Here is a 49,546-nt window from a genome sequence, read left to right on the forward strand (position 1 = left end):
CAAAGAACGTAAGTCTTCCACGACTAAGTTTACATTTTTAGATAGAATCCCGTATTCATCTTCAGATTCAACTTTAAGCTGGCGTGAAAGATCTCCTTTTGCAATGTGTGCTAAGGCTTTATTAATGCGCACTAATGGTAGACTCATCGATCGCACTGTAACAATAGAAATAATCGTACTTACAATACTAATAATTAATAAAAGTATCCAAGTTGAAGTCTGGCCTTTGTCGACATCTTTAAGAACATTATTCTGTAAATGATTTACTTCATTATTAAAAGCAACTAATAATTTGTCGATGGCAACAATAGAGCTATTCACTTGGCTTTCAGACAAAATGGATTGTTGTTCAAGCACATCCACTTGAGTTAACTGCCCTATTTTCATTTGTGATAAACTTTGCTCGCCTGAAATTAACGGCGTTAAGGTGTCAAAATCAACGGCAACTTTGTCAACAATTTCAAAACTGACATGACCTTTACTTAAGCGTTTTAAGTAGTCTAACAATGGTTTTGTGTTATCAAAACCAATAACAACGGACTCTTCAACACTAAGTGCATTTTCCATGGTATTGATACTAGGAATAGTTTCAATAGATTCACTTAAACTAATTAAATAACCTTCAACTTGAACTGAAACTGAAGAAAGTTGTTCAAGTAAGTTTTCTTGTTCAGGGTCTTCAAGATACGATAATTCAACTAATTGATCCTCTACACTTCTAAGCGTTTCAACTAAAATATCTTTTTGTTGAGTGATTTCAACTTGTTGAGAAAGTATCGATTCTTTATCAGAAAACATGACTTTAACAGTATTTGAATAAGGTAAATAATACGTCTTAAAGTCTTTCAGAAAACTAGCACTTTCATGCTTAGCTAATAACTTGTCTATTTTTAAGACTTCTTGATTAAGCTCGTTACCGACCACAGTAAACTGCTTTTTTAATTCGGCTAATCTATCAGCATCAGTAACGTATGGGATCAGAGAAGATAACTTCGCTTGCTTTAACAAGTGGATTTGTACTTTACTACTGTAATTTTGAACTGGGATAGCAAATTTATCGACCTGAGATGTCGCGGTTTTAATTCCAGACAAGATATTTATTGAACTTATACTTGCTACAAATAACAAGAGTAAAACAACAACAAAACCTATAATAACTTTATGAGAAACTTTTAATTGCATATTAATCAAATACTAAATCAGCACTATCGAATAAAGGATAGCTTAAATACTAAACACTTATCAAAGTTTATATTTAAATCATTGTAAATAAAATGTTAAATGTGCACTCATTATTTTACAGGTTATTTTTTACCGTTATCATTTTACTTTCTAAAGTTTGTTTAACCTTAGGCCATTCTTTGTCAATAATTGAGAAAATAGCAGTATTACGAAAACTACCATCAGATAATATTCGTTGATGACGTAATATACCTTCAAATTTTGCCCCCAAACGTGTAATCGCACTTCTAGATTTCTCATTGTGTTCATGTGTTTTAAATTCAACACGTATTGCATGTAACTGTTCAAAAGCATGTTTAAGTAAACAGAATTTTGCATGAGTATTAACATATGTTTGTTGGTATTTTGGCGTTATAAAGGTGAAGCCAATCTCAATATTTCTATCTTCGGGTTTTATTGAACAAAATCGTGTACTACCAACCAACTCACCACTTGCTTTATCAAAAATAGCATAGGCAATATGCTCACCTTTTTTCATCATTACTTCGGAGTACGTTAACCACTTTTTTGCGACCTGCAAAGAAGCACATTTATCAGGTAATGACCAACGCCAAATTTCAGGAAAGGCGCCAGCTTGATAAAAGCTAGTAAGATGATCAACGCTTAAAGGACGCAGTTCTACTTTATTCGTCGACAATATAGTTGGTTTAGGGCTAAAATTTTCACGTATTGTCATTGTTATCTCCTCACTTAGATATCGTTATTATCTTTATTTGTGGTATAAATAAAACAACCAGATTACTTATATTAACTATACCAGTGATTCCATTAAACTTAGTCTTAGAGAATAACCATTCAAAATACTATTTGAATATTGCCGATGCCATTAGAAAGGCAATTGAACAAGGACTTGTTACCCCTTGCGAGTTGTTGCCTTCAGCGAGAAAACTCGCGGAGCAACTACAAGTAAATCGCCATACGATTATGGCTGCTTATCGTGAATTAATTGCACAAGGTTGGGTAGAGTCTAAATTACGAAAAGGGTATCGCGTCACTAAAAACTTACCGATTATCCAAGCGAGTCATAAGAAACACTCTTCTTCACATGAAACGGTGTCACATAACTGGCAAATTATTAAAAAAAATAACACTGCGCAGAAAAAATCCGCTAGCCAATATAAGTTTAATTTTGCCGGCGGCAACCCAGATATATCACTTTTTCCTTTTAATGATTTTCGCTCATCTATGAATACGGCATTAAACCGTCCCGCAATAAAAGATTTAAATTATGGTGATAACGCAGGTTACCCACCTTTTATCAAGGAGGTTTCAACTTATTTACGTCGTGTGCGATCAATCAATGATAAAGAGATCATTGTTGTCAATGGTACGCAAGAAGCGCTGTATATTCTTTCTCAAGTGTTATTAACTAAAGGAGATAAAGTGGCAGTAGAAAGCTTAGGCTATCGCCCTGCTTGGAATACATTTGAAAACACTGGCGCAGAATTAATAGGAATAAAACAAACCAATCAAGGAATAGATGTTGACCATTTAGAAAGCATACTGAAAATACATAGCATCAAACTTTTATACTTAACTCCACTTCATCAATACCCAACAACCACAACTTTACCTGTAAGTGAACGAATGAAAATTTATCGGTTAGCTCAGCAATATAACTTTGCGATTATAGAAGATGATTATGATCATGAATTTCACTACGACACCCAGCCACTAGCTCCTATAGCCGCAAATGACCCTGCTGGCTTAGTAATCTATATCTCTAGTTTTTCAAAACTAATGTTTCCAGCTGTACGGTTAGGCATTATGGCAGTTGATAAGTCATTGGCCAGTCATTTAATTAATTACCGTACGCTTATCAATCATAAAACGAATATCTTAATGCAAGATGCAGTCGCCAGATGGATGAAAGAAGGTGCATTTGAACGCCATTTAAGAAAGGTCACCAGAGTTTATCAGAAAAGACGTGAATGTATGGTACACATGCTTAATGAATTTAAAAATCAAGGAATGAACATCCATTTTAATACACCGCCTGGCGGCATGGCGCTATGGGTTGATGTAGGCTTTAATGCAGAAAAAATAGCATTAAAAGCACAACAACAAGACATTTATATATTGGCTGAAAATGCTTTTCATTTATCTGCACGCAATAATCTCAATAAATATCTTCGGTTAGGTTTTAGTGGCCAAAGTGAAGAGAAAATCGAACAAGGGTTAATAAAATTAAAACGAATCATGCTAAGTCTTTAAAATATAAGCAACTGCCTTGCAAAAACTAATGTGCTCTAGTAGCTTATTCACTTAATAACAATAAAAATTGAAGGTAATTCATGTCAATTAATACTATTTACAAAGTTACATTACACCCGTTCATTAACGAATCTATCGCCAGCTTAAAGTCGATGACCAGTTTATCAGGTAGTGCTGGCGAAACATTTTTGGATAAAGTTGAAGATTTTCGTTTTAAAGGTTATGCCGTTTGTTCAAACATTACCGGTTGTTTAGATGGGGTTATAATGATGCATCATTACCCTGAAACAGCCGTCGCAATCGGAAATTCAGTTTGTCAAAATATGTTCGACGAAAAGTATGATTATCAAGAGATTAATGAAGAACTGAGTAATGCTCTAGCTGAATGGGGAAATACAATTGTGGGCCGAGCTACAGACTTACTTAGTAGAAACAACCTAAAGTTTGACTTTTCAAGTCCATATTTTATCCATAACTTTAATGACATGGAAAAATACTTGGAAGGGGTAAAAGAAATTGTAACTGTGCCAATTAGCGTTGAAGGCGTGGGAAGGTATTATTTTAATTTACTTGTTCGTAATGTTAATTTTCAAACCACTAATGTTGAACGTGAGCAAAGTACTGGCATTTCTAACCCTCATACCAAACCATTACCTTTAGAGAGTAAAGTATTACTCGTTGATGACAGCGCTATGATTAGAAAAGCGTTAAAACGTTTCCTTGCAGGTTTAGGTTATAACAATGTTATTGAAGCGGACGATGGACTTACCGCCGTTGAAGCCGTTAAGAATGAAAACCCTGATTTTATGTTTATGGATGTTGTTATGACAAATATGAACGGTAATGAGGCTTTAAAAACTATTCGAGCCATTGGCTCTGAAGTACCTGTTGTTATGTTGTCTTCGGTTACCGACAAAGGTTTAGTTGATGAATGCCAGCAAATTGGCGTTTCAGGATTTATCTTTAAACCGATTCAAGCTGATAATGGGGCTGAAATCATCAAAAACTATTTGAAAATAGCCTAACCGCTTCTCTCACAGTGAGTTAAATTTTGCTAATAAGCGCATAAATTAATTTTTATGCGCTTTTTTCTTGATTCGCATTCACCAGACACTCTGCCACAATTAATTTAAGTAAAAAGGTTTCTCTTTCAATAGAAAGTCCTTTTTTGTCACTGTGTACAATGGTGTGCTCATTATGTTTAATCGCCTCGTGAATATTAATCCAGACAGGACGCATTCCATTATTAATTTCATGAACTTCTAATGACGTATCATGTAATTTTTCATCAATGGTACATGTAAAACAATACGACAGCATATGCACAATATTAAAGTCATCTTTATACCAAGGTAGGTATTCTTCATAGACACCAAAGTCTTGAATGTTTTGAATATTATGTGCACCTGTTTCTTCATTTAATTCGCGAATAAGTCCGTCAATAATACTTTCACCGTCATTAACCCCACCGCCAGGTAAACTATAATCATGATAACGTTTAGTGTACAAAAGCAGAATTTCTTCACCTTTTAAAACGATCGCACGGGCCGCTTTTCGAGTAAATTGCTTGTTGGTTAAATTTTGGATATCAGGATGAATGGTTGATTTTAATAAGCGCATGATTGATTAAATCGATTAAATAAATGAGGATAAGATGAGCTAGCGTTTGCGGTGATTCATCAATAGAGAAATAGCAGGCTGCACCTATAACAGCAGCCTTTGGTTCAATATTAACAATTAAGTTATTTAAAGGGGACTATTCTGCCAACTCTTTTAATACATCATCTTTAAGTTCTGACCACAACTTCCCTGACTCAATACCATATTTACGAACAGTATAAACAGACTCATCATGTTTACCTTCGTTGGCAAGTTCAATAAGTTTTTCATAATAGCGGCGAGTAATTTCACGGCCCATTGGATGGGCAAAATACAAACTACCTAAACGAGAATAGAGTCCTCTAAAACCATTTAAAATTAATAAATAAATCGAGTTTCCTGAAGCTACAACTAGTTCTTTATTTAAACGATAATCAAATTCAGCAAAAGCTTCGCCGTTATCTTCTATCGTTTCATATTCTTTTAATAGTTTAATTGCTTGTTCAGGATTATTTTTAATCGCACCACGAACATAAATCGCACTAATATTGGTACGTGCTGACATTAAATTATCGACTAAATCAGGGATACCTTCTTGATCAAGTTGAGCTAATGTTTCTAGAATATTTAAGCTCGATGTTTCCCAAAAGTTATTCACTTTTGTTGGCTTACCATGTTTTATCGTCAACCAACCATCGCGCGCTAATCGTTGTAATACTTCACGTAATGTCGTTCTTGTGACCCCAATGAGTTCCGACAGCTCTCTCTCTGCAGGAAGTATTGAGCCAGGAGGAAATCCTCCATTCCAAATTGATTCGACAATGTACTGTTCCGCAAACCCTGCAGGACTGTGTGCTTTAATAACCATAAGGCTCCACGCAACTTCTAAAAGATTAATGAAACTGATTGTACCAGAAGAATTTTTTGGTACAAGAAAGTTATTTTAAAGTTAAGATGATTCTATTTTACAAGCTAAGGATTAATGCTTAAACTACTGAAAGTGTCTAATAATTAATAATAACTACAAACAATTAACGCTAGTTAGCCGTTTGTTTAACCTATTTAAAAGGGTCAATATGCAACAATCATCTATGAGTGCTTTTTATAAGAACTTCCTCGGAAACTCGCCTGAGTGGTATAAATTAGCCATTATTGCTTTTTTAATTATCAATCCAATTTTATTTTTCTTTATCAACCCCTATGTCGCAGGTTGGGCGTTGGTAATTGAATTTATTTTTACTCTCGCGATGGCTTTAAAGTGTTATCCACTACAACCGGGTGGTCTACTTGCCATTGAAGCGGTTGCTATGGGTATGACAACCCCCTCTCAAGTGATGCACGAAATGATCGTGAATTTTGAAGTAATTTTACTGCTTATTTTTATGGTGGCAGGTATTTACTTTATGAAAAACTTATTACTGTTCTTGTTTACGAAAATAGTCACGAAAGTTCGGTCTAAAACGTTAGTTTCATTTTTGTTTTGTTTTTCAGGTGCTTTTCTGTCAGCATTTTTAGACGCCTTGACAGTTATCGCTGTGATAATCAGTGTCGCGATTGGTTTTTACTCGGTATATCATAAGGTTGCTTCAGGTAAAGATAACCATATTGCCCATGACCACACGTCAGATCATGAAGTAACAGACTACTCCCGTGACGATCTACAACAATTTCGTGGTTATTTACGTAATTTATTAATGCATGCTGGTGTTGGTACTGCACTTGGTGGGGTTTGTACCATAGTGGGTGAACCACAAAATTTAATTATTGGTCAACAAGCCGGTTGGGAATTTGTTGAATTTGCGATACGTATGTCGCCTGTTACTGCACCAGTTTTTGTTTTCGGTATGATCACTTGTGTTTTATTAGAGAAATTAAAATGGTTTGGTTATGGAGTCACCTTACCTTCAAATGTTCATCAAATTTTAAATGATTTTGATATCGCCGAAAGTGAAAAACGTACCAAAAGCGATAACATTAAACTCGTAATGCAAGGTGTGATTGCCATTTGGTTAATCATAGGTTTAGCCCTTCATTTAGCTCCCGTTGGTTTAATTGGTTTATCGGTAATTATTTTAGCAACAACTTTTACCGGGATTACTGAAGAACATCAGATAGGTCATGCTTTTGAAGAAGCCTTGCCTTTTACAGCTTTATTAGCCGTTTTCTTTGCCGTTGTCGCGGTGATCATTGATCAACAACTTTTTACTCCTGTCATTACTTGGGTATTAACTTATGAAGGTAATATGCAGTTAGTGATGTTTTATTTAGCTAACGGATTATTGTCTATGGTCAGTGATAATGTTTTTGTTGGTACCGTATATATAACTGAAATTCAAAAAGCCTTAGTCGCTGGTACTATTACCAGAGATCAGTTTGATTTACTAGCGGTTGCAATTAACACAGGTACTAACTTACCAAGTGTTGCTACTCCTAACGGCCAAGCTGCTTTCTTATTCTTATTAACTTCGGCATTGGCTCCGTTAGTAAGATTATCGTACGGACGAATGGTGATTATGGCTTTCCCTTATACGATTGTTTTAACCATTGTCGGCTTATTGATGATTTCATCAGGCTTTCTTGAAGAAAAGACAGAGGATTATTATGAATCTGGCATAATCAACCACCACAGTGCTGATGAGATAGGCCCCGTTAAAAGTGGTCATTAATATTCTCGATTTTAATCATTAAACTGATAAACGCCTGATGTTTTTTCATTAGGCGTTTTTTTGACCTTTAAAAATAAATGTACTACTTGTAAATTTATTCACACATGAATGTTTACATTTTATAGTAAAAGCAATAGTGAAATTTTTTCAGTCGTTTTATACTCTTATGATAAAAATAATCTATCACCTGAATTCTGTTTCATGTAAGTGAATTAAGAAACTGAATTTCAGCTAAATTTTCTTTAGGACTTTCTGTGCAATTTTTAAGTAACTTGATCTCTAATAAAAAAGCCTGGCAATTACTGGCAATCAGTGCGCTTGTTTTTGAAATTACCGCTTTATGCTTTCAATATCTTTTGGAATTAAAGCCTTGCATTATGTGCATTTATCAACGTGTTGCTATTTGGGCGATCTTTTTTGCTGGAGTTATTGGTAGTTTCTCACACCAATACATTTTTGGTCGTTTGATCGCTTATACACTTTGGGGGACAGGTGCTATTTGGGGATTATTAATAGCTTTAGAGCATGTAGAAATGCAAAGCGCAACAATGTCATTTTTATTCAGCTGTGAATTTGTACCAAACTTCCCCAGTTGGGCACCTCTTCACGAATGGCTGCCAGCACTTTTTGCCGCGACGGGAGATTGTGGAAATATTGATTGGCAATTTTTAGGCTATAGCATGCCACAATGGATGATTGTTGTTTATGGTATATATACGGCTTTATTTGCTACGGTTTTACTTGCTCGACTTCAACAACACAAAATGTTTTAACATCAGAAAGCGAGACTAAATGGGTTTTATCTGCGATTCATTACAGTAGATAAAACCCAAGTAAACTCGTTAAATCTAATGGAACATACTTTTCATACTATCGGCAAAAGCGACAAACTTTTCTTTGATGGTGCGTTTTAACTTAATGTTTATCCCCCCAAAAAGGCAAAAGCCCTCTATAAGAATACAAGGGGCATTTCTATCAGCAATTGAAGGCGCTTTATTATTTACACCACCAAACACACAAAATGCTTTTGAGACAACATTTACGTATTCAGGTACATAAATATTATCGCCACCAAAGATACAGAGTACTTTTATCCTTGTTACTTTTTGCGAGAATTTAGACTCACTAAAGTCGATGTTACTTCCTCCAAAAATACTGAGCGAACGTAATTCTTTCGGCACTGTCCACGCACCGCTACGATCGCTACCACCAAAAATATTTACCAAATATTCAGTATTTTCATGTTCACTCGGTGCAACATTTGCGTAAAAGTCGCGCTGTTTTTTATCTTGGTATTCTTTGTCTACATTTAAGTCTAAATCTTCAGCTAATGCCGCTATTTCTTTGTGATTTTGACTTGCCATTGCAGTATCTAAACGACGCTCAAATGCTTCATAAGATAGCTTTCCATGGCTATAATTCATAATCAGTTGATCAATGACTTCTTCACGAACAGTTTCAATCGGTCTGTCTTCTATTGCAACAGGCATAAGTATTTCCTTTTTCTGGCCAGCTATCTTTTACGGGGTAAACAAGCAATTTACGAACCAAAGATTAAAGAAGATAAATATCAATGAGTTAGGTGATTATCAGTTTAATTAAAACATTAAATTCAGACATAATTCGTTTAAACGATCAGTTTTTAGTCAAATACACAACATACCGTCAAGCTAAATTTAAACGTCTTTTTCTAACGCTTCAGCCTCTGCCATCGCTGCTCGTTCAGCCTTTGAAATATAACGAGGTTTATTACTTTTATGTAATTTTGCATTGGCTTTTTTCAATTTACTTTTTAAGGCATTATTGATTTTCTTTTTTCTGTTCATTATCTTTTATTCATCAAATTTATTTATTGTTCATCATTCTAACAGAGAAGTGATCCTAGCGATAATAGTGCTTAGACGTAGGAAAAGAATTTACGCCTTTAAACTTAGCCGTATTAAATAGTATTTCATCGCAATTTACTTTATTTGCTGGTAAAACAATTTATGCTTAGCACTACTCTTAAATAGTAAATAAAGAACAACATAATGACATTAAAGAACACGGTACTTGCCATCACGGCGATAATTCTAGCAGGATGTAATTCTACCTCCCCAACCTTATCATTAGCAGAACGAGCGAGAGTTATTCACGACAAAGTTATTGTTTTAGATACTCATAATGACTTTAGTAATGCAAATTTTTCTAAAGATAAAAATTATACTATGCGTTTAAAAAGCCAAGTGAATTTGCCTAAGATGCAAGAAGGTGGCTTAGATGTATCTTGGTTAATTGTTTACACCGGACAAGGCGAACTTACGCCTGAAGGTTATCAAGCAGCTCATCAAAAGGCGCTAGAAAAATTTGCTTCTATCCATCGCCTAACCAATGAAATTGCCCCCGATAAAATAGCGCTAGCTTTAACGTCAAATGATGTTCGCCGCATTTTAAAAAGTGGTAAAAAAGTTGCGATGATCGGTGTTGAAAATGGCTACCCTATTGGGACTGATATCAATAATGTCAAAAAATTCTATGACTTAGGCGCACGATATATGTCGTTAGCTCATAATGGTCATAGCCAACTGAGTGATTCAAATACTGGTGATGCGAAGCAAGAATGGTTACACAATGGCTTAAGTGATTTAGGTCGAGAAGTGATCAAAGAAATGAATAAATGGGGGATCATGATTGATATTTCACATCCATCTAAAGCTGCCAATATTGAAATGATGAAATTATCAAAAGCCCCTGTCATTGCTTCTCATTCGGCAAGTAGAGCAATGTATGATCATAGCAGAAACCTAGACGATGAAGAGTTAATGTTGCTAAAAGAAAATGGTGGAGTTGTGCAAACGGTTGCCTTTAGATCGTATTTAAATGGTGAAAAATCAAAAGTATTCGCTGCTGCTAAAACCAAAATATTACAAAAAATAGCCGAAAAAGAAGGTAAAAGCATTTTAACTCGCGCACAACGTAAAGCACTGTCGGCTGACGATTTAGATAAATATTGGGATTTTTATGACAAAATAAGTCAGTTAGGTGAACCTGAAATAGCAAAAATAAGCAAAAAGATTCAACAAGTGAATGTGAGTGATTTTGTTGATCACATTGATTATATGGTCAACCTTATTGGTATTGAACATGTCGGTATTAGTTCCGATTTTGATGGCGGTGGCGGTGTTCTTGGTTGGAATGATGCGTCTGAAACTTTCAATGTAACACTTGAATTAGTGAAAAGAGGTTACACTGAACAACAGATTGAAAAACTATGGGGAGGTAATTTATTACGCGTTTTAGATGACGTGGAAAAAGTTGCATTAACCCTTAGAAATAAAAGTTAACAATACGCTAAAAAGACTAAAAGGGACTGGTTTTCAGTATTGATTTTGTAATTTTACGAAATCAATACTGTTTAACGCGCTATATTTTTATTTTGTTAAAGCTTATTCGCAGAAAATATGAAGATATTGGATAAAACAACACCGAACGCCATTGTCTATCCCCACAAAAAACAGGTAAAATTAACCTTTATTCATATAAACATGAAACGATCCCTTTTGAGGTATAAATGACCATCGTTATAAAAAACCAGGAAGAAATTGCTAAAATGCGTGTTGCCGGAAAATTAGCAGCGGATGTGTTAGAAATGATAGAACCACATGTTAAAGCTGGCATTACAACGGATGAACTAAATACCATTTGCGCCGAATATACCGAAAAGGTACAAGATGCGATTTCTGCCCCATTAAATTATCACGGTTTTCCTAAATCTATTTGTACTTCTGTGAATCATGTTGTGTGCCACGGGATCCCTAATGACATTCCCCTTGCAGATGGCGACATTATAAATATTGATATTACAGTCATCAAAGATGGCTTTCATGGTGATACCAGTAAAATGTTTTTAATTGGCGATGTATCTGCTGAGGACAATCGATTATGTCGTATTACCCAAGAAGCACTTTATGTGGGATTAAAGAAAGTCAAACCGGGTAATACATTTGGTGAAATTGGCGCTGCCATTCAAAAATTCATCAAAAAGTCTGGTCGCTATTCTATTGTCAAAGAGTATTGTGGTCATGGTATTGGTACTGAGTTTCATGAAGATCCACAAATCGTTCATTATAAAAACAATGACAAAACAAAAATGCAAGAAGGCATGTGCTTTACCATTGAACCTATGATCAATCTTGGCCGCGCAAACACTGTCCTTGATAAAGAAGATAACTGGACGGTTTACACGATTGATGGCAAAAAATCTGCACAGTGGGAGCACACTATCGTAGTGACAAGAACAGGTTGTGAAATCTTAACATTACGAAAAGACGATACTATTAGTAGAATTTTACATAATTAAAATCACATTATCAGTCTGGCCATTTCAGGCTTTTTATTTGTTTAGCAAAGAGAATATCTGACATTGCATACTCAATCATTAGTACCACTAGAGTTTATTGAATCACTTTCTATCAGTGCTCCACAAATGTCATCAAAGGAGATTTGTCAGCTAAACGATGCCTTTCATCAATGGCAAAAAGAGCAATTTATTATTGATGACATCACAAATATTTTAAATGCGCGTGTAGAATTTGTCGATCAGGTGCTTACAAAATTATGGTGTCAACATAATTTAGATGAATACCAAATTAGTCTAATTGCCGTTGGTGGTTATGGACGAGGCGAGCTTCATCCTTGTTCAGATGTAGACATATTATTACTCACGCAAGAAATTTTAGAGCCAGAGCTTGAAGAAAAAATATCGGCATTTATTACACAGCTTTGGGATGTAAAACTCGATATTGGCCATAGTGTTCGTAGTATCAAAGAGTGTCTTAAACAAGCCGTTAATGATGTCACGATTGCCACCAATTTAATGGAAATGCGTCAAGTTTGCGGTAATGAAGCGTTAACCCAACATTTACAACCCTTGTTAAATGAAGATGTGTTTTGGACTTCGAAAAAGTTCTTTGTAGCAAAACGAGAAGAACAACTAGAACGTCATAAACAATATAATGGTGCCGCCTATACATTAGAGCCTAACCTAAAAGCTAACCCTGGTGGCTTAAGAGATATACAAACTATTGGCTGGGTTGCAAAACGCCACTTTAAAGCAGATTCATTAGAGGAGTTAGTGCAACATAAATATCTAACACAAAATGAATACTTTGAATTATTAGAGTGTCAGGATTATTTATGGCGTATGCGTGGCGCGTTGCATTTTATTGCTGGCCGAAGCGAAAATCGATTGTTATTTGATTACCAAGCAGATGTAGCAGATATGATGGGCTTTGGTGCAGAGGGAAAGATAGCGGTTGAGCGAATGATGAAACGCTTTTTCCGTATTATTGGTCGTGTCGCCGAATTAAATAAAATGTTATTACAGTATTTTGAATATGCCATTATTCAAAATAAAGTACATGATAAAACGACGGTTATAAATGATGATTTTATTATTCTCGACGGACAAATAAAAGTAACCAACCATCGCACCTTTATGCGTTCAACGAAGATCATGGAAATGTTTTTGTTGATTGCTAAACACGAAGAAATTACCGATTTACACCCGAATACTTTACGTTTAATGAGGAATGCAAGACGACGCTTAGTTTCAGGAATGATGGATTATGAACGTTGTCGTCAATTATTTTTAGAAATCATCAAACATCCCAGAGGGTTAGGTTTACCGTTTACCTTAATGCACCGTCATTCAATCTTAGGAGCGTATTTACCTGCCTGGAGAAACATCGCCGGACAAATGCAGTTTGACCTCTTTCATGCCTATTCAGTTGACGAACATAGCTATCGGTTGATCAAAAACCTCTATCGATTTAATCAGAAAGAGTACAATGATGAATTTCCACTGTGTAGTAAAATTGTTCAAAGGATCAGAAAGCCTGAATTATTATTTTTAGCTGGAATTTTTCATGATATCGCGAAAGGTCGAGGGGGTAGTCACGCCGATTTAGGGGCCATTGATGCTTTAGAATTTAGTAAAGAACATAAATTAAGTGATCACGATGGCCGAATGATTTCTTGGTTGGTTAAGCATCATTTGTTGATGTCGGTAACGGCTCAACGAAGAGATATTTCTGATCCAGAAGTTATTGCTAAATTTGCCAATATCGTTAGAGATGAAGCACATCTTGATTACCTATATTGCTTAACCGTTGCAGATATGCGCGCAACCAATGAAAGTTTATGGAATAGCTGGAAAGAAAACTTATTAGAAGAGTTATATAACAGCACTAAACGTGCCTTTAGACGAGGCTTAGAAAAGCCGGTTGATTTACGAGCAAAAATACGAGAAAACCAACAACAAGCCATCAACTTATTAATCGAGAAAAATATTAACCAAACGGAAATAAAAACTCTTTGGTCAGAATTTAAAGCGGATTACTTTTTACGCTATGCACCAGAACAAATTGTTTGGCATACCGAGCACATCCTGAAACACAATAAAGATGAGCCTTTAGTGTTAATAAGCCCGTATCCTTATCGAGGAGGAACCGAAGTCTTTGTTTACACTAAAGATAAAGCAAATATTTTTGTTAAAATTGTTTCATTACTCGGTTCAAAATGTTTTTCTATTCATGATGCAAAAATTATCAGCAGTAAAACAGGCTATACTGCCAATACTTTTGTTATTTTAGATCAGCAAGGAAACGCTATCGATGATAAATATCGCGCGTTAGAATTAGCAGGATCACTTACAGAAGTGCTAGAAAGTAAAACTGCCGATATTAAATTTAAACCTATTTCAAATCGACTTAAACAATTTCATGTGCCAACGCAAGTTAGCTTTATCGAAACCAAGTCGAAGAAAAATACGTTATTGGAAATTACCTCGTTAGATAGACCAGGACTGTTAGCACAATTTGCCAATGTGTTCCAAGAATGTAAATTACATATCCATTCCGCCAAAATAACCACGTTTGGCGAAAAAGTAGAAGATATGTTTATTGTTTCAACTTTGGATGAAAAAGCATTAACCGCTAAAGAACAGCAAGAATTATCCACCAAGTTGTGCGACGACACAGCTATGTAACCATTTATTTTTAAAGCTATTTAGGAAGAAATATGTCAGAACTACAAAAAATCATTGAACAAGCGTTTGATGATCGTATGAATATAAGCCCGGCCACCGTCACCACAGAAGTAAAAAACGCTGTACTTGATGCCCTTGCTGCATTAAATGATGGCTCAGCCCGTGTCGCTGAAAAAATTGCTGGCGAATGGGTTGTGCATCAATGGCTTAAAAAGGCGGTATTACTTTCATTTCGTATATGGGATAACGAAGTAATTGATGGGGCTGAAAGTACCTTTTTTGACAAAGTTCCAATGAAATATAGCGACTATACACAAGAAATGTTCGAAGCAGATGGCGTAAGAGTTGTACCTGGAGCTTCTGTACGAACCGGTAGCTATATTGGTAAGAATGTTGTTGTTATGCCAAGCTTTGTCAATATAGGTGCTTATGTTGATGAAGGTTGTATGGTTGACGGATGGGCAACGGTTGGCTCTTGTGCACAAATAGGTAAAAACGTCCATTTATCAGGTGGTGTTGGGATCGGTGGTGTTTTAGAGCCTTTACAAGCAGGTCCTACTATTATCGAAGATAATTGTTTTATTGGCGCTCGTTCTGAAATCGTTGAAGGTGTAGTAGTAGAAGAAGGTGCCGTGATCTCTATGGGCGTGTATATCGGTCAAAGCACGCGCATTTTTGATCGTGAAACCGGTGAAGTTCACTACGGAAGAGTTCCAGCAGGCTCAGTAGTTGTACCGGGAAATCTTCCTAGTAAGTGTGGTACATATAGTTTATATGCCGCGATTATCGTTAAAAAAGTAGATGCCAAGACACGTGCTAAAGTTGGCATAAACGCATTACTTCGATCAGTTTCTGAAGAATAATCACAACCATACTCTGGTCAACATAACGCTAGTGTCGTGCTAGCGTTATTTTTTTGACACTTGTAAAATCAACTTCAACATCCGACTAAATTACCGTAGTTAAAATGAAAGTTGAATCAAACGCACCTAATTAATTTCATTTATTTTTCAGATAGCTAGCATTTAAACAAGACATAAATTTTGCTTTATTTTTATTTTGGCATACCGCTTGCGATGTCAGTAATGACATGAACAAATAATCGCGTGCTATATGAAAAAACTAACTTACTTAATACTATTTTCTGTACTATTTACTGCTATCGGTTGTAGCAGTACGAAAACGGTACAATACCAAGCCATTGAAAAAAAACCGTTAATCTCTGATCATTATTTGATGATGTCATTATTAAATAGACCGGTGACAGAAGATCAAAAACTAATGCTAGCTTTTGCACAAGTACAAGATAAATATCAACAGCAATTAGCGCCCGTTTTTGTTAATGCTGTGATGATAACAGGCAACAAAGCCGAACAACCTTCTCGTCAGCAACCAACCTCTATTTATAGCCATTTGATCGCTGAAGATATTAATGCCATTCGTATGAGTGGTCCTTATTAAACCATTTAAGATGAACTAATAAATCAAACTGACATTTCAATGTCTGCAAGCTTCCATGATAATTGCTCAAAAACACCTTGCCATTGTTGGTCAAATTGACAAGTAATAGTCAGCAGATTTTGATGAATGGGATGTGCAAACGATAACGATTTGGCAATTAGCATTAATCGTTTAAATCCGAAATACTGACTGAAAAATGGGTTTTGTTTGTTATCGCCATAATTTATATCGCCAATAATAGGATGACGCAAATGTGCTAAATGTCGGCGAATTTGATGTCTTCTTCCGGTTTCGGGTAATAATTTCAGCAAACTATATCGAACACTATCATATCGCCCTAATGGTATTGGCAATACTGCATGAGCAACGGCTTGATATTGAGTAATAGCACTTTGCGCCTCTTTATTTGGATTCACATTTTTATCACCTAATTTATCTAGCTTTTCTTTTAAGGGATAGTCAAGGGTATCCTCACCAAATAAGTGTCCCCTCGTTAATGCAAAATAAGTTTTTTGAATGGTTTTATCTGTAAAGGCTTGTCCCATAATTCGAGCGACTTCTTCGGTTAAAGCAAATAACAAAACACCGGACGTAGGTCTATCTAGTCGATGCAAGGGGTAAACATATTGACCAACCATGTCACGCACTAACTGTAAGGCGAAATATATCTCGTCTTTATCCATAAAACTGCGATGAACAAAAAGTCCAGGAGGTTTATCGATTGCGACTAGATATTCATCTTGATAAAGAATAGTTAACTCTGGCTTTTCAGTAATAATAGCGGACAATTTTTTCTTACGGTGATGGAGTTTAGTTTCTATTATCTCTATAATGCCGCCATTATTCGATAGTTAATTTACTTATGACGACCATTGCTTCTATTTCCGAACTTTTGACGCTTTCTAACTGCCAATTTCGTGTTTACGATCTAGGAAGAAAAATTGATAAACTATCAAAAGAAACATTCAATAAAGTAGAGCTAAATCAACTTCCCTATCCTTCTCCTTTTAAAGGTCATGCACATTTAGCTATTACATTTTGGCAAAAACAATCTCCACAACCCTTTTTATGGTTTGTGAAATTACCATTAGATGAGAGGGGTTTATTAAACCAAGGGGCAAGAAATCACTTTGTTGCAATTATTGCTGAAGCACTCGGCGCGGATTTATCAGTAGATCCCACCGAAAAGCAGGAAGAATTATTAAAGAGCAATCCTTATATATTTACTCCTTCACAATATAAATTAGCTATGTTAAATAGTTTAATTTCATTCGATTTGAAATCGCCACCCAGTCAACATTATCAAAGTTTTCAACGTTATTTAACCGATAAAAACTGGCAGCAATGGCGAACTATTGGTGTACAAGGTATCACGGATTTTGTCGCAAGAATTGGCGATAAAGAGCATGATGAATTAATCGCAAATTCATTAGCTGATCTTCCGTTTGAAGTATTGAGTCCATTATGTGGCGCCTTAGAAAATAAAACATTATCCTTATGTATTATTGAATCTTTACTTCACTTACTATCAAAGACTCCTTCGGATAACCTCGATAAACAACAAATGTTATTGCGTAGCTTAGCTTCATCCACTGAACATACGTTAGTAGATAACTATTTTCTTAATTTGTTAAATAAAGAACAATTAGACACTGATTTATTAATTTGCATCTCAGGTAGGTGTTGGGCAACGTTAAACAATGATAAACGTATTATGCTATTTTTAGAGCACTTAGCTGCTAAACAGGATTTCGAATTGTTTACCGCTATTTTTAAAGACTTAGTTGCGATACCTACTATTCGTCCTATTTTGTTTCAATGTATGAGAAGCACAGAACGTAGTGAAACGCTTTCAGTTGCGATTGGCCAACTGTTTACAGCACAAGGTTAAAACCAATGGAAAATATTTATATATTATTAGCAGTATGTTTGGCCTTTTGGTACTTCATTTATTTAAGAAAAGTCGCTGAATTTGCCCGTTTACATATTAATAAATACTGTCAAAAAGAAAAGTTGCAATATTTAAGTATTGCGAGAAAATCAAGTCGTTTACGTTTTAGTAAACGATTAGGCATTTATTGGCTCAGTATTTTTGAGTTTGAATTTAGTGGTGACGGTGAATCAATGTACACGGGAAAAGTGTCTTTAGAAAATTACAAATTACTAAATATTGAAATACCGGCTTATCGTATCTAGTAACGGGAGCTAAACCAAACAGCTTGTTGATTTTGTTAAAATTAAATTCACAAAAAGAAAAAGCGACAAGAGTCGCTTTTTCTTTTTGGTTAGGTACTTCCTGTGCCTTTATTCGCTCTGAGCCTTCCTGGCTTTAATTCCATTTACTTAGGTAAACTATTCCTTAGTTCAAACAATGGCCATATCCTTGATCCAACATCCTGTTGAACAATACATAATAAATATGTACTTTTATCCGTAATGAACATCCTGTTCGGCATTGTTTGGTAAAAACATCCTTTGTTTATTTTCCGTTATCAAATCAATTCCATTGATTGCTATTCTCGAGCTATACAAAGATAAAGACCATCCATTGCTTATCTTTGTCTTGGTTTTCCATAACCATTGTCTTCCTGACAAAATAAAGTGTAGCAACTACAACGCGATAGTTTAGTGAGTAAAAATAAAATAACCTTCATGCTATTATTGGACATAAGTTTAAATTACATTTTTATACTTAAAATTCAACAAATTAGATAACAACCACTAAAAATAGCTCACGAAACGATTTTATCTATCTTACAAAAAAAGTGACGATGTCTTACAAAAGAATTTACTAATTTCTTAATGAGACAAACAGGGATAATTTAACGATATAATCCCTGACATTTCTCATTAAAACGATTACCCTATTCCATTATGTAATCAAGTTTTGTTTAGATATCTCGTTTTCTATTGAAAGCGTAAAGTCAGTTTACTTCCTTGGAGATTTCGTGTTTTTTTTACAGTCATTATTTTGCTGGGTTGGTGCCGATAATCGGTATCGTTTTTCGCTTATTGTTGCTTTTAATCACTTATTTTTTATTGTATTCAGTGCCGTATTTCATACATCGTTTTTTCTCAGTTGTATAATCTTAATGTTATCGACAATTATTTTAACCTGCACAACTAAACGTCGACTTAACGATGCAAGGTTGACGAAAAACTGGCTTTATACTCCTGCTATTTCTTTTGCAATTATAGGCTTGATAATCATAAGCTTTAATTATCAGCCACTCTACTGGTTAACGCTTTTCCCTGCGGCATTATCTAGTATTTTATTAACCTATCCTAGCCAAAATAATAGCCAATACAACTACGGTTACTCGGGTCCTATTAACTTATCCCCAGTAAAAAATACAACAATTAGAAACCAAAGAATAGAGCCAACATTAACAAGTCAACATGTACACTTGAATGTCGAAAACACTACGAGTTTCAATCATCCCCCGACACAATCTTTTGAAGACTCATATTACAAAGATAAAGCAAGCGCAAATAACGCAGCTCAAGATATTGGTGAGCTTATTCGAGAAAAGTTATTAAACAATCATAATAGTAAATTCGTTATTTTAGGCTTACTAACGATTATAGTCATTGCCATGCTCACTAGCTTGATCCTCTCATTTTCATCAAAAAATCAAGAAACGACTAAGACAGGACAAGAATCACTAGTCGAAGAAAAATCTACACAAACTACAATAAATGAGCGCACCAATAAAGTCACTTTACCGGATGATTTTTCAATTATGACAACGCCATTTAATGGCTTAATTGTACATTGGCAAGCTGATAGTACTCACGAATTAAATCTATGGGATATTAGTCGAGCCACAGGTGATGATAGTTGCAAAAGCATCAGCTTTAATAATGACAATAGCTATCGAACAACAAAGGTTTACGTTGAAAATACTGATGAATATATTGCAGAGTTTTCTCCATTAGATACGCGAAAAATTTTGAAGGATATTGCTTTAAGAAGTAATTTTACTTTATGTGGATATTCTTTTTCGTTAAAAGGCAGTCAAGCTACATTAGGGAAAAGTAACTTTTATGCTGATTTATTAGCACAATAATATCTAACATTTAACAAGACGATAAAAATAAAAAATGCGGCTCAAAGAGCCGCATTTCTTTAACTAGCTTAATGCATCCTGCATAATTTAGTTTCCCGCTTTTTCATCCTTAAATGACTATCCTTAGTCTTTCCTTACTTAACAAATCCTTCGAAGTCCAAAAATCCATTTAAATAGCATCATCCTGAGCTATATTTGTCGTCCTTACGCGTTATCCTAACGCTCTTCCTTGACAAGTACATCCTTATAAAATCCTTTCGGTTTCTACCGATGACTTTATCCTTAAGTCTCCAATTATTATCCTTAATAAGCTAACCTAAGCTTGAGGACTCCCTGCCCTTTGTCTTCCTGACATGATTAATATTACGCAATATCTGAAATTTTCGTAGGGATAAAAATAAAATAAAATCACGTCGAAAAAACGTCTACAAGGAAATTAACAATTATCCCTTTATAAAACAAGTATTTACATACGTGATTTAACATACTTGTAACAATAAAGACATAATATCTTACGAGAATGTAGGAGATGTCTTACAAGGTATTAAGATACAGTCTTAACGTTCAGGGAATTCCCAATTGTGGATCATCAGAAATTATCACAATTCTTGAATCGTACTTCCTAAGTAGTAATTAAATTAATAGCAAATGAGCAGAGTTTCTGCGTTAGCAGTTGCCAGAAAATCATCAAGGAACGTCACAAAAGGCTATAAAATAATGGCAACTCAGTGCGCAATGCACAAGTAAGCTATTTTTGATTACTTAGGTCAGCCGATAGCCAACAGCTGACCTTAACCCTTGAGTTACTATAATCAGTTCAGCAGAGCCTAAAATCGACAAAATGCCTTTATGAAAGAAACCGCAACCTAATCTAAGACCTGGCCTCTGCTAGTTTATGAGGCTAAACCAATCTGTTAGCCGACTATCAGTTTCAAATACACGAGAAAGTTATATTTAACGAAAAATATCAAAACTCGTTTTATTTAATTACTAGAGAATACATCGAAATTTCGATTCTTCGTATAAGCATATACAAGTGACATTTTTGAAATATCAAATCTGGATGGTAATTGGTCTGCCAAAATATCAATTTTCTTAGTTTTTTCTGAATACCTTTTTATTGCGTTTTTTTGTCCTAATGCTAACCAGAACCATTGCTCACCATACTTCTTAATATTTAAAGAACGATGAGTAATTAAGGAAATATCATCAGTCGGAGTATTTGTATCTATCGTTCCATTTGGTCCTGATTTCACAATATTGTTTTGGTCTACCCAAATAGTGTTTCCAGAATTACTTGCATGCTGGACATATTTCCAATTAGGGGATTCAATTGATGAAATTTTACTCATTAAGTCATAAATGTGAACTTGCCATTTACCTTGTTTTTTCATGCTAAAACTAATTTGTTGATCTGTTTTGAACGATACAGCGCGCAGTTCCTGCTCTGGTAAAGGTAATTTGGTGACTATAAAATCAGATAAATTAACATAAAATATACTATTGATACCCAGCGCTATTAGCGCTTGGCCATTTGGAGAAAACTTCAAATCGAAGTAGTGATTTTGGTTATCAAAGTTAGTTAGCTTTAAGCGTTTTTCTGTCACAACATCATAAAGCCATATTTGTTCACTGCCTGTAGCTTCACTTATATAAGCTATTGTTTTACCGTTTGGAGAAAATGCTGGTAGCCTGTCACTAACACTAGCATTTGCAATAGTTTTGCTGTTCCCATTAATTAGATCTACAAGTTTAATATCTTTGTTATGCCTACCTGCAACATATAAATAGTCCTTGCCGTTACTATGTCTGTAGGGTCTTACGATTTGTTCACTGGCAGAAAAAATAATTTCTTTTTCCTTACCTGATAAATCATAGCTAGCCAATTGATATGATGGGAAACCATCCATAAGGACAATTCTGTCTCCTTGATGAGACCATATTCCGCAGCAAATATAAGCATTTTGCTTGAACAGTAAATTAAGTTTTTCACTATCTAAATCAAGAGAGTAAAACCCTACCCACTGCTTTTCATCAGGCGATGAAATGAGAAGCTTGTTTTCTGTTGGGTGGAGATCAAATTGACTATTTCCTGCCAGATGAATACTCGGCTGATTTAATCGTGTTTTTATTTTGGTTTTAAGATTTAACTCAAATAATTCATAGGGTGTACCAGCCCCTTTATTTTCTGAAAATACAACTGTATTCTTATCGTGGGTATACGACATCCCCCCATAACTTCCTGTATTACAAGTATAAATCAATTCTGGCTCTTCTAATTGCAGACCATTGACGGCTCTAGTGTAGTATTGGCAAGTATTGACACTAGTTACCAAGTAAACTATTTCTTTACCGTCTGGGCTCCAACTCGCAGGACCAACATCTACATCATTACTATGTTGCACATATACTTTCTCATGACTTTTTAAACTTTTGATGACAAGGTTAATTTGGTTGTCTGATGTAATCGACATATAGCTAATTCTAGCTCCATCAGGAGAAATCGAAGGTTGAACTTCATTACCGGCATCAGTGGTAAGAACAATTGAACCTGAAATTTTAATGTCATTATCTATTGTTAGCTCAGAACTAGGTTTTTCTTGAACAAATAGTAACCAAGAACAAAATACAGCAATGAACAGAAAAGTTGTTAGTAACAAAAGTTTGTGATTACTTTTTCTAATTATTTCGCTGCTTCGATCAGCATGTATTTCGATCAAAGGTTGTTTTTCTTTATAATCAGCTAAAGGTTTAACATTAGCGATAAACTTGTAACCTTTTTTTGGAAAAGTAGCGATAAAGTTAGGCTTTCTTGCATCATCTAGAAATACTTTCCTGAGCTTTGTGATAATCCTAGTCACAGCATTATCGGAAACAATGCGCCCTTGCCATACATATTCAATTAGTCGGTCTTTACTAATGATTTCATTCGGATGCTGACAAAAGTAAACTAAAAGCTCTACCATCATAGGTTCTAACTGGCTCGAACTATTCTCAGATAGCAAAGTCTGCTTTTCGTCACAAAAAATATAATGATTAATTTGCCAACGCATATAAAATATTTTAACAAAGGTAAGTATCTGAAAATTAACATACATCCTCCGTTTAGTCACATGAAATCATAACAAATCACAAGATTGTCACGACTTATTTTCACCATTCCCTTAACTTCTTTTCACAATCTAAATTTATTGAACTAAAAAGCAGGTAACTATGAATAAAGCGTCTTATCTATTGGCCTTTGCAGCTTCTATTTCTCTAACGTCATATTCTGTAAGCGGTACAAAAAGTGAAGCGACATTAAGGGCTGCGAGTGTTTGTTTTTCAACTAACTCAAGTGCAGATATTAAAGCTCAATTTGAAAACGGTATCGTGTCGAAAACGCTATTCACTAACAAAGAGGAATCTTTATCTAGCATTGAAGAACGGTTAGAAGATCTTAATATTCCATCCCTTTCATTAGCAGTAATGAACGATGGTGTTATCGAGTGGTCTGCTATTTATAAGTCCCCATCAAACAAAGCGTTAATAGATTGTAATACACGTTATCAAGTGGCTTCATTATCAAAGCCTGTTACTGTCATGGCTGCGATTCGTATGCAATCAAATGGGCATATTGATTTAAATGAAAATATCGAAAACTATTTAAAGAGCTATAAACTGCCAAAAGGCAAGCAAACGAAGAGTGCGCCAATTACGATTAAAAATACACTAGATCACTCTTCGGGGATTAATTCTGGAGGTTTTTTAGGATATGAACAAGGGTCGCCTATACCATCCGATATTGAAATATTACAAGGTAGTAAGCATTCAAATTCAGCACCTTTATCTGTTGTTAGTAAACCTGGAGTGCAACTTGCTTATTCAGGAACAGCATATACGTTAGCTCAAGTTGCATTAAAGGATATATTCAAAAAAGATTTTTCCAGCATTATGGATAAATGGATCTTGACGCCGTTGGGGATGGAAAACTCCAGTTATCGTTCTCCTGATATATCTTCTATAAATCAACCAGACTCAAAAATACAGGAAATTTCAATTGCTAAAGGCCATGACTCTAATGGTAAAGAAATAGAAGGTGGTTGGAGAGTTCATCCTGAACTAGCCGCCGCTGGAATGTGGAGTAACGCCAATGATATGGCTACTTTTATGCTTGAAATATACAAAGGCTACCAAGGCAAGAGTACTTTGTTTTCTCAATCAGAGATAAAGCAAATGCTTGAAAATGAAAAAGATGGCCACGTTTATGGGTTTATTTTAAACCATGAAGGAGATGACATTACTCTCACCCATTTTGGCGGTAATGTGGGTTACCGAGCTGGCATGACTATTAGCTTAACAACGGGAGATGGCTTAGTTTATTTACTTAATTCTGACAATGGTGCAGCGTTAGGAAACCAATTAATGATGACCGCATCAAAACTGTACGATTGGTCCAGCTTTAAACAAATCATCAAAACCAAACGTGAAGCCAAGATAGAGATATTGAAGTCTCTAGTAGGTAATTACTTGTGGAACGAGCAACTAGCGTTATCCATTAGTTATGAAGATGAACATCAACAGATTTCACTACATTTCCCCAATGGTGATCAATATAAACTCACTCCTATTAAAGGAGTTGGTAAATCCTTTATACATCAAGATACTGCCACACTTGTCTCTTTTAACTCATGGGATAAAGAGACTGAATTTACTGTATATGGTCAACTAGCTGTAAGAATGAAATAACGCCAACACGCCTCGTTAATAATGAGCACGAATGACACCCGAAAGCAATTTACTAAAAGGAAAAAAGATGAAAACACTAACGGCGATAATACTAACATTACTGTTACTCACGACAAATGCGACAGCAGAGCCTAGAAAAAAAATATTAATAGTTGCCTCTAATATGATTGATATGGGCGATCCTGAAAAGCACGACGCAAGAAATAATTTATGGGAATTCGCTCCGCCGTATCATATTTTTGTTAGTCATGGATTTGATGTCGACTTTGTATCACCTCAAGGTGGAAAAGTGAATTTTATGATGGATCCATTAGGTATTAGTAGTTACACCATCAAGTATGAAGGTTTTCTAGAAAAAACGAACAGTTCATTATCGCCTGCTCAAACTGATCCAAATGACTACTGGGGAGTATTCATTGGTGGTGGTTACGGGGTTATGTTTGACGTTGCAGAAAATAAGGAAATACATTCGATTATAAGCCGGGTATATGAATCAGGTGGTATTGTCGGTGTCGGCGGTCATGGCTCAGCAGGTATCGTAAACGTAAAACTATCGAACGGTGAGTTTTTGGTGAAAGAAAAAAAAGTTGCCGGTTTTCCTAACTCTACCGAAAAATCTAAATCATGGGCAAAGCAAGGAACACTTTTGCCTTTTCTTATTGAAAGTCAGTTAAATAAAAATGGCGCTATCGCTCAGAATAAGAAAACACTAAAAGATAAACATGCAGTGGTAGTAGACCAACGAATCGTCTCAACAATGTTTTTGCCTCCAGCAGCACTCGTCGCAAAAGAAATGATTTTATTGAAAGAAGCTAAATAAAGCACGATGACGCAAGTAGCTCATGCTAATTAGCAATGCGCTCGATTGTTTATTTTAATTAAGTACAACAAGGAAACTGACTGTATGGTTAACCCACTAAAATATTAAACTTTTATAGTATCGTAATTACCAGTTTGATGTTAAACATCGATGCACACGGGCAGGTTGGTGGTAGTGCGGGCTACGACAGTTCTTTACGAGCAATTGAACCTAAAAATATACCTTTAATGCCGGACTTGCTGGTTTCTCTTCGCCTCAAATAGGTAGGCTAATAGTCGCGAGAAGCCAAGGAGTTTCACTTACTAGTATTTCACCAGACGGTGAATATATCGCTTATGTTTCAACTGTTACGGGCAAACAACAAATCTGGTTACAGTCTGTATCTGGAGGTCAATCCAAGCAATTGACTTTTGGTAATGGGGTAACTGACTATTTTTATTGGGCACCTAACGGTCATCAAATCCTTTATTCGTCTGACAACAATGGTAATGAACAGGAGTCATACTTTCTCTTAGATGTAGATGCTTTTTCCGAACGTGAAGTATTGCCTGCCGTCGCAGGTGGTTTTCTCATTCAGTCTCAAGTTATTTGAGGTAGAGCAATCGAATGTCAAAAGTTCTAAATAATATAATGGGTACAATTTTTATCAGTTTAGGGTTAAAACTGGCAACTGAGCAGCGTTAAAAAATATAACAAGAGGTTATGGTTTAAATAGCAATAATTTCACTTTTCTGAAGGTGTATTAAAGAGGCGAAGTCATAAAAACTAATGAGTCTAATGTCTGCAATCGTATCTTTATTAACATCTGGGCGATGTTAATTTGAATATTCTCTAGCTAGCCCAGCCTGTAGTGGTCTTTAGAGATTATTTTAATGAACATTTTGTGCCAAAAAGCAGAAGTTGCCGATAAGACCCAAACCATCACTCTAATCCTATTGATTTCAGGCAGGCTGCTTGGCAGTCATATTTGACCATGCACAAACCATTGTCGACACTTTGTACGTATTCGACCTAATATTTCAATTTATAACCAGATTAAACTACGTATTGTCGACAATGTGTGATTTAATAGCCTCACTTAGATATTGGAGGTAACTATGAGTGTTTATGATTTTTTTGGAACTGTTAATACTGTTTTTATTTTTGTAAGTTTGTATGGTGTCTTGTCGCAAGTAAGAACTATTTGGCGTAGGAAGAAAGAAGAGGTAGGTATTGGTTCTACAGAGTTATTATCTATTAATCAGTTTACTGTCAGTTACTTAGCGTATTTTTCATTTTTCATTTATGGTTACTCTATTGAGCCTTTTAATCATTACATTGTGTGGCCTCGTTTAATCGCAACTTTACTGGTAGGCGTTATTTTGTATGAAATATGGCTTGATAGAAAAACAAATGCATCTGCTTATGTCGTCTTAATTGCTTTAGTTTCTTTAATGTTAGGAATGGCGGGGCTGTTTTATGGTGATACATTTGTTGACGAAGGACGTTATGTGTCGACAATTATCATTCTCGTCATATCACTATTAATCGCGCAAGGTTATTATCATCAAATAAAGTTAATTATAAAATCTGGTGCTACAGGTGCAGTCGACTTAAAAATGAGTCAATTTATTTTTATGATGGATATTTCAACTATCGCCTTTGCTTTGAGTATGGGAATTGAAAACGGATGGCCATTAATGGTCCTTGCTATAACGAGTGGTATAACAAAAATAATCATAATGTATTTGTTCAAATGGGTTAAGTTAAGCCCTGTGGCTATAGAACGTAGAAAAGAATACAACAGTTAATATGATAAATCATATGATTTATTTTCCACCTGCAATGTCAATGAACGAGCCAGTGATAAAAGATGCTTCATTAGATAATAACCATACAATTTAGTTCGCAACTTCTTCGGGTGTTTTGCCACGTTGTAATAGTATTTGTGAACTTAACCGAAGGCTAAGGTCAACTTTCGTATCTTTGCTGACCTTACCGGATCTTTGACGAGTTACAAATTTTTTTGGTGTAATTTAAATGTTAATTTTTCTCATCGTGTAACGCATTTTTTATTATTTGTGATGAACGACAAAATTTATTGGCAATAAATCCATGAATAGATAAAAGAATGAGCTGAAAGGATAAAGTTAAATGAGGAATACCAATGCATAAAGCAAGTGTTCCTCATAAAACATAGGATTTATTTTCGATAATGTACCATTAGAGATCCAGAGACATTTCCTACGTCGACATTCTTTATAAATTCATAATCAACGGCTTTAAAAAATTCTTGATATTTTTTTGACGTTGCATAAACCGCGACCCCTTCACTTGTCGAATATTCATCAAGTAAGGTATTAACCGCAGCCATTAAATAATGGCCAAATCCATGGTGTTGATGTAAAGGATGAATCGCTATAAAAGAGAGAAAATGAAACTCCTTCATTGGAACAGCATCCAGTACCTTTTCTTCCTTTTCTATCATCTGTTTAGTGCTGAAATAACCAGCTCCGAGTAACATTTTTAATCGCCAATGCCAAAACCTGTCTGCTGCTACACCTGTCTGACGACTATTCAAACAAGCTACACCTACCATAGTGTCTCCTAGATATAAGCCAACAATGGGTTGCTCTGCTTGCCAAAATGCATTCAATTCTTCCCTAATAGAAGAACGCAAACGTTGCTCATAATCACTTTTCTCACTATTAAAAATTTCTAAAAAGACGGGATCATCATGATATGCTTGATAGAGCAAAGACACCGCAAGCTTAAGATCCTCGGCAGAAATATAAGCTGCTCTAATATCTTCTTTTGTTGCATTAGTTGCTGTTTGAGACATTCATTATCCTCTTATAGTTATGATATGAATTTTATTACCATAACAGGTTAATTAAAAAAAGGTCAAATTAGACACACTTTAATATACGTTTTATTCTGAACTAAATGACACTACTTTACTCTGAGGTTTAGACACATTTTTTAACGTAAATTTAATTGACCTGACAGGTAAAAATTTACACCATAAGTTAAATAATCTAAAACATACGAAAATAAGGGATCTTCTGTGGAACTACGCTTTTCATCTATCGTTATGATTACATCATTTTTCAGCCTATCAAGTTTCAATGCATACGCTGATGGACTCACTGATTTAAAATCAACCTTATTAAAATTTACCGGTGATACACCTATATCGGCTATCGTTGAGTCAGCTTATACAGAAAAACGAGGCAAGAAAAAAAAGCAGAAAACCAAGAAAGGTTTAATACAAGTTAATTTAAGTGAAGATAACCAAGGGTTAAAGCTTATTTACAGTAATGAAACCATCTCAAAGCTTGAACAAGAAGCCGAACAAAAAGAACATGATGATGAAGCAAACACCCCTACTTTAAATGCCGTTAATGGTGTAGGCGTAGCCGAAATGAGTACCATGTTATCAGCTGCTCCGAATTTATTGCGTACTTTAAAAAAAGCCACGTTTGTTAGTGAAGAAGTCGTAACACATAACGAGGAAAACGTTCGACAACTTAATTTCACCTTACCTTTAGAAGCAATCATAGATAACAAAGAAGTGCATGAATATGTGGATGAATTTAAAAGTGAATTTAACGTTTTAATTAATCAAAGCGGCACACCAATTCAATCATCCATTACTTTTGATGGTAGTGGCAGTGCCTATATTTTTTTCACCATGGACTTAACTCAAACCAATACGTTTACTTATAAAGAGATCAATAACCGATTAGTTAATATTAAGAAAACATTTAAAAGCAAACGCAGTTCTACCTGGGGGGATACAGAATCAGAAGGTTATAAAGTGTTAATTCCACATACCGAGAACTCAGTGTTAGCTGCTTTACACTAAACAAAGGTTGTCATTTATTGGCAACCACACTTTCTTTAACAATAATGGGCTATCCCATGTACAGAAAAGTCAAACTCACAGCATCTTTTCAACTTTTCTTTGAGTTGAGTTTTGTGATTCAGTTAACATAAACATTCCTCTTTATTATTTAATCTCATCTATAAAGACGGTTAAATAATAAAAAGGATGCATTGATTTTAGTTTATATAGTGATTTGCTAAAAATGACGCTACTTTTTACTGTTAATGATTTGCTCTACCAACTCAAGTCCGGATTGATTACACGCCGGCAATTCTATCTGAGAGGAACCAATAGGCGTTATTCGCTGACCAAATTTAATGATATGTGCACTCCAGGTTAATCCACCACCAAAAGCGGGTAAAAGAATATGGCTATTGGCTTTAACTCTTTTTTCTTCAATGGCTTCGACAAAAGCAACCAAAGCGGTGGCAGCAGACATATTGCCATATCGATGGATATTAATAAAAACATCACTTTTATCTAATGATAGTTTTTTGGCAAGCGAATCAATGATCCGCAAGTTAGCTTGATGAGGAACGACTAAATCGATGTCTTGTGAAGTAAAATTTAATTTCTTTAACGTCTTTTCACAACCTTGAGCCATGCCAGCAACCGCTTTCTTAAAAATTTCTTGGCCAAGAAAAGCCCAGGTTGCATCGCCCAGTACTCTTTCTTTATTGGCATATTTCATCCCCCAACCTTCAACGGCTAAAATATCACGCGATTCGCCAAAGCAACCTAACGACTCTGCTAATACTCCTTCTTCCTCATCACTTGCCTCAAGGTATAAGGCAGCCGCTCCATCACCAAATAACACAGCAACATCTCTATTACTCCAATCCATGATAGGCGAAATAGCTTCAGCGCCAATCACTAGCGCCGATTTAACCACGCCACTTTTAATCATAGCGGTTGCCGTCGTTAAACTATACATACCACTTGTACAAGCTGTATTTACGTCCATGCAAGCAGCATTTTTTGCGCCTAATAAACGCTGTACATTAGACGCAGCATTAGGACATAACTCATCAAATGTAGTACTACCAAAAACAATTAATTCAACATCTCCTGCTTCTTTACCTGCAGCCGCTAACGCTTTTTCGCATGCAACATAGGCAAGTTCACTCACTTGAACGTGGGAAATTCTCCGCTCTTTCATGCCTGTTCGAGAGGTGATCCACTCATCATTCGTTTCTAGAAATGTCGCTAAATCGTCATTTGATAAAACAGCTGGAGGTAAACATTTCCCCCAACCTTTAATTGCTGCATATGTCATAGATTACCTATTTAATTTTTTATCGCTGAACATTTATATCAGCTTACTGTTCGTACCAGTTATATTATCGCCAGCATAAAGCCTGTGAAACGTAATGTCTAGATTGAACAACCTTAGGCTTTTAATAAATTTTGACTATATTTAAGGTAGTTTAAACTTTATGTTAAGGAATTTACCATGTCAGATCATCACACTTATAAAAAAGTTGAAATGGTTGGCTCTTCAAAAAACAGTATTGAAGAAGCCATTGAAAACGCATTAGCAGAATGTCATAAAACCATTAAAAACATGGACTGGTTTGAAGTCACTGAAACACGTGGTCATATAGTAGAAGGCTCGGTAGGTCATTATCAAGTAACACTTAAAATAGGTTTTAGAATAGAAAACAGCTAGTTAACAATAAAAATACGTCTTAACTTTGTGTTATATCAAGTATAATCTTGATAATACAGATTAGTATTGTGTTCATTAATACTTTTGAACTCTTTGGGAATTTGAACATTTATGTCACTCACAAATAAAGCGGGAACTCCTGTTCAATGGGGCGATTTTTTAAAGTCAGGCAACCGGGTGTTTATTGGTTCAAATGCTGCGGTTCCCAATTTATTAATTCAAAACCTCATTGATCACAGTGCCAAGCTGCATGATATAGAAACCGTTCACATCCTTACGTTCTCCGATAATGTTTGGGCATTACCTGAACACAAAGATCTCTTTAAGGTCAATTCGTTATTTATTGGCGGTAAAAATGTTCGAGAGGCTGTTGCAGAAGGTCGCGCAGATTACACTCCTTGCTTTATTTCAGAAATACCCACGTTATTTAAGGAAAATATTTTACCGCTCGACGCGGCTTTAGTAATGGTGAGCCCACCGGATGAATATGGTTATTGTTCACTTGGTGTCAGTGTTGATGTTGTCGCCTCAGCGGTAAAGTCAGCCAAATATGTTATTGCACAAGTAAACCCCAATATGCCCTGCACGAATGGTCATAGCTTTATTCATATCAATCAAATACATGCTTGGCTTGATGGCAAGGAACCTTTACCTGAAATACCAGAGCCTGATATAGACCAAGTCTCCGAACGAATTGGCCAGTACGCGGCAATGTTGGTTGAAAATGGTTCAACGATTCAAATTGGTATAGGTAAAATTCCTGCTGCGGTTTTACGCTATTTGGCCAACCATAAAGATTTAGGTGTTCACAGTGAGATGATCTCAGATGGCATCATAGATCTCATGTTAAGTGGCGTAATAAACAATCGAAAGAAAACCTTTCACAAAGGGAAAACCGTTGTTACTTTTTGTATTGGTTCACAAAGGTTATATGATTTTGTACATAAAAATCAGCATGTTGAGTTTTACCCTTCAGAGCACATCAATTCACCGGTAAATATCGCTAAAAATGACAACATGGTTTCTATTAATAGTGCTATTGAAGTAGATTTAACCGGTCAAGTGGTATCCGATTCAATCGGCTATCATTTTTATAGCGGCATTGGAGGACAAGTAGATTTTGTGCGAGGAGCGTGGCTAAGCAAAGGAGGAAAACCTGTTATTGTACTGCCCTCTACAACTAAAGATGGCAAAATTTCACGTATTGTCCCACATGTAACAGAAGGCGGCGGAGTCGTTACCTCAAGAGGACATGTAGCTTATGTGGTAACAGAATTTGGTATTGCAAATTTAATTGGTAAAAGTATTCGAGAACGCGCCTTAGAGCTGATCAGAATCGCTCATCCTAAATTTAGAGAGCAATTATTAAAAGACGTTCGTAAAAATTATTGGGTGCCAGAATACCAAGATAATACGCCCACTTCCGTTCCCGAATTAGGCGCCATTGAATTTAAAAAATACACCTTTGCCGGTGATAGATATATCTTAAGGCCTTTAGGCCCTGCTGACGAACGTAAACTTCAAGAGTTTTTTTATTCTCATACTAAAGAAACCTTAATGATGCGATATAATCACCACGCAACACAAATGACACGTGAAAAATCTTGTAATTTAGTCAGCGTAGACCAACATAAAGATCTTGCCTTATGTTTCACTCAACAAGAACATCTTGGCGAGGTAATACAAGCAGTCGGGCGATATTATTATATTGAATCAGCGAATGCCGCTGAGGTGGCGTTTGTGATCAGAGAATGTCAACGCGGTAAAGGCATGGCGACAACACTTTTACTTCAAATAATCAAAATAGCCAAAAAACGAGGCCTTGCCAAATTGCTTGCCTGTGTTAGACGAGATAATGCTCCAATGTTAAAAGTATTTGAAAATACAGGCTTTATTCGAGGTTATTCGGAAGACTTCGATGAAGTTGCATTAACTTTTGATTTACTCGAAACCAATAAATATAAAGAAAAAAATAACGAGCATTCACAATCATAAATGTTTTAAGGAATTTTAATGACGGTTGGACTACTGAGTCATCATCGCTGTAATGGTCATAATATGGGCGAATACCACCCAGAATCTCCCGCTCGGCTAGGGGCTATTCAAGATCAATTAATTCGCAGTGGTTTAGAATATGTCGTGAAACAAATTGATGCAACGCCACTCGATCGTCAATTATTATTGCTCGCTCACGATAAAGATTATATAGATCATATTTTTGAACATGTTCCTAAAGAAGGACTTTTCAGACTCGATGATGATACCGCGATGAGTTCAAAATCATTAGAGGCCGCGCTTTATTCCGCAGGAGCCGCTAAAGATGCCGTAGACTTAGTAATGTCTAATACTTTATCATCAGCATTTTGTATTACCCGCCCGCCTGGCCATCATGCTGAACGAGATAAAGCTATGGGGTTTTGCATATTTAATAATATCGCTATTGCATCAGAATATGCCAAGAAACATTATAAATTAAAGCGAGTTGCTATAGTCGACTTTGACGTTCATCACGGTAATGGCACTGAAAATATAATCAAAGATAAAAAAGGTACCTTGTTTTGTTCTTCATACCAATACCCTTTTTATCCTTTTGAAATGCAAGCAAGTGATACGCCACCAATTATTAACACGCCACTAGATGCCACAACCAAAGGGCCTGAATTTAGAGAAATAATTGCCGAAAAATGGTTACCCGCGCTTAGAAAGTTCAAACCTGAAATGATCTTCATCTCCGCAGGTTTTGATGCGCATATTGAGGATGAAATGTCGCAAGTGAGTTTGACTGAACAAGATTATCGTTGGGTCACCGATGAAGTAAAGCGAATAGCTGATCAATACAGTAAAGGTCGAATTGTTTCGGTATTAGAAGGAGGTTATTCCTTGGGGGCATTAGGTCGATGCGCCGTTGCTCATATCAATGGTTTAATTGGCAACTAAACCTAAAAATTAGTCTGTTCAAACTATAAATCTAAAAAATTAGTCTGTTCAAACTATAAATCTAAAAAATTAAAGGCTATTCAATCACTTGAATAGCCTCTAACTTTAACATTCCTTTTTACTTTACGTTAAACAGGCATAAACCCATCTGACTGTTTGACCTGATATTTTTCATTTAATTTCTTTTTCAACACACCTTTACGATGTTTCAGCGCAGCTTGTAATTTTTTAGAAGCAGCAGCTATTGCAGAATATAGTTCTTTGCCTGATGCTTTTACTGAAACTTTTTGTCCCTCATATAAAGTTGTGACTTCCAATTTTTGTTCATGAGGCTCTACGGTAATAACCGAATCGATTGTCATTAAATCGGGAAAATGTTTGGCTATTTTAGCAAATTTGCTTTCAATGGCTTGTTTAATTGCGTCGGTAATTTCAACATGGTGACCTGATATTGTTATTTTCATAATACAACCTTCTTAAAAGTTAAAAGTATATTGAGGAGATAATCAGTATGACTTAGCGCCTATTAAATATACTCGGGGCTTACAAAAATAAAACAATGGTAAAAACAAATTATTTTTAAAACGAATGTATATAAATATTTCAAGGTTATAGTGAAAGCTTATAAGTAAATGGGATCAATGCTGTCATGGCACATTATTAACCCGTATTAAATTGTTCTGAATTTATCGAGGAGAACTCTAGGTGTTTATGATTAATTCAAAAGCTTCACGACAAAGCTATAAATATTAAATTTACCTAGCTTCCTATATCAATTCACAGATACACTGTGGCAATAAAAACCATCAAAAAAATCGCTGAGTGATGTCAAAATTATCAAAAGTAAACCAGCAAGATGAACAATCACTTGCGTTAAAATATTTTCCTAGATTTTTACTTTATCTCATTATTTTACAAAGCATTGTTTATTGGGTTCATCGTGATCTATGGCTATCTCAAACCATACAACATGCGCTTTCCAATAGTGTCGCTTATCTATATCAATTAATTGCAGAGCCGATAATTGTTGACGGAAATTTGCTCAAACACACCAATTCAACAAGGTTTTTAATTGTCGATAACGAATGTACCGGTTTAATGCTTATCGCCAGCGTTAGTGCGGTAGTTTTGGCATTAAACCAGCCAATTTATAATAAAATCTGCATGTTGATTGTGGCTGTGCTGGTATTACATGTAGAGAATATATTACGCATTATCCATTTAATGTATGAAATTAAAGAAGAAAATAATGACTTTGATTTTTATCATCTGTATATTTGGCAAATTATTAACTTCGTTACCGCCCTACTTGTCATTGTAGGTGTTGAACGAATACTTGGAAGCAAAGCACCGTAAAATGAATCACATTATCGCAGTCATTTTTATTATCTTATGTTTGGCCTTCCCCTCACTAGTATCTGCAAGCGGTGGTGGCGGTGGCGGTGGAACGAGCAGCGGCTCTAGCGTGCCGGTACTTCATACTGTTTTGCAATTAATACTTGTGGCTTTTGTCGCTTTTCTTTATCGCCATAAAAAATAGGTTATCGCTTATATTATCCTCTGATAATTCATTAAATACTCACAACACTGATAAGCAATTTAATAGCCTTTTACTGGGGCTATTCACCGTTTTGCTCTTTTACCTCGCTTTCCCCAGCGGTGGTTATGCAATTTTAACTTGGTTTACTATGGTGCCAATTATTGTTGCGCTCAATAAAGTTACGTTACGTAATGCTTTTATGTTGGGATTATTGTCTGCTACTTTAGGCTGGCTATGCAGCATTTGGTGGGCAGTTTACGGCGTAGCTGCAATTACTTCATCTGCCCCGAATATTGTTTTACCTTTTGTTTTTATATTTTGTCTAATCTCAGCAATTCCTTATGCATGTGCTTGTTGGCTTCACGTACGCTTTAAGTTTGGGCAATCGTTGTCAGGAGCATTTTTTTCAGCAACATTTTTTACGGTAGTGGTAAATTACATTCCCCATATATTACCAGGCAACCTTGCACACGCTTTATACCTTCAGCCGTTATTCACTCAATTAGCTGATATCGGGGGGGTTGCGTTAGTCTTCTTCCTTATTCATTGTATCAACCTATTAATTGCCAATGGTATTACCTTAGTCAACACAGATAAAACAAAAGCGTTGCAATGCTTTATCGTGGCGTTAGTTTTGTTTTTCGCAAACATTGGTTATGGACACTATAAAAAAAATGAAGTGATTGGGGATTACCCAATTCAAGCAAACAGTACAACATCTACCAAAATGATATCGAAAGAAAAAAGTCTTCGAGTAGCAATTGTCCAACCTAATATCGATATAACCAATAGGACCCGGGATGATTGGTTAACGGTAAAAGCAGAGCTTGACCAACTACTTTTACAAATAGAAAATGAACAGAACATTGATTTAGTGGTTTTTCCTGAAATTCCTGTTCCTATTTCTTATCGTTATTACCCAGAAGATGAAGTATTTTTTAAGCCATTATTAAAAAACTCCTCGCTGTTACTAACAACAATTAAACCCCTTAATGAAACCTTAGATAATAACGCTGGGTATTTTAATACCATGGAACTTTTTGGCGATAATGCCGTAGAACAAACCTATGCTAAGCAGGTGCTCTTACCGTTTGGTGAGTATCTGCCTTTCGAGCAACAACTGCCTTGGCTAAGAGAGATATTTCCATTTGCACCAAATTATAAACCTGGTAATCAATCTGCGTTATTTGAAGTTAAAAACTCACAAAACATAAGTTTCAAGGCTGTTCCGTTGATCTGTTATGAAGCTGTTTTTACCGAGCAAGTTGCCAAAGGTATGGCTCAAGGGGGCGAGTTTTTGATCAATAGTTCAAATGATGCTTGGTTTTATCATACCTCAGGAAAACGAGTACATATGGCCCTTTCGCTTTTTCGAAGCATTGAATATCGAAAATATCTAATAAGAGTGACCAATACTGGGCTCACTGCTGTTTTAGATCCCTATGGTAATATTGTTGAAGGCTCTCAAATTAAAGAGAATACACATGGCTATTCTGTTGTTGATATACCAATATATGACACAGCAAGTTTTTACCAGCAACATCCCAATGCCGTTAAATATATATTGCTATTAGTGAGCCTTCTCAGTTTCATTTATTATGGCACAAAGCGCTCTACACTAAACGTTTAAAAAGAGTATTGTTCCATTTCAGCAATTTGCTTTTTCAAACGTCGTTGTTCTTTGATTGTTTCTATTTCACGCCATTTACGCTTATTTGTTTTACCTTTATTTTTGACTGCTTTTTCAGAAAACTCTTCGTCATTTATAAAATCAAATTCATCCCAATTAAACTTATTCATTTTCGAACTCCTCAATAATTTGTAGGAGAAAGATAAAATTAAAAGATGACAATTATTTTACGATTACATGAACAATCAATGACGATTAGCGAAACTAAGTCATTAAATAACATTTAATGAAGACATGATTGCCATACCTTCCACATTGCAAAACTCGAGAGCTTGGTCAATATCATCAAGGGTTAATGATAAATCTTCTAACAAATGTTGCCCTAAAAATGTTTTCTTTGAGTACATGCCAGGATGAGAGTTGATCAAGGCTAAACGTGTGGTAATAAAAAGCAGCGTCGATTTTTTATCAAGATCTTCGTTATAAGCATCTTTATATAAGGCAATAGGTTCAATAATACTTGTCGGTAACTGCCATAATGATAATAACTCAGCACTACATTGAGAAAACGTAAAACCAAAGGTATCAATTTGACGATCCCATGGCGTTTCTTCTCTGTCATAACCTTCACAATACTGCACTTTTTTGGGGCTGGTGTGAACAATGGCTAATTCACCAATATTATGTAAAAGCCCAGACAAGAACATCGAATCAGCGTTTTCAAGTTTAATTTTTTTGGCTAAAAATTTGGTCAATAATGCGCAATCAACACTAATTTCCCAAAACTTATCCATATCTAAAATCGTTGGATCTAATCCAGAAAAAGCCGCGGTAACGCCATAAGTATCAATTAATGTTTGGACTTCTTTGATCCCTAAGATCATCAGTGCTCGATCAATCGAGTCTATTTCTTTTGGAAAATTAAAAAGCGCGCTGTTGGCAATTTTAAGTAAACTTGATGCTAGAGCGGGTTCTAACGAGAGTAAAGCAGAAATGTCTGCAAGCGTCGTGCTTTCATCAGCTAACATGTCTTTAAGTTTAAGATAAATATCAGGTAATACACATAGTTGTTGCGCTTTAATGGCATACTCATGAGCAGTTAAAGACATAAAACTAATCCTCTCTCAACAGTGTTGTTTTTATTAAAAATAACACCTCTATTCAAGAAAGGATAGCCCGTGATCAACATAGCGATAAAAATTTTCTACTTAAAATAACATTAAAAGAGTACGCATACATTTATTCGCTATTTGATTCGAGAAATGATCACCAGTTCTTCGGCGCAATTAATACTTTTTTACTATTTTCACGTACCATTAAAGCGCTTAAATACTTGACGATTAAAGGATATCTATCAATCAAATTAAAAGGCTCTGGTAATGTTGAAAGATAATGAAGTATCGGAGCAATTAAAGCATCTGCTATGGATAATTGCTCATTATTAAGTGTATCACTGTGCTTCAGTTCATTTTCAATGATCGACAGAGCATCCAGAGCTGGCTGTTGCATTGACTGAACAACATCAAGTCTCACTTTACCCTGCTCTCCTTTAGGAAAAGCAAACTCTAATAAATAATCTCTGACAAGGGCTTTATCTAAATAGATAGAAATAATGGCACTAAACGCATCTATTCGTGCCATTTGATGCGCCGAGAAACAGGTTGACACCTTAGGCATAAATGTCGCTTGAAGATAACGACAAATCGAAGCAGTTTCACAGAGAATTAACCCTTGATGTTTGATAATGGGAAATTTTCCATACGGGTGTAATTTAAAGTGTTGCTCGCTTTTTAGCTCCACCAGCTCACCTGAAAACTGTAACCCTGTGCAATAATCAAGCTGATATTCTTCACATAACAACATAATGCTGCGAACAAAATTTGAAAAACTGGGGCCAAAAATTTCAATCTGCTTATTATCGTTTGATGGAGCCTGAGAGTGCTGGTTCATTTTCTATTCCTTTAACTTAATTAAGTGAAGTCTTATTGATGAATGTAGAGCAAAAATAAAACTTTTAACAATATGTTCAAGAACATATTTTAAATTTATGTGAGACTGTTTAAAAATCTGATTAAGGCACTATTATGGCGTGGCATAAACATCACAAAAAACAATCAAAAGATAAAATACTGACGAGTGCAGCCGATTTATTTACCCGTTATGGCTTTGAAAAAGTATCAATAAATCAAGTCATGGAGAATGCTAAATTAACACGTGGGGCGTTTTACGCTCACTTCGCTTCTAAAAGTGAGTTATATGCCCAAGCTATTACCAAAGCAGGAATATTAGCGAGTAATGATCATCTTAGCCACTGTGACGGTAGCTTAATGGGAATAACTAAGCGTTATTTAAGTGATGAGCATCGCAATGAAACAGTTAAGCATCTTTGTCCATTAGCATTTTTGGTGACTGATATTAATCAGCAGAATAAAACAGTTAAAGACACTTATACCAATATTTTTAAAGGCTTTGTTGACAATGCCAACCAACAAATAAAATGTGATCAAAAAGCCTTACAAGTCGCGACATTGATGATTGGTGGCTTAGCATTATCAAAAGCAATAAATGATCCAGTATTGAGTGATGAATTACTTATTGCTTGTCAGGAAGGTATCGCAAACTTAATAAATGCTAATATAAGTTAGACTAATGATCAAAAACAAGATGGCTCATGAATATAACGTATTAGTCTTCATCTTCATCAAGGCTTTCACTTAAGTCTTCATCAGGAGCTGTAAACTGGCGATTAGCCATTTTCACTATCACTTCAACATAAAAAGAATCAGCGCCAGCTGCAACTGCTTCATCAATTGATTTATTAATAGCAGTTAAGTGCACAACATCCGCCGTAGGTTCAGTTAAACCAAATTTGCAATCAAAATCCCAATAATCAACACCTTCAGGTAAGGTTTTGTTTCGCTCTCTTTTAATATATTTTTTAATTTCACTTTTAATAGCATCAACTCTACGAGCCGGTTTAATTTTAGGGTGAGTCAGTTGAAACGTTTTTTTCATGAAAGTCCTATCTATAATTTTGGTAAAGAATCTACTGGTATGAGCCTAACGAGGCGTATGGGTATTTTACGCTGTATTTTATCGGATAGCGAACAAAGAACTCACATGCTGTGATTAATTAATTAATCAAGCCAGAGTTACGATTATGCTAAAGAGCTCAAGTTTTAACTATCAGCACAGCATACTTATACTAAAAACACGACGCTATGACTATTTAAGACACTAGAGCTTTGAGCAAAATCTCTGTTATTGATAGCGATAGCCCGTAAATCCTTATTATTTATTTTATCAGTAAGCACTTAAAGTGCCCTTAAAAATAAACTTGTCGGCTCAATCCCTGTGTGAAAAGTACTTACTGTGCTTGAAATTTTTTGTAAATATACATGAGGAAAAACAAGAGTAATCCGGCTAAAAGCCCAATGATTCCTTCGATACTCATGGGTACGATCACAGTTGAGAACGTCAATTCAAAACGTTGAGTCCAAAGAACCATAGCTTCTACTTTATGATGTAGCCAAGTAAAACTGTGAACTAATATTCCTCCTCCAACTAAGAACATTGCAACAGTGCCAACAACAGATAAGGTTTTCATTAATACTGGTGCAAACATTAAAATTGAGCGCCCTAAACTACGTTGCAGTGCATTGAACTTACCAGAGACTGATTTTCTTAATAAATATAATCCCAAATCATCAAGTTTGACAATGGCAGCAACAAAGCCATAAACGCCGATAGTAAAGGCAATAGCCAAACCAGAAACGACCATAATTTGTGTTTGAAAAGCTGCTTCTTTAACAGAGCCTAAGACAATCACAATGATCTCTGCCGACAAGATAAAGTCTGTTCTAATCGCGCCTTTAATTTTATTTTTTTCAAATACAACTAAATCGACACTTTCGTCAGCAATATTTTTTAGCTTCTCTTGGTGAGCTTCTTGCAATTTTTCTTTATTTAAAAGGAACTGATGGGTTATTTTTTCAGCGCCTTCATAACATAAAAACAACCCTCCCAAGACCATTAACACGGTAATTAAAGGGGGATATATCGCGCTAATTAATAATGCTGCTGGCACCAAGATAAACTTGTTAAGAAATGAGCCTTTTGCAACCGCCCAAACAACCGGTAACTCCCTATCTGCTTTCACACCGGAGACTTGTTCAGCATTTAAAGCAAGATCATCACCTAATACTCCGGCGGTCTTTTTCGCTGCAACTTTCGATAAAATTGCAACATCATCTAACACTGTCGCAATATCATCAATGAGTACTAATAAACTTGAGCCTGCCACACGCTTCCTTATTTATAATAAGTAAAACTACAAAATTTAAACTGCTAAATACTTATAACATCTATTAGCCATTCTCCCAATTTCTTTGCACTATTTATTGCATTATTAAAAAACCAGTTGTACCATTACATCAAGAGGTACACCAAAAAATAATGTGATTATGGAAATAGTAATTAATATTGAAGATCCAACACCTTTGTTTACTCAGCTTGTTGAGCAAATAAAACAAGCAGTCAAAGATAAAAAAATCAAACCCGGTGACCCCCTACCTTCAATTAGACAACTTGCCAATGATTTAGAAGTAAATAGTAAAACCGTTGCCAAAGCTTATCGATTGCTCGAAAGAGATTCTGTAATACAGGCGAAAGGTTATCGAGGCACTTTTATTCATGAAGATGCAGTTAAAAACAGTGATTTTGATATTAATCAATGGATCACAACTCAACTCGAAGAGTCAGTTGCTTTACTTAAAAAATCAGGAGCAACTGATTCCGAAATAAGAATAGCGTTCACTAATGTGATGAACAATAACAAATATTAAGGAACAATTATGAGCATGTCTATTATTCTACTTTTAGTAGTGATCAGCCAAGTTTGGCTGCTCTCGTATTTTTATCCAAAACAAGTAGTTAAACGCATTAATTATGTGTTAACTCATTGTCCTGAGCAAGATTATCCCAAGCTCTATCCGGTACCTGCAAAACGAATTCATACTATTAAACTTGTTTATCAGACGATGAACTATTTATTTATGATGATTGGCGCAGGATTAATTTTTTATTTTACTTATATCGTTCCCGATTATAGAGCACACATCAATATTCTGGATGATTTACCGTTATTATTTGGTATTGCGCAATTTATACCCTTATTTATCCTAGAACTGCTTGGCTACAAACATTTAAAGTTAATGCGACAGCAAAATACGCAAACAAATCGAACTGCTGAATTGCAACCAAGACTTTTATTTAATTTTGTCTCGCCTTTTTATTTAGCGTTAGCAGTATTAACTTATTTAAGCTTTATCATTTATGAATTATTTCTATGTGATTTTATATTAAATGTTGATGCGGCAATTAAAATTGGTACAGTGACTCTCACCAATATCATGTTTATCGCAATTGGTATGGCTAATTTATACGGTAAAAAACGTGACCCATACCAGGAGAATACAGATAGAAATAAACAAACAAAATTTGTATTAGAGTCTTTTGTTTTTATCAGTATTTTTATGACAATATATTTAATGATGCATTCTTGGGTAAATATTTATGAATTAAATATTCTTGAAGTGTTAATAAATAGTCTTTATTTTCAAGTATTAGCCTTGTTCAGTATTGGCGCATTATTGGGACGCTTCAAGGTTAATGAATTGAATTTTAATGTTTATAAAGCAGACAAAATTGCGTAATCCATGCTTTAAGTAATAAAAAAGGATATTTCTTTTGAGAAATATCCTTCAATCAATTTCATAGTTAATAATTCTATAAAAATGTTATTTATCAGCACGGCCCATAAATTTACGTTCTTCGGTATTAATTTTAATTCTATCACCGGTCGATATATGTTCAGGAACTTGTACCGTTAAACCCGTTGATAAAATAGCAGGCTTGGTTCTAGCTGTTGCAGAGCCGCCTTTTATTGAGGGATCTGTTTCAACAATTTCAAGTTCAACACTTGCCGGTACATCAACACCTACAGGTGAACCATCAACAAGAATAACTGACAAACCTTCTGTCGCTTCAGTAATAAAAACCACTTCATCTTCAATCGAAGATTTATTCAAATTATATGGCGTATAGTCTTCATTATCCATAAAGACATATTCATCACCATCAATATAAGAGAACATTGCCGCACGACGACTTAAATCAGCAAAATTAAGCATGTCTGAGTCTTTAAAAGTTTCATCAACTTTTCCACCAGTGACCACATCGTACATTCTCATACGATATAAACTGCCACCTGCTCTTCCTTGTGGAACAGAACGTTCAATGTCTTTAACAATTAACACTTTACCATTGTGTTCAATCGCTGCATTTTTTTTAATATCACTCGCCTTTGGCATAAAGTTTTTCTCTATAAAATAAATTAAATGGAAAATACCACGTTTAGTTGTTTTATCAAGCGCTAATGCATTTCTCACATGCTTTAAATCAATAAAATGACATTATTACTATAAAAAACTAAACGGTTTCATCAGTCAAAATATAATCCAAACCACCGGTGATTACTGCCACTTGCGCTAAATTACATTGCTGACTCGAAACTTTAGGGCTGTCTGGATAGACTTCGGTTGTCGTAACAAATTTAGCATCAGATAACCCCATACATAATCCATATTCTCTTGCCGAATAATTTATCACGCCAGGTTGCGTAACGGGGCTGCCAATCAATTGACTATTTTCATCTGCAGCGGCAATATGGGTAACTTTTTTCACATTCTCAATTATCGCTTTTTGAAAATCTGCTTGTGGTTCAAGCGTATTTCCCACTAAATAAAAACCATCTGGAATATTCCAGTTATCATGCACAGTCGCATCACGAGCAGCAAGCGCAGGTCTAAACTCAGCATTATCAGAGTCGGTAGTTTCATGTAAATCAAAATGAGCAAATAACGAAACCTTTAACGATGATAAGTAAGAGATTAAAGCAGCAGACTCTTCTGCTGGACTGTTCTTATAGAAAGACCGATTTGGATCGATTGCATTAGGGTTCCAACGGTTGATTGTTTCATATCCCCATGGACTCAAACACGGCGCAACCAGAAAGTTAAAAGCTGACTCATATCTGTGTGCATGTTCTTTAGCAAAAAGCAAAGCGCCTTGTACGCCGCTTGTTTCATAACCATGCACACCTCCTGTGACAAGCACGGTTTTTTTAGCGTGATCAAATGTTTTGCTTTTTAAAATAAACAAGGGGTAACGTTGTTCATCAATGGGCAAAGCACCATATTGTTGAATCTCAAAATCACTCTTTAAGGCATTAATTTTCGTGATCACTTCATCATAATATGAACGTTTCACTGATTGAAGAGCAAACCATTGCTGCTTCTCTTCATTTCCCCATGGTTTTCCTTGTTTACCAATAGGGTAAGCTTGCTGTTTATTCATTTATCGCCTTATGTATACGGATTTGATGCATTAATTTTCGAGAGTTTAGCGATTAAAAAGTGGATTATCAAACTGATCTATTTTAATTGGATTAAATACCACAACTAAATGGGAATGAAAATTTATCATGAAAAGAGAATAAAAGTGGAATAAGCGCACTGAAAAATATTAATACGCTTTTATCACGTTTAAGTATTAATGAGCGTACAGTTAATATTAAAGGTCGATATTGTTCTGTTCATCTTCATCTTCATCCTCTTCCTCGTCATCGTCGATAATATCAGGAGTAACGGTATCAACCACTTCAATAGCCCCTCCTACAACGACAGATGCAACACCAACCGTGGCCGTAACGACAGTACAACCTGTTTGTAAAATAAGTAGCAACGGGATAAAAATGAAAATTATCGTCAAACGTGCCATTGGGCTTTCTCAGTTAACATTGAAATTTAGTGACACAAAGAATATCCGAATTTCAATAAAATAACACCTAACATGAATAAGACAAAAACAACTTTCCGATTGTTGTTAGATCGGCTTCTAGCAAAAAAGGTAAATTCAATAGATAAATTAAATTCATCAATAACCTTCACACTTTCTATCATTGTGTGGTAAAAACACTGACTGAATCTTTTTTGTTAAATTAAAATTGGAATTGAATGGTGGCTACTTCAAAGGCAAAAAAACTCCCTCCCTTGCATTTGCTTTCGATATTTGAATCTTCTGCCCGCTTAGAAAGTTTTAAATTAGCGAGTGAAGAACTTTTTCTAACGCCTTCTGCCGTTAGCCACCAAATCAAATCATTAGAAGAATATATTGGTACCTCATTATTTATTCGAAAAAGCAGAGGTGTGAAATTAAACTCAGCCGGAAAATTATACTTAAACTATATTCAACAAGGCCTCGACCAAATTGAACAAGGTACAAAAGCAGTTAAACGAAAGTACTTATCTCCGAACCTAAAAATTTCAACCTTTGCCACTATGGCAACTAACGTCATTTTGCCCCAATTAGGATTATTTCAACAAGCACATCCAGAGATAGGAATTCGAATTGAAACGGGATTAGACCTCACTGACTTTCGTTATGAAGACTTTGATTTAGCGATTAGAATAGGTAACGGTGATTGGCCAAATGTCAGCATGAAAAAACTGCTTGATATTAAAGTTGCCGCTCTATGCTCTCAAGAATTTGCCGATAAACATCAATTAACATCGATAGAGCAAATAAAAAACATTCCTTTAATTGATTTAACTAGCATGGATAACATTTGGCAAACTTGGGCGGAGGCCGCAGGTCTTGAAAACATAAATGTCGAGCATAATTTAACCTTTAGCAGTTACGAATCATCCTTACATGCTGCCGAGCAAGGCTTGGGACTATGTTTGGCATTAATGCCTATTGAAAACTCGCTAGTAAATCGAAAAGTATTAATAGATCCTTTTAATAAAACCGTCCCTTTTGGTCGAGCTCTCTACGCAGTTTACCGTGATGAAGACAAAGACAGGCATGATATTCAATGCTTCTTAAATTGGTTGATTAAATCTCCAAATATGATTGAGTCAGATGGGTAATATTAAGCATTTATTAAGTGAATGAAATTCACCTTTAGTGTGAATATAATCCTTTTGAAACTAGTCTAATTTATCACTAACATACTTGCATCAATAAATTACTGAAGTGAAGTTAGAGGGAATTATGCTTTTATCAATGATTAAATATCTTTATCGCGTGTTATCAACGTTAATCGTTTTTATACCTATAACACTCAATGTTATGTACCCTTCGAGCATTATCAATTCATTGCTCTATATCCCAGTATTATCATTAAGCTTAGCACTACTTTTCATCTATTTTGAAAAGCAAATCACACAATATTACTGGTCGATAAAAAAGCAATCATTCACAAACATTGAGCGTTCAAACGAAAAAGCATTGAGCGAAAAATTTTTCTTATGTGAAATTTGCAAAGTCAATAACTTACTTAAATAACGGTGCTGGCCATAACTCTAATACAGCATCAGAACTTAGTGTTATTACATCATTTTGTTCATTTACAGCAAAGTCTAATACGGTACTGCCAAAATTATAAGCTTTAATTTCTCCTTGGCTTATTTCGTTACCTGACATGACATCCCATAAAGAAATTTGATATTTTGATGAAGAGGTTAATAATTTTTTCGCTCCAGAGATGAAAATCGCTTCTCTAAAGTATCGGTTGCGTTCGAAATAGCTCAACGATGAAATTTCTTGACCTTTATTTAAAGAAAAAAATGTTTGATTATTGAGAGCATCTGACACAAATAACCGCTGTGATAAGTCATCAAACGCTAAACTGGTGATGCGAAAAGGTTGCTCATTACTCCAAATCACTTTCCCAGAAGCTAGATCCCACTTTATGGCTTGACCATCGAGTGAAGCAGATACTAATTTTTGTTCATTGTCACTAAAGATCAAATGATTAACGGGCCCATCGTGTAAAGCGAACTGAGATCTCAGACCATTAGTTATATCTACAACAACGACACTGCCTTCCGTTAAACCAATAATAACCTTATTACCGATTGAGTTAATTAAAATTTGACTAATTTCAGCGTCACGATCAAAGCCATTAACTTCCCAGGTAAGCGGTTTATGTTTTGAGTTAACAGATAGTAGTGTTACTGAGTGTTTACCTGCAACAGCAAGCCACTGCTGATTATTCGATAACACCACATAATATTGCTGTTGTGGAAACAGAGAACTCGGCCACTGTTTAATAAGCGTATAATTTGAGTTTTGCCAAAGTGATAGATTATTTTTAATATCTAGAATAACTGAATATTGACCATCATTTGACAAATCACCATCAATTAAAGCCGCCTGCGTAAGTTGGTGATGTTCATTAGCAAGTAACAAATTAGGTTTTTCACACCCTAAAAGTAATACGCTTAATAGCAGTGTGAGTACAAAGAGTAACGTTTGATATATTTTCATTTTGTTTAGTACATTACCCATGATTGGTAAAACCTGTTATGACGTCGTTTCTATGAGCATAACTAATTAATCTTAGTTTTCTAACTTTTATTTTACTTCATTTTCTGATCTTAATAGCTTAGCAGTATATAATTAAATCATTCACTTAATAATATAATCAATAAATTTATGACCAGCGAAAACGAACAGTTAAATAACCCATTACATGGATTAAAACTTGATACCTTATTAAATGAATTAGTAAGTTACTATGGTTTTGAAATACTGGCGGAATATACCAATATAAATTGCTTCAAAAATCGAGCAACTATAGCTTCGAGTCTCAAGTTTTTACGTAAAACAGAATGGGCGCGGGAGAAAATAGAGCGTTTTTATCTTTACAATTATAAGAATTTACCTAAAGCTGATGATACGCAATACGAAATTCCACCACGTCAACGTATCATTCCTGCGCATCAAAAACCGCGTGAGCCTAAACAATTAATTTTAGGACAAGCTCCTTCACCAAAACCGAAAAAAGTTAATGACAATCGTTCATTTAACAATAAAGAGCAGGTAAAAAAACAAACGAATTATTCAAAAACACACCAGAAAGTCACAATTTCAAATACAGACAAGCCGGTTGATCCTTGGAGCAACTCGCCAAAATGATCATTACCGATGACACAAATACTATCGCGCTTTTCCCTGAGGTTATATTTATAACCCTTGAACTTAACTACCGAGATTAAATGAAAGTACCTAAACGATTACAACCTCTAATTGATGATGGCCTAATTGATGAAGTGCTCAGTCAATTAATGAGTGGCAAAGAAGCAACCGTTTATACCGTAAAATGTGGCAATAAAGTACGATGCGCAAAAGTATATAAGGAAGCGAATAAACGCAGTTTTAAAAAGGCAGCGCAATACCAAGAAGGACGTAAAAGTAGAAATAGCCGTCGAGCAAGAGCGATGGAAAAAGGCTCAAAATACGGAAAAAGCCAACAAGAAGAAGCTTGGCAAAATGCTGAGGTTGATGCCTTGTACCTTTTAGCAGCTGCCGGTGTACGTGTACCAGAGCCATATGGATGTTTTGATGGTGTATTACTGATGGAGTTAATAACAGATGATGAAGGTAATGTAGCCTCTCGTTTAAATGATGTTGTTATGGACGCAGAGCAAGCACGAGAAGATCATGAAATAGTCATGATTTATATTATGCGCATGCTCTGTGCTGGCGTTATACATGGCGATCTATCAGAATTTAACGTATTAGTAGATGAATATGGTCCAGTGATTATTGACTTACCACAGGCAGTAGATGCTGCGGCAAATAACAATGCCCGTAAAATGCTAAAACGTGATGTTGATAATATGACGACTTATTATGGTCAATTTGCTCCTGACTTACTTTCAAGTCGTTATGCAGAGGAAATGTGGTTTCTTTATGAAAATAGCGAACTAACACCTGACACTGAGCTCACAGGTAGGTTTAAAGACAACAATAAAGCGGCTGATGTAGATAATGTCATAGAAGAAATTAAAGCAGCCTATGAAGAGGAACAAGCTAGGCTAGAAAGAATACGTGAGTCTCAAGAAACAGAATAGTTCCAGTCTTTTATACTTATAAATTAAACTTAAATATTTTTCATATCGTTTAATCGCACGCTCGTTAATAAAATTTAAACAGTTATATTAAATC

At 35.4% G+C, this 49,546-nt stretch carries 48 protein-coding genes and 1 pseudogene (1 of these 49 only partly in view); 28 read left to right on the forward strand and 21 right to left on the reverse strand.

Annotated features, from left to right (window positions below; genetic code table 11):
- A protein-coding gene (locus tag RM573_RS14775) for a methyl-accepting chemotaxis protein (RefSeq protein ID WP_311583751.1) crosses the window boundary here: on the reverse strand, window positions 1–1,182 show its 5' portion. It extends 840 nt beyond the left edge of the window; the window shows 1,182 of its 2,022 coding nt (coding positions 1–1,182); the start codon lies at window positions 1,180–1,182; the stop codon falls past the left edge of the window.
- Between the two features lie 115 nt (window positions 1,183–1,297).
- Window positions 1,298–1,918, reverse strand: coding sequence for a GNAT family N-acetyltransferase (locus tag RM573_RS14780; protein ID WP_311583753.1), 621 nt, complete (start codon window positions 1,916–1,918; stop codon window positions 1,298–1,300).
- 83 nt (window positions 1,919–2,001) lie between these two features.
- Here RM573_RS14780 and pdxR point away from each other — a divergent pair, with 83 nt between their 5' ends.
- Together pdxR and RM573_RS14790 are read left to right on the forward strand one after the other, a co-directional pair.
- Window positions 2,002–3,456, forward strand: a complete 1,455-nt coding sequence (pdxR, locus tag RM573_RS14785; RefSeq protein ID WP_311583755.1) for a MocR-like pyridoxine biosynthesis transcription factor PdxR — start codon at window positions 2,002–2,004, stop codon at window positions 3,454–3,456.
- 80 nt (window positions 3,457–3,536) lie between these two features.
- Complete coding sequence (locus RM573_RS14790; RefSeq protein ID WP_311583757.1) at window positions 3,537–4,481, forward strand: response regulator; 945 nt, start codon at window positions 3,537–3,539, stop codon at window positions 4,479–4,481.
- 52 nt (window positions 4,482–4,533) lie between these two features.
- Here RM573_RS14790 and RM573_RS14795 read toward each other — a convergent pair whose 3' ends face one another.
- Together RM573_RS14795 and fadR are read right to left on the reverse strand one after the other, a co-directional pair.
- Window positions 4,534–5,076 carry an NUDIX hydrolase gene (locus RM573_RS14795; RefSeq protein ID WP_311583759.1) on the reverse strand — a complete coding sequence of 181 codons (543 nt, stop codon included), beginning with the start codon at window positions 5,074–5,076 and terminating at the stop codon, window positions 4,534–4,536.
- A 136-nt stretch (window positions 5,077–5,212) separates the two neighbouring features.
- Window positions 5,213–5,923: a fatty acid metabolism transcriptional regulator FadR gene (gene fadR, locus RM573_RS14800; RefSeq protein ID WP_311583761.1), complete on the reverse strand. Its 711-nt coding sequence runs from the start codon at window positions 5,921–5,923 to the stop codon at window positions 5,213–5,215.
- A 208-nt stretch (window positions 5,924–6,131) separates the two neighbouring features.
- Between fadR and nhaB the strand changes: the two genes are divergently transcribed.
- The gene (gene nhaB, locus RM573_RS14805; protein ID WP_311583763.1) at window positions 6,132–7,721 is read left to right on the forward strand and encodes a sodium/proton antiporter NhaB; all 1,590 of its coding nucleotides are present in this window, start codon (window positions 6,132–6,134) and stop codon (window positions 7,719–7,721) included.
- A 254-nt stretch (window positions 7,722–7,975) separates the two neighbouring features.
- Window positions 7,976–8,494 (forward strand): disulfide bond formation protein DsbB, encoded by a 519-nt coding sequence (dsbB, locus tag RM573_RS14810; protein ID WP_311583765.1) that lies wholly within the window; start codon window positions 7,976–7,978, stop codon window positions 8,492–8,494.
- Between the two features lie 75 nt (window positions 8,495–8,569).
- Here the strand turns inward: dsbB and RM573_RS14815 are convergent, their stop codons facing one another.
- A complete protein-coding gene (locus RM573_RS14815) occupies window positions 8,570–9,211 on the reverse strand; it encodes a DUF1707 domain-containing protein (RefSeq protein WP_311583767.1) in 642 nt (213 codons plus the stop codon).
- A 186-nt stretch (window positions 9,212–9,397) separates the two neighbouring features.
- Window positions 9,398–9,547, reverse strand: coding sequence for a DUF2986 domain-containing protein (locus RM573_RS14820; protein WP_311583769.1), 150 nt, complete (start codon window positions 9,545–9,547; stop codon window positions 9,398–9,400).
- Between the two features lie 204 nt (window positions 9,548–9,751).
- Here RM573_RS14820 and RM573_RS14825 point away from each other — a divergent pair, with 204 nt between their 5' ends.
- The 5 genes from RM573_RS14825 to RM573_RS14845 all read left to right on the forward strand — a co-directional run bounded on the left by RM573_RS14825 (window position 9,752) and on the right by RM573_RS14845 (window position 16,209).
- Entirely contained in the window at window positions 9,752–11,044 is a 1,293-nt protein-coding gene (locus tag RM573_RS14825; protein WP_311583771.1) for a dipeptidase, read from the forward strand.
- Window positions 11,045–11,271: 227 nt separating this feature from the next.
- Complete coding sequence (gene map, locus RM573_RS14830) at window positions 11,272–12,060, forward strand: type I methionyl aminopeptidase (protein WP_311583773.1); 789 nt, start codon at window positions 11,272–11,274, stop codon at window positions 12,058–12,060.
- Between the two features lie 63 nt (window positions 12,061–12,123).
- The gene (glnD, locus tag RM573_RS14835; RefSeq protein ID WP_311583775.1) at window positions 12,124–14,748 is read left to right on the forward strand and encodes a [protein-PII] uridylyltransferase; all 2,625 of its coding nucleotides are present in this window, start codon (window positions 12,124–12,126) and stop codon (window positions 14,746–14,748) included.
- Window positions 14,749–14,780: 32 nt separating this feature from the next.
- Entirely contained in the window at window positions 14,781–15,611 is an 831-nt protein-coding gene (gene dapD, locus RM573_RS14840) for a 2,3,4,5-tetrahydropyridine-2,6-dicarboxylate N-succinyltransferase (RefSeq protein ID WP_311583777.1), read from the forward strand.
- A gap of 250 nt (window positions 15,612–15,861) precedes the next feature.
- On the forward strand, window positions 15,862–16,209 hold the full coding sequence (locus tag RM573_RS14845; protein ID WP_311583779.1) for a hypothetical protein: 348 nt from the start codon (window positions 15,862–15,864) through the stop codon (window positions 16,207–16,209).
- A 23-nt stretch (window positions 16,210–16,232) separates the two neighbouring features.
- Here the strand turns inward: RM573_RS14845 and truC are convergent, their stop codons facing one another.
- Window positions 16,233–16,997 (reverse strand): tRNA pseudouridine(65) synthase TruC, encoded by a 765-nt coding sequence (gene truC, locus RM573_RS14850; RefSeq protein ID WP_311583781.1) that lies wholly within the window; start codon window positions 16,995–16,997, stop codon window positions 16,233–16,235.
- A 74-nt stretch (window positions 16,998–17,071) separates the two neighbouring features.
- Here truC and RM573_RS14855 point away from each other — a divergent pair, with 74 nt between their 5' ends.
- From RM573_RS14855 to RM573_RS14865, 3 genes are all read left to right on the forward strand, one after another.
- A complete protein-coding gene (locus RM573_RS14855; protein ID WP_311583783.1) occupies window positions 17,072–18,100 on the forward strand; it encodes a DUF3549 family protein in 1,029 nt (342 codons plus the stop codon).
- A 5-nt stretch (window positions 18,101–18,105) separates the two neighbouring features.
- Window positions 18,106–18,405: a DUF3301 domain-containing protein gene (locus tag RM573_RS14860; RefSeq protein ID WP_311583785.1), complete on the forward strand. Its 300-nt coding sequence runs from the start codon at window positions 18,106–18,108 to the stop codon at window positions 18,403–18,405.
- Window positions 18,406–19,157: 752 nt separating this feature from the next.
- Window positions 19,158–20,279 carry a hypothetical protein gene (locus RM573_RS14865; protein WP_311583787.1) on the forward strand — a complete coding sequence of 374 codons (1,122 nt, stop codon included), beginning with the start codon at window positions 19,158–19,160 and terminating at the stop codon, window positions 20,277–20,279.
- Window positions 20,280–21,262: 983 nt separating this feature from the next.
- On the opposite strand, the gene RM573_RS14870 is transcribed toward RM573_RS14865, so the two are convergent.
- Window positions 21,263–23,332, reverse strand: coding sequence for a winged helix-turn-helix domain-containing protein (locus tag RM573_RS14870; protein ID WP_311583789.1), 2,070 nt, complete (start codon window positions 23,330–23,332; stop codon window positions 21,263–21,265).
- A 160-nt stretch (window positions 23,333–23,492) separates the two neighbouring features.
- Between RM573_RS14870 and RM573_RS14875 the strand changes: the two genes are divergently transcribed.
- The 4 genes from RM573_RS14875 to RM573_RS14890 all read left to right on the forward strand — a co-directional run bounded on the left by RM573_RS14875 (window position 23,493) and on the right by RM573_RS14890 (window position 27,617).
- On the forward strand, window positions 23,493–25,007 hold the full coding sequence (locus tag RM573_RS14875; protein WP_311583791.1) for a serine hydrolase domain-containing protein: 1,515 nt from the start codon (window positions 23,493–23,495) through the stop codon (window positions 25,005–25,007).
- 67 nt (window positions 25,008–25,074) lie between these two features.
- Window positions 25,075–25,827, forward strand: coding sequence for a type 1 glutamine amidotransferase domain-containing protein (locus RM573_RS14880; protein WP_311583793.1), 753 nt, complete (start codon window positions 25,075–25,077; stop codon window positions 25,825–25,827).
- A 403-nt stretch (window positions 25,828–26,230) separates the two neighbouring features.
- Window positions 26,231–26,419 carry a hypothetical protein gene (locus RM573_RS14885; RefSeq protein WP_311583795.1) on the forward strand — a complete coding sequence of 63 codons (189 nt, stop codon included), beginning with the start codon at window positions 26,231–26,233 and terminating at the stop codon, window positions 26,417–26,419.
- A 505-nt stretch (window positions 26,420–26,924) separates the two neighbouring features.
- Window positions 26,925–27,617, forward strand: a complete 693-nt coding sequence (locus RM573_RS14890) for a hypothetical protein (RefSeq protein WP_311583797.1) — start codon at window positions 26,925–26,927, stop codon at window positions 27,615–27,617.
- Window positions 27,618–27,635: 18 nt separating this feature from the next.
- Here the strand turns inward: RM573_RS14890 and RM573_RS14895 are convergent.
- Both RM573_RS14895 and RM573_RS14900 read right to left on the reverse strand, forming a co-directional pair.
- Window positions 27,636–27,749, reverse strand: a pseudogene (locus RM573_RS14895) (SDR family oxidoreductase); the annotation flags it as partial.
- A 260-nt stretch (window positions 27,750–28,009) separates the two neighbouring features.
- Window positions 28,010–28,648, reverse strand: a complete 639-nt coding sequence (locus RM573_RS14900; RefSeq protein WP_311583800.1) for a GNAT family N-acetyltransferase — start codon at window positions 28,646–28,648, stop codon at window positions 28,010–28,012.
- A 225-nt stretch (window positions 28,649–28,873) separates the two neighbouring features.
- Between RM573_RS14900 and RM573_RS14905 the strand changes: the two genes are divergently transcribed.
- Window positions 28,874–29,674, forward strand: coding sequence for a hypothetical protein (locus RM573_RS14905; protein ID WP_311583802.1), 801 nt, complete (start codon window positions 28,874–28,876; stop codon window positions 29,672–29,674).
- Between the two features lie 229 nt (window positions 29,675–29,903).
- Here RM573_RS14905 and RM573_RS14910 read toward each other — a convergent pair whose 3' ends face one another.
- A complete protein-coding gene (locus tag RM573_RS14910; RefSeq protein ID WP_311583804.1) occupies window positions 29,904–30,971 on the reverse strand; it encodes a ketoacyl-ACP synthase III in 1,068 nt (355 codons plus the stop codon).
- A 177-nt stretch (window positions 30,972–31,148) separates the two neighbouring features.
- On the opposite strand from RM573_RS14910, the gene RM573_RS14915 reads away from it, so the two are divergent.
- From RM573_RS14915 to RM573_RS14925, 3 genes are all read left to right on the forward strand, one after another.
- A complete protein-coding gene (locus RM573_RS14915; RefSeq protein WP_311583805.1) occupies window positions 31,149–31,364 on the forward strand; it encodes a dodecin in 216 nt (71 codons plus the stop codon).
- A gap of 111 nt (window positions 31,365–31,475) precedes the next feature.
- A complete protein-coding gene (locus RM573_RS14920; protein WP_311583807.1) occupies window positions 31,476–33,359 on the forward strand; it encodes a GNAT family N-acetyltransferase in 1,884 nt (627 codons plus the stop codon).
- Between the two features lie 18 nt (window positions 33,360–33,377).
- Window positions 33,378–34,301, forward strand: coding sequence for a histone deacetylase family protein (locus RM573_RS14925; protein ID WP_311583809.1), 924 nt, complete (start codon window positions 33,378–33,380; stop codon window positions 34,299–34,301).
- A gap of 128 nt (window positions 34,302–34,429) precedes the next feature.
- Here the strand turns inward: RM573_RS14925 and hpf are convergent, their stop codons facing one another.
- Entirely contained in the window at window positions 34,430–34,765 is a 336-nt protein-coding gene (gene hpf / locus RM573_RS14930) for a ribosome hibernation-promoting factor, HPF/YfiA family (RefSeq protein WP_311583811.1), read from the reverse strand.
- A gap of 361 nt (window positions 34,766–35,126) precedes the next feature.
- Here hpf and RM573_RS14935 point away from each other — a divergent pair, with 361 nt between their 5' ends.
- Together RM573_RS14935 and lnt are read left to right on the forward strand one after the other, a co-directional pair.
- On the forward strand, window positions 35,127–35,657 hold the full coding sequence (locus tag RM573_RS14935) for an archaeosortase/exosortase family protein (protein WP_311583813.1): 531 nt from the start codon (window positions 35,127–35,129) through the stop codon (window positions 35,655–35,657).
- 275 nt (window positions 35,658–35,932) lie between these two features.
- Entirely contained in the window at window positions 35,933–37,471 is a 1,539-nt protein-coding gene (gene lnt, locus RM573_RS14940; RefSeq protein WP_311583815.1) for an apolipoprotein N-acyltransferase, read from the forward strand.
- Here the strand turns inward: lnt and RM573_RS14945 are convergent.
- The 3 genes from RM573_RS14945 to RM573_RS14955 form a co-directional block, all read right to left on the reverse strand.
- Entirely contained in the window at window positions 37,468–37,641 is a 174-nt protein-coding gene (locus tag RM573_RS14945) for a DUF3545 family protein (protein WP_311583817.1), read from the reverse strand. The two genes, lnt and RM573_RS14945, sit on opposite strands and share 4 nt — an antisense overlap.
- Window positions 37,642–37,743: 102 nt before the next feature.
- On the reverse strand, window positions 37,744–38,580 hold the full coding sequence (locus RM573_RS14950; RefSeq protein ID WP_311583819.1) for an HDOD domain-containing protein: 837 nt from the start codon (window positions 38,578–38,580) through the stop codon (window positions 37,744–37,746).
- Between the two features lie 157 nt (window positions 38,581–38,737).
- Complete coding sequence (locus RM573_RS14955) at window positions 38,738–39,421, reverse strand: glutathione S-transferase family protein (protein WP_311583821.1); 684 nt, start codon at window positions 39,419–39,421, stop codon at window positions 38,738–38,740.
- Window positions 39,422–39,555: 134 nt separating this feature from the next.
- Between RM573_RS14955 and RM573_RS14960 the strand changes: the two genes are divergently transcribed.
- The gene (locus RM573_RS14960; RefSeq protein ID WP_311583823.1) at window positions 39,556–40,116 is read left to right on the forward strand and encodes a TetR/AcrR family transcriptional regulator; all 561 of its coding nucleotides are present in this window, start codon (window positions 39,556–39,558) and stop codon (window positions 40,114–40,116) included.
- A gap of 40 nt (window positions 40,117–40,156) precedes the next feature.
- Here RM573_RS14960 and RM573_RS14965 read toward each other — a convergent pair whose 3' ends face one another.
- Together RM573_RS14965 and RM573_RS14970 are read right to left on the reverse strand one after the other, a co-directional pair.
- Entirely contained in the window at window positions 40,157–40,486 is a 330-nt protein-coding gene (locus RM573_RS14965) for a DUF6172 family protein (protein WP_311583825.1), read from the reverse strand.
- Window positions 40,487–40,838: 352 nt separating this feature from the next.
- Window positions 40,839–41,774: a DUF808 domain-containing protein gene (locus RM573_RS14970; RefSeq protein ID WP_311583827.1), complete on the reverse strand. Its 936-nt coding sequence runs from the start codon at window positions 41,772–41,774 to the stop codon at window positions 40,839–40,841.
- Between the two features lie 160 nt (window positions 41,775–41,934).
- Between RM573_RS14970 and RM573_RS14975 the strand changes: the two genes are divergently transcribed.
- On the forward strand, window positions 41,935–42,315 hold the full coding sequence (locus RM573_RS14975) for a GntR family transcriptional regulator (RefSeq protein ID WP_311583829.1): 381 nt from the start codon (window positions 41,935–41,937) through the stop codon (window positions 42,313–42,315).
- A gap of 9 nt (window positions 42,316–42,324) precedes the next feature.
- A complete protein-coding gene (locus tag RM573_RS14980) occupies window positions 42,325–43,185 on the forward strand; it encodes a hypothetical protein (RefSeq protein ID WP_311583831.1) in 861 nt (286 codons plus the stop codon).
- An 84-nt stretch (window positions 43,186–43,269) separates the two neighbouring features.
- Here RM573_RS14980 and efpL read toward each other — a convergent pair whose 3' ends face one another.
- The 3 genes from efpL to RM573_RS14995 form a co-directional block, all read right to left on the reverse strand.
- Window positions 43,270–43,842, reverse strand: coding sequence for an elongation factor P-like protein EfpL (gene efpL / locus RM573_RS14985; RefSeq protein ID WP_311583851.1), 573 nt, complete (start codon window positions 43,840–43,842; stop codon window positions 43,270–43,272).
- 118 nt (window positions 43,843–43,960) lie between these two features.
- Window positions 43,961–44,887 (reverse strand): M14 family metallopeptidase, encoded by a 927-nt coding sequence (locus RM573_RS14990; RefSeq protein ID WP_311583833.1) that lies wholly within the window; start codon window positions 44,885–44,887, stop codon window positions 43,961–43,963.
- Between the two features lie 216 nt (window positions 44,888–45,103).
- Complete coding sequence (locus RM573_RS14995; protein WP_311583835.1) at window positions 45,104–45,310, reverse strand: hypothetical protein; 207 nt, start codon at window positions 45,308–45,310, stop codon at window positions 45,104–45,106.
- 236 nt (window positions 45,311–45,546) lie between these two features.
- Here RM573_RS14995 and RM573_RS15000 point away from each other — a divergent pair, with 236 nt between their 5' ends.
- On the forward strand, window positions 45,547–46,461 hold the full coding sequence (locus RM573_RS15000; protein WP_311583837.1) for a LysR substrate-binding domain-containing protein: 915 nt from the start codon (window positions 45,547–45,549) through the stop codon (window positions 46,459–46,461).
- A 406-nt stretch (window positions 46,462–46,867) separates the two neighbouring features.
- On the opposite strand, the gene RM573_RS15005 is transcribed toward RM573_RS15000, so the two are convergent.
- Entirely contained in the window at window positions 46,868–47,884 is a 1,017-nt protein-coding gene (locus RM573_RS15005) for a WD40 repeat domain-containing protein (RefSeq protein WP_311583839.1), read from the reverse strand.
- 147 nt (window positions 47,885–48,031) lie between these two features.
- On the opposite strand from RM573_RS15005, the gene RM573_RS15010 reads away from it, so the two are divergent.
- On the forward strand, window positions 48,032–48,514 hold the full coding sequence (locus RM573_RS15010) for a VF530 family protein (protein ID WP_311583841.1): 483 nt from the start codon (window positions 48,032–48,034) through the stop codon (window positions 48,512–48,514).
- A gap of 80 nt (window positions 48,515–48,594) precedes the next feature.
- The gene (locus RM573_RS15015; protein ID WP_311583843.1) at window positions 48,595–49,452 is read left to right on the forward strand and encodes a PA4780 family RIO1-like protein kinase; all 858 of its coding nucleotides are present in this window, start codon (window positions 48,595–48,597) and stop codon (window positions 49,450–49,452) included.
- Window positions 49,453–49,546: the final 94 nt, after the last annotated feature.

Source organism: Thalassotalea castellviae (genome assembly GCF_031846185.1).
GTDB lineage: Bacteria > Pseudomonadota > Gammaproteobacteria > Enterobacterales > Alteromonadaceae > Thalassotalea_H > Thalassotalea_H castellviae.

Coding starts and splice junctions, on each gene's coding strand:
- RM573_RS14780 (WP_311583753.1), bottom strand. CDS start 1,918: ATGACAATACGTGAAAATTTTAGCCCTAAACCAACTATATTGTCGACG.
- RM573_RS14790 (WP_311583757.1), top strand. CDS start 3,537: ATGTCAATTAATACTATTTACAAAGTTACATTACACCCGTTCATTAAC.
- RM573_RS14795 (WP_311583759.1), bottom strand. CDS start 5,076: ATGCGCTTATTAAAATCAACCATTCATCCTGATATCCAAAATTTAACC.
- fadR (WP_311583761.1), bottom strand. CDS start 5,923: ATGGTTATTAAAGCACACAGTCCTGCAGGGTTTGCGGAACAGTACATT.
- nhaB (WP_311583763.1), top strand. CDS start 6,132: ATGCAACAATCATCTATGAGTGCTTTTTATAAGAACTTCCTCGGAAAC.
- RM573_RS14815 (WP_311583767.1), bottom strand. CDS start 9,211: ATGCCTGTTGCAATAGAAGACAGACCGATTGAAACTGTTCGTGAAGAA.
- RM573_RS14820 (WP_311583769.1), bottom strand. CDS start 9,547: ATGAACAGAAAAAAGAAAATCAATAATGCCTTAAAAAGTAAATTGAAA.
- RM573_RS14825 (WP_311583771.1), top strand. CDS start 9,752: ATGACATTAAAGAACACGGTACTTGCCATCACGGCGATAATTCTAGCA.
- map (WP_311583773.1), top strand. CDS start 11,272: ATGACCATCGTTATAAAAAACCAGGAAGAAATTGCTAAAATGCGTGTT.
- dapD (WP_311583777.1), top strand. CDS start 14,781: ATGTCAGAACTACAAAAAATCATTGAACAAGCGTTTGATGATCGTATG.
- RM573_RS14845 (WP_311583779.1), top strand. CDS start 15,862: ATGAAAAAACTAACTTACTTAATACTATTTTCTGTACTATTTACTGCT.
- RM573_RS14855 (WP_311583783.1), top strand. CDS start 17,072: ATGACGACCATTGCTTCTATTTCCGAACTTTTGACGCTTTCTAACTGC.
- RM573_RS14860 (WP_311583785.1), top strand. CDS start 18,106: ATGGAAAATATTTATATATTATTAGCAGTATGTTTGGCCTTTTGGTAC.
- RM573_RS14870 (WP_311583789.1), bottom strand. CDS start 23,332: ATGCGTTGGCAAATTAATCATTATATTTTTTGTGACGAAAAGCAGACT.
- RM573_RS14875 (WP_311583791.1), top strand. CDS start 23,493: ATGAATAAAGCGTCTTATCTATTGGCCTTTGCAGCTTCTATTTCTCTA.
- RM573_RS14880 (WP_311583793.1), top strand. CDS start 25,075: ATGAAAACACTAACGGCGATAATACTAACATTACTGTTACTCACGACA.
- RM573_RS14890 (WP_311583797.1), top strand. CDS start 26,925: ATGAGTGTTTATGATTTTTTTGGAACTGTTAATACTGTTTTTATTTTT.
- RM573_RS14900 (WP_311583800.1), bottom strand. CDS start 28,648: ATGTCTCAAACAGCAACTAATGCAACAAAAGAAGATATTAGAGCAGCT.
- RM573_RS14910 (WP_311583804.1), bottom strand. CDS start 30,971: ATGACATATGCAGCAATTAAAGGTTGGGGGAAATGTTTACCTCCAGCT.
- RM573_RS14915 (WP_311583805.1), top strand. CDS start 31,149: ATGTCAGATCATCACACTTATAAAAAAGTTGAAATGGTTGGCTCTTCA.
- RM573_RS14920 (WP_311583807.1), top strand. CDS start 31,476: ATGTCACTCACAAATAAAGCGGGAACTCCTGTTCAATGGGGCGATTTT.
- RM573_RS14925 (WP_311583809.1), top strand. CDS start 33,378: ATGACGGTTGGACTACTGAGTCATCATCGCTGTAATGGTCATAATATG.
- hpf (WP_311583811.1), bottom strand. CDS start 34,765: ATGAAAATAACAATATCAGGTCACCATGTTGAAATTACCGACGCAATT.
- RM573_RS14935 (WP_311583813.1), top strand. CDS start 35,127: ATGTCAAAATTATCAAAAGTAAACCAGCAAGATGAACAATCACTTGCG.
- RM573_RS14945 (WP_311583817.1), bottom strand. CDS start 37,641: ATGAATAAGTTTAATTGGGATGAATTTGATTTTATAAATGACGAAGAG.
- RM573_RS14950 (WP_311583819.1), bottom strand. CDS start 38,580: ATGTCTTTAACTGCTCATGAGTATGCCATTAAAGCGCAACAACTATGT.
- RM573_RS14955 (WP_311583821.1), bottom strand. CDS start 39,421: ATGAACCAGCACTCTCAGGCTCCATCAAACGATAATAAGCAGATTGAA.
- RM573_RS14960 (WP_311583823.1), top strand. CDS start 39,556: ATGGCGTGGCATAAACATCACAAAAAACAATCAAAAGATAAAATACTG.
- RM573_RS14965 (WP_311583825.1), bottom strand. CDS start 40,486: ATGAAAAAAACGTTTCAACTGACTCACCCTAAAATTAAACCGGCTCGT.
- RM573_RS14975 (WP_311583829.1), top strand. CDS start 41,935: ATGGAAATAGTAATTAATATTGAAGATCCAACACCTTTGTTTACTCAG.
- RM573_RS14980 (WP_311583831.1), top strand. CDS start 42,325: ATGAGCATGTCTATTATTCTACTTTTAGTAGTGATCAGCCAAGTTTGG.
- efpL (WP_311583851.1), bottom strand. CDS start 43,842: ATGCCAAAGGCGAGTGATATTAAAAAAAATGCAGCGATTGAACACAAT.
- RM573_RS14990 (WP_311583833.1), bottom strand. CDS start 44,887: ATGAATAAACAGCAAGCTTACCCTATTGGTAAACAAGGAAAACCATGG.
- RM573_RS14995 (WP_311583835.1), bottom strand. CDS start 45,310: ATGGCACGTTTGACGATAATTTTCATTTTTATCCCGTTGCTACTTATT.
- RM573_RS15000 (WP_311583837.1), top strand. CDS start 45,547: ATGGTGGCTACTTCAAAGGCAAAAAAACTCCCTCCCTTGCATTTGCTT.
- RM573_RS15005 (WP_311583839.1), bottom strand. CDS start 47,884: ATGGGTAATGTACTAAACAAAATGAAAATATATCAAACGTTACTCTTT.
- RM573_RS15010 (WP_311583841.1), top strand. CDS start 48,032: ATGACCAGCGAAAACGAACAGTTAAATAACCCATTACATGGATTAAAA.
- RM573_RS15015 (WP_311583843.1), top strand. CDS start 48,595: ATGAAAGTACCTAAACGATTACAACCTCTAATTGATGATGGCCTAATT.